Here is a 53,783-nt window from a genome sequence, read left to right on the forward strand (position 1 = left end):
GACGTTGACTTTCCCACACCACCAATAGGTTGTTTTTTGCCCGCCGATCATGTTTCGCCGGAAACTTTTGTTGCCAGTCAAGTAGCTTAACGGGCATAACAGGCGAAGGTGAGTCCGTGAAATCCACCCCATAATCCATATTGAGATGAGCCAATAACTCCGCCAGCAACCGATCAGGTAATTGAGGATTAAGAAGTAACGCTCTGGCACCACATCGCAGGACAGCCAGGTAACACAACAGAAGTTCCGCACTGTTCTTGCCTCTCAAGATCACGCTACTACCTTCCACAACGCCCTGTTGGTGGAAATGGACAGCAATAGCATTGATGCTTTGCGTTAATTGATGCCAGGTTAATTGCTCATCATCTAACTGGATGGCCTGTTTTTCAGGTAAGGCCGCAGCCCAATGCTGCCACGGCCATTGAGTCCACTCTGTTACTGACATTCATAACTCCACACCATAGCCAGCTTATCCAGCATGACACATGGCATATGACTATCAGGCCAACAACGGATAAGTTGTGACTGGATAAGATCCAAAGTATCCAGACCTGGCAGTGAATCAGGCGTAAGCCATTGAGCAAGACGAGCCAATTGTGTCAAACCAAAGCTACTTTCAATGCTGGAGCTAATCACTGCTTCTAACCCTAACTGATGAGCTTCGGTAATTAATTGACGACAACGGTCAATGCTGCCTGTCAATGTTGGTTTGATGATAATGGCAGAGACACCCTCTTGGGCTTCTACGATAAAACCGGCTTCACGGACACTTTCATCCCATGCAATGGCGATACCCGTTTCACGAGCAAACGCCAGAGATTCATCCCGGGTTTTGCAGGGTTCTTCGATAAAAGCAATTCGGTGCCGATAATCTGGATTGACATATTTAGCAAATCCCTCTGCTTTTGTACGTGTCCAACTGCGGTTAGCATCTAATCGCAATCGGAGATCAGGCACCGCTTCAAGCATCACATTGACGACCATGCCATCCCGTACGGCTTCATATAGCCCAACTTTCACTTTGGCAATTTTCTGCCCTGCCATACTTCCCAAACGCAGGATCACCGCATCGGGATCGCCCGTACATAACACTGCCTTGCAATAATCGGCGGTTTCAGGCAACGTCCCCTGTAATTCAGCCAGTGCACAGCTTATGCCAAACGCAACGGAAGGCAGATCGCTCTCTTCTGGCTGTGTGCCCAGGCACCATTGTTGCAGCCATTCCACCGCCGATATTTCAGCTTGCTCAGGCGTTTCATGGCTGAATTCAGGCAATGGGGAAATTTCTCCCCAACCATCTCGTCCATTTTCCTGTAAGTGCACCAGAAAACCGTCACGGGTTTTCAGGCGCTGATAACGCAGAATAATACCTGCCTCCATGGGCAGGCTGAATAGGTATAAAGTGGCTTTACGCATGATGGATGACAACTTACGGATTACGCGTGAATTTACGGAAATCAGGATGGCGTTTTTCGTTGAACGCATTGCGCCCTTCCTGCCCTTCTTCGGTCATGTAGAACAGCATGGTGGCATTGCCCGCCAACTCCTGTAAACCAGCCTGACCATCACAATCTGCGTTCAATGCCGCTTTCAGGCAACGCAACGCCATTGGGCTGTTTTCCAGCATCTCACGACACCAGCGCACAGTTTCTTTTTCCAATTCGGCATAAGGCACAACGGTGTTCACCAGTCCCATATCCAGGGCTTCTTTAGCATGGTATTGGCGACACAGGAACCAGATCTCACGTGCCTTTTTCTGTCCTACGATCCGGGCCATATACGATGCCCCCCAGCCGCCATCAAAGGAACCGACTTTAGGGCCTGTTTGACCAAAAATGGCATTATCTGCCGCAATGGTCAAATCACACATCAAATGCAGGACGTGGCCACCACCAATGGCATACCCCGCAACCATAGCAACGACCGGTTTTGGACAGGTACGGATCTGACGCTGAAAATCCAATACATTCAGATGGTGTACTCCGCCATCATCTTTATAGCCGCCATAATCGCCACGGATCTTTTGGTCGCCTCCAGCACAAAACGCGTTTTCTCCCATTCCTGTCAGAATAATCGTGCCAATGGCTTCGTCATAACGGGCATCTGCCAACGCCTGAATCATCTCTTTGACTGTCAAAGGACGGAACGCATTACGTACCTGTGGGCGATTAATCGTAATCCTGGCAATGCCATCTGCGGATTTATGGTAGAGAATATCTTCAAACCCCTGGGAACAATCTTGCCACTCAATAGGGGCATACAATTTTTCTTCGCTTGGGTAACGCATTATTGAGTTTCCTTTAACCAAAAAGTGATAAAAAATAGCTCACTGCGCTGGCAAAAGCCGCAGGATTGCCATAATGAGCATTATGTCCAGCTTGAGGAATGGTTGTTAATGGCAACGTATATTGCTGCGCTATATTCCGGAATTTACGATCATTTTCCCCACATAAGTAAGAGAAAGGAATAGATATGTGCTGTAAAGCAGAAACCAGCCAGGGTTGGCGGCCTAAAGAAGTATTTTCCAGCATATCCGCGATACGCTCTCCCCTGTTTTGACTGCGCAGATGAATAAGTTGCTCACGTTGAGCCGTCGTTAAATCAGCAAATATCGGTTGTTGATACCAATCAGGTAAGACTGACACCATTGGCTCCTGACGAAAACGCTGTGCCCAATGCTGATCATTGCGTAATCGCATATCACGCTCCTGCTGGGAAAACAGCCCCGGATTTCCTCCTTCCACCAGCAATCCGCGCAAGCCATTTTGTTTACCATAGAGCGCATGGTGCATGGCAATTCGTCCTCCCAGTGAATAGCCAATCAAGCAGTACTCATTGATTGGATACTCCGCTAAGGCTGCTCCCAGCAATTCACTCATCTCAGCAAAACCGCCTGTTAAGGCTATATCGGCGGAATTACCGTGCCCGGGTAAATCAACAACCAATGAAGGATATCGATTGCACGCCTCCACGACAGGAGACCAGTCGTCGCCGGTTCCCAATAATCCATGCAACCAAACTAACCATGTCCCTTGATTATGTGTATGAAATGCCCGGAAATTTAGTTTCACAAAGACGCCACCTGTTTGAGCAGCTCCTGCAGGCAGACCACTCCGGCATTGCTTGGCACTTTTAGCTCAACCAATGTCGTCTCCTTACGATCCCATACTTGTTGGGCACAGCGTTTTAATTCCGGCCAATTTTGTGGTGCCGCATAGTTTAGGCCGAACATGGCAGCAACATGATTAAAATTGACATCTTGCGGCATACAGTAAAAACGCTGGCGTTCTTCCTGCGGTGTCGGTAACAGAGAAAAAATCTGCCCACCATTATTATTCACTATGATCAATAACATCGGTTCAGAAAGGTGGCGTAATAAAGCCAGGCTATTGAGATCATAGAGGGCAGAGATATCACCTATCACCGTGAGTGTCGGTTTATTTGTCGCCCGCTGTACGCCTGCTGCGGTCGCAATCAAGCCATCTATACCACTGGCACCTCGGTTACTGTAAACCGGATAACCCACGGGAAGCTGCCCCAAAGCATCAACCAAACGTACAATCAAGCTATTGCCAACAAACAATTGCCCCTGTTCTGGCAACAATTGATGCAGCTGATGCGCAACCGCGGCCTCACTGAATTCTCCCGTCAACTTTGTTTCAACACACTTAAACGCGCTTTTTGACCATGAATTCAATTCCTCTGCCCAGGGTACTCGTGAATATGCGGGATGTTCCCGTAACCAATCAGTCACACTGCAAGTGAATTTGCGCCCTCTATGGTTTTCAGGATCAAGCCTGCCGGCAATGGGATCGACAATCCAATACTGCTCAGGCTGGCATTTAGCCTGCCATTGCAGCAGTCGCTTACCTGTCAGGCTGGCACCAAATTGGATCACTAATTGCCCTTGTGCCAAGATTTCCTGAGTGCGGGAGTGAGTCAGCCATAAATCTGCACATGGCAAAGGCTGCCCCGTTTGGGACAACACATCACCAATAAGTGGCCATCCCATCTCTTTTGCCCATTGAGCAACATAGTTGCCCTCTTCTGCGCTCATTCTCCCTGCCAGTACAATTCCCTGTTTTTTCTGCCAGATATCCCAATCAACTGCCTTGAGGGTGGTATACATTTCTGGCTGGATCAACCACGGTTCATTCCCTTGCCACCAATCCCCCAATGTTTGCAACCAATCTTGATGCGCTGTCACCTCATCACCATACAAAGGCTCCGCAAACGGGCAATTAATATGCAGAGCACCTTGTTTCAGGTTTGACATTGCATTATCGATAGACGAAACCAACCAACTGGCAGGGATCTCTGTGGTTGGTCGTGGCAGTGCTAAAGTTTGCGCGGGATGAGAAGCAAACATGCCTACCTGACGAATAGCCTGATTAGCACCACAATCGATTAATTCAGACGGCCTGTCTGCGGTGAGAAATACCAATCGCTCTCCCGTCAATCCTGCTTCAATTAAAGAAGGATACAAATTGGCAACTGCCGTTCCAGACGTCACAATAACCGCAATCGGCTCTTTGCCCGCTTTTGCCAGTCCTAAAGCCAAATAGCCCAACCCGCGCTCATCAAAATGAGTATGGCAGTTCAACTTATGGTTTTTTGCGGCAGCCAATGTCAATGATGTTGAACGAGAGCCGGGAGCAATGCAGACATGACGCAATCCGTGGCGGGTTAATGCTTCCAATAAAAGTTCCGCCCAGCGGCGGTTGAGTGCGCTGTTTGACATAGAATGCCCAAAAAGTTCTTTCAAAAATGAGGCCAAAAAATAAGAGATAATTATATAAGATGTTCTTGATCTTAACGCGGATAAAAACGATTTCCTTATCTTAGTTCAAGGAATTGTCATTTAATTGGCGATATTTCAGCTATATACTCGATAAACTTCACGTTGCAACCCGCAAGACGACGCGAGGCCTTATATTTTCCTCTGACGTTATCTGCAAGTGATAACAATATCCATATAATTACTAATGCAAATCACTCATACAATATCGTTTGAAATTCACACACAAAAGAGAATACCCGAATATCAATTTCGCTAACATTTTCGGCATGGTGATTAAAAATAGTATTTAATTTTGAAATATAGTCATATTACGATTAACAAACCCCACTTTTATACTGAAAAATAAATTAACCTCACTTTAACGCATTTATTTAAAATAAAAGCCCCAACAACCAATAATATTCATCCTTCGGTAATAAAAAATATTTACACTCAGTCTCAGTTTTTTTCATTGAAATCAATTTTAATATTCCTATTTATTTTTTAAAATATTTTCACGACAGAGGGATCAAAATACAACTAATTGATATAAAACAAATAAAATAATTTCAAAACATAAATATCATACTTATGCATTATTTTATATAGAGATAGTGTCAATGCAAAACCAAATGCGCTTAATTATTTCATGAAATTTTCTCATTGATATAAATTCACGCAATACGTATTATTCTGCCTCTTCAAAAATGAAGAATGTAAAAAATCATCTTAATCTAAATTAAATTAAATTCCGTCTGGTCCTGCTATTTGTAAAACCAACAAGCAGTATAAAAAGGGGATGGCGTGTCATATCTTTATTTCCGTCCGATGGGCTTTTATAGATATCGGTATAGGCTGTTATCGTTATTTATTTCATTAAGTTGTTTAATCACAACGGAATCCGCTCAGGCAGATTACGATGCATTAATTCAACAAGCCAGAAATGGCAATACCAATCCCATGCTCGAATATATTCGTCAGGAAGAGAAACGACATCGTCTTTCTTCCTCGCAAATTGCTGATTGGTTGCAAATTGCAAGCTGGGCTGGACATGATGATGAAGTCATTTCGCTCTGGCAACGTTATCGCTCAATGGCTATACCTGCCAGAGGGATCGCGGCGGTTGCCCGGGCCTATCGCAACCAACGTCAATGGTCACAGGCAATACAGCTATGGCGCACAGCCCTGACCCTGGACAAGCAGAACAGAGACATCAAAGCGGGCTTTATCATGACACTCGCCGATGCCAGACAAGACACGGAAGCCCGTCGTTTGGCAAACGATTTATTGGCTCGTCAACCCGACGCCGCTAATTACCGTTTGCTGGCCTACGTTGACCAGGCTGCCGGCCGGATATGGCATGCCCTGCAAGTGCTTTCTATCGCGCATAAACGGTTTCCCGACAATAAGGAAGTCACCCAAGACTATCTGTTCAGCCTCAAAAACAATCGCGTCAGTGCTCCTGCATGGCACCTGGGGCAACAGCACGCTACACAATTAACCACGGCGCAACTGCGCAATCTGGAAGCCGGTGCCGCAGCAGAATTGGTTCGCTTGTCAATGATCCCCAATCGTAATGAAAAAGAGCGCTTTGACATTGCTGACAGGGCACTTGCACGCTACGAACAGATGCTTAATCAATGGCACAACCTACCCGATGCACAACACGATTATCAACGGGTGCGCATTGATAGGCTTGGTGCTCTTCTTTCCCGCCATCGGATGCAAGACGTTATTGATGAATACCAGACGTTGCAAAAACAAGGCATACCTCTCCCGGAATATGCACAGAAATGGGCAGCGGCAGCCTATCTGAATTTGCGCCAGCCAGAAAAAGCGCGGAATATCCTGCACTCGTTGAATTACCCTGATGAAAATATTTCGTCGTCAGGGAACATTTCACCGCCCAATATTCCCCTTGAAGATGATATCGTCCTTTTTTATGCGAATGTGGAAAGTGAGCGTCTGGATGCCGCTCAACAACTTGCCACCGGTATCAAACAACGCAATCCTTATATGCTGAATGTCTTTGGCTCCCCCATTCGTGTTCCGAATGATGGCTGGCTGCAAGGGCAGCAATTTTTAGCGGAGTCTGCACAATTACGTGAAGATCTTGCCGAAGCAGAAAAACGCTTTACCCATTTAGCCCGTACAGCGCCTGGCAATCAGAAATTACGGATTGATCTGGCGTCTGTCTGGCTGGATCGTGGTTGGTCACGCCGTGCTGAGAGTGAATTAAAGCAAATTGAAGGGCTCGATCAGCGTCATCTGGCATTGGAAATCCAGCAAGGTTATACCGCGCTGGCTCTGCAAGAATGGCGGCAGCTGGACTTGCTGGCCGATGATGTTATTACCCGCGCCCCAGAAGACACGTCCGCTAAACGCTTTAACCGCCTGCGTAATGTGCATCATATGTCAGAACTGCAAATTAAGGTTAATCAGGGCATTAATTCAGATAATCCTGAAAGTGGCAAACACAGTTCAGATATTGACGCAGTACTTTATAGCCCTCCCTTTGAGGATAATTGGCGCTTATTTACCGGTGGTGCTTACAATCGCGGCCAGTTCTCAGAAGGCTGGGGGTTGAACCGTGATTTACGCGGCGGTGTAGAGTGGCGTTCGCGGGATCTTTGGCTGGAAGGTGAAGTTTCTGCGCGTCATTATCGTCATGGCAGCAAGGTGGGATTACGGATCGCAGCCTGGTATGACTTCAATGATCAATGGCGACTGGGTGGCTCCGCAGAACGTCTTGCCCGTAATACCCCCCTGCGTGCGTTGAGCAATCATATCCACGCCCATGGTGGACAAATTTATGCCCGCTGGAGATACAGCGAACGCAGCCAATGGAGCGCTCGCTTTACCCCTGCATTCTTTTCAGATGGCAACCATCGCTTTGAATATGGCATTGATGGCCTTCAACGCCTCTATACCGCTCCTTACCTGAAACTTGATGGGCAGTTGGAACTGAGTACGACTCACAATACCCGGCAAAATACCCCCTATTTCAATCCCAAAAGCGACTTCACCTTCCTGCCTGAGCTGGAAGCAGACCACATCATATATCGGCACTATCAAACTGTCTGGAGCCAGCAAGTTGTGGCGGGTATCGGGCAATATTGGCAGCAAGGGTACGGCAGTGGCCTAATCACAATGGTGGGATATGGTCAACGTATTAAATGGAATGATGTTATTGACACAGGGGTAAGGCTCACGCTGGATAAACGTCCTTATGACGGTAAACGAGAGAGTAATCTGCAAGCTGCTTTTGATTTAATCTATCGGTTCTGAAGGATTTTTTTATGATACACAATGTTTTTCGTCATTGGTTGATGATATCGGCCCTGCTGATTAGCTTGTTACTCCCCCAGTTTGGCATGCTGGCATATGCAGAAAAACCTGATTTCGTTCCACCAGCCCAACGGCCGCTTTCCATGAATGAACGCCCCTGGCCTAAAAATGGCTTTGTAGTTCTGGCTTACCATGATGTCGAAGATGATGGGGCAGATCAGCGTTTTATGTCAGTCCGTACCAGCGCATTAAACGATCAGTTTGCCTGGCTGCGGGAAAATGGCTACCAGCCGGTTACAGTCGACCAAATTCTCACTGCCAATCAGGGCGGTACGCCATTGCCGCCCAAGGCTGTATTGCTGACTTTCGATGATGGCTATAGCAGTTTCTACCACCGCGTATTTCCGCTGCTGAAAGCCTATCACTGGCCTGCCGTTCTGGCTCCCGTTGGGATCTGGGTTGATGTACCCGCCGAAAAACCCGTTGATTTTGGCGGGTTGATGGTGGCGCGGGAGCGCTTCACGACCTGGGAACAGGTAGCAGAGATGTCTCGTTCTGGTTTAGTGGAAATAGGTTCCCATACTTATCAGCATCACTATGGTGCCATCGCTAATCCACAAGGCAATACCGAGCCGGCTGCGGCCATTCGCATTTACGATCCGAAAACAGGTCACTATGAAAGTGGGCAGGCGTTCCGCCAGCGGATAGAAAAGGATATTGCCACTATTACCCAAAGAATTATCGCTGCCACAGGCAAGCAGCCACGGGTCTGGATTTGGCCTTATGGTATCGATAACGGTGTTACGCTGGAAATAGCCAAACGCTACGGCTACAAAATGGCATTGACCCTGGATAACGGGCTGGCAAACGTCAACAATCTTGATAATGTGCCACGTATATTGCTCACACATAACCCTTCTCTGAAAGAATTCGCCGGGCAGGTTATTCAGGTACAGAATAAACCGATCTTACGGATTGCCCATATTGATCTGGACTATGTTTATGATCCAGACCCCGTTCAACAAGCCGATAATCTCGACAAGCTGGTTCAGCGCATTGCCGATCTGCGCGTCAATACCGTTTTCCTGCAAGCCTTTGCTGATCCCAAAGGCGATGGCACTGTACGGGAACTCTACTTTCCTAATCGCTGGCTACCGATGCGGGCGGATCTCTTTAACCGTGTTGCCTGGCAACTGCACAGCCGCCTGAATATTGAAGTTTATGCGTGGATGCCCGTTCTGGCCTTTGAACTGGAGTCTTCACTCCCGCGGGTGATGAGCGATGACACAAGTCATGACCAGCTGTTTGTAAACCCGACACAATATCGTCGTTTATCGCCCTATAACCCAGAAAACCGCCGGAGGATCAAAGAGATTTATCAAGATTTGGCCTCTCATGCTATTTTTCAGGGCATCCTGTACCACGATGACGCCGTCATGTCTGATTTTGAAGATGCTGGCGCAGATGCCATCAAAGCTTATCAGGCCGCAGGTTTATCTGCTTCCCTTGCAGAAATTCGGCAAGATCCAGAACAATTCGCCCGTTGGACACGCTTTAAAAGCCAATACCTGATTGATTTCACTCATGAGTTAACCAGAGAACTCAAGTCAATACGGGGTTACCAGATCAAAACTGCACGCAATATTTTTGCCCTGCCCATTCTGGAACCGGACAGCGAAGCGTGGTTTGCCCAAAATCTGGATGACTTCCTCGCCCACTACGATTGGGTTGCCCCTATGGCAATGCCATTGATGGAAAATGTGCCACTAGCAAAAAGCAATCAATGGTTATCCCGCTTGGTGAAAATCATTGCCCAACGCCCACAAGCCCTGGACAAAACTGTTTTTGAATTGCAATCCGTAGATTGGCGCCAGCCACTGGATAAAAGGGCAATTTCAGGGCACCAATTAGCAGAGTGGATGCGACAATTGCAGCTCAACGGCGCACAGAGCTTCGGTTACTACCCTGATGACTTTCTTAACAATCAACCAGAAATGAATGAGATCCGCCCTGTTCTTTCTCCTGAATGGTATCCACTTCATGATTGATCGTATTATTGCTTTTCTCGTGCTCTGCCTGGTACTGAGCATCCCCCTTGGTATCGCTATCACCTTTACCGGGGAAGTCATGCTGAACTTTGTCTTTTTCTGGCCTTTGTTCATGTCGGCCATCTGGATCTCAGGCGGGATCTATTTCTGGCTCTATCGGGAAAGGCATTGGAAAATTGTTGATGAAGAAGCGCCGCATCTTGAAGGAAAACCGCTAATTTCAATTTTGATCCCTTGCTACAACGAAGGGCCAAATGTGCGCGAGACACTGCTGGCCGCCTTGAACCAGCGCTATCCCAATATTGAAGTGATCGCTATCAATGATGGTTCAACCGACAGCACCGCAGATGAACTCAATGCGATGGCGAAACAATATCAAGCCTTGAGAGTGATACACCTGAAACAGAATCAAGGCAAAGCCACTGCACTTCAAGCGGGGGCAGCTGCTGCGAAAAGTGATTATCTGGTTTGCATTGATGGCGATGCCCTGTTAGATCGAGATGCGGCTGTTTGGCTGGTCAAGCCCATGATTGAAAATCCCCGTGTTGGCGCTGTTACTGGTAATCCCCGCGTTCGTACACGATCCACTTTAGTGGGGCGCATTCAGGTTGGGGAATTTTCTTCCATCATTGGCCTGATCAAACGAACCCAACGGATTTATGGTCAGGTCTTTACCGTGTCAGGGGTTGTTGCAGCCTTTAATCGCCGGGCACTGGCCGACGTGGGGTATTGGAGTAATGACATGATCACAGAAGATATTGATGTGAGCTGGAAACTCCAGTTACACCATTGGGCTATCCTGTTCGAACCCCGCGCACTCTGCTGGATTTTGATGCCTGAAACCTTGCGGGGATTATGGAAGCAGCGGTTACGCTGGGCACAGGGTGGAGCCGAAGTTTTCCTGAAAAACCTGCGTCAATTGTGGTCATGGCAATATCGCCGCATGTGGGGGTTATTTGCTGAATTCTGCTGCTCCGTTATCTGGTCATTTACATTTGCCCTTTCCATCATTTTATTTTTACTCGGCATGTTCATCGCATTACCGGAAAACATTCGCGTCTATACCCTATTTCCACCTGGGTATACGGGATTAGTTCTGGCGGCTACCTGCCTGATCCAGTTTACCGTCAGTTTAGTGATTGAGCGCCGCTATGAAAAACACGTTGCCTCATCGCTGTTCTGGGTGATTTGGTATCCGATGGTTTATTGGATGCTGAACCTATTTACGACTCTGGTATCTTTTCCCAAAGTGATGCTTAAAGTACACAGAAAACGCGCTCGCTGGGAAAGCCCTGACAGGGGAATAGAGAGAATCGAATCATGAAAGAACCATTGATTTTTACCGAACAAAGGTTATGGCCGCGTTTAATTGATATCCTGTTGACCATCCTGGCTTGGGCAGGTTTTATCTATTTATTCATAATGGGATTATTTTACGTCTCCCATAATGGTCCCAGGCCTTTTACGTCGACATTATTTACTTCAGAACTGGGCGTCATCGCCCTTTATATTGCCATTGCCATATTTAATGCATTTTTGCTCATTGGCTGGGCAAAATACAACCAACGTCGATTTAGGATCGAACGTCGTCGTCACCGACCTGCATTAACCCACGCTGAAGTGGCGCAGAGTTTTACTTTGGAACAAAAGTTGTTTGACACCTTAAGGCAAAGCAAAGTTTCCAGTATCACTTATGACAATCATGGACATATAATAGGAATCAATGAAGATGTTTCAATATAGAAATAGTCATTTATTCACTAATAATGAAATTATATTAAAGGTATCGATTAGATTGCCAATAATCTTATTTGGCAAGTAACTATTTTACAACCTATCTCATTAAGGAAATAAAACTGAATGAGATAGGTCTTGGCTGAGAACAGATTTTATCAATAAATTTAACACGACCATTTACAATATGAAAAATAAATACTGGAACATGATATGAAAGTGATTGAACGGATTCATCATCTTTGTAAACGCACTATTTTTAAACGTTGTGTCTCCAGATTATTTCTACGGGTATTGATCACGTTATGCTTAATCACCGTCACATGTCATTCAGCAGTAATGGCTATGCCTGATACCAATGAAAAACGAATAATCAATGAAAAAACAGCGCACAACGAAAATGTTGCGCGGGTAGTTTCTGGAATTATCAGTTATACCCACTGGCCTATTACACCTACTATTCTGCACTTATGTCTGGTTCCTCCATCCAATTACATCAGCGCCTTAACCCACATTGATATGATTTCTGATCACACAGAACTGCAAGTTGAAACACTCAATTTCAACGTAGAACAACTCATAGAAAGATGTGATGTCATTTACTATGGTCAAATCGATCCACAACTTCAACATCAGGTAATCAACCTGAAAAATGACAAGCCATTGCTTACCATTGCTGAAAATAATCCGAACTGTGAAATTGGCAGCGCATTTTGCCTCAACATTAACAGCGCTCCGGCAACATTTAGCCTCAATCTTGATATTCTGACGCGCAGCGGCGTGCGCATACATCCGAATGTCCTGCAACTGGCTCGTAAGGTGGAATAATCTACATGAAAAAACGTTATTCACGGATGCCCTCACGCCCGACTTTACGTCATGCTTTCCACCGCATCCATCTGGTCATTACGTTTATCATATTATCCGTAGTCGGCTTGTTTTTATCGTTACTGGCACTGCTTGCTATGCAGAAATATGCCGAAAACAGTTTAAAACTGATTGCCACGACCATTGCCCATACCGCACAGGCCGCTGTGGTTTTTCAGGATAAAACCGCAGCAAACGAAATACTGGAAATGATTGCCGTTCACGATGGCTTTACAGAAGCCAAGATTTTTGATGCTAAACAGCAGGTGTTAGCCAGTTGGCAAGCAAATCAGGAGACTCGTACCGGCAATTTCAAGAAATTGATCGAGCACTGGCTATTTCTTGAACCTTTCACCCTGCCAATTTACCATCATCAGCAAAAAGTAGGCTCAGTCTGGTTAATTGGTAACAGTTGCCACATCATCAAATTTATTTATCAGGCCCTGCTGGTACTATTTGCCTGCCTGCTGTTCAGCGCCGTCATTTCACTCTACCTCTCGTTGCGTATGCATGATGGTATTGTCAGAGCTTTGCAAAACATTACGGCCGTCGCCCATGATGTGCGACAACGGCGGACATTTTCCCGGCGCGTGCCCTCGGCCCATATTGCTGAACTGCATGAGCTAAGTCAGGTTTTCAATCACCTGCTGGAAGAGCTGGAAGAGTGGCAACATCATCTGCAAACAGAAAAAGCCGCGTTAACCTGGCAAGCACAACATGATTCCCTGACCGGTTTACCAAATCGGGCCACTTTTGAACGTGTTCTGTCAACCGTCATGAACGATAAATTTATGCGTGAAAGTGCAGCGATATTATTTATTGATGGTAACAGGCTGAAATATGTCAACGATGTCTATGGACATGCTGCCGGCGATCACGTGCTTGTCACTATCGCCGCCACCTTAAAACGAAGAGTAAGAAAAACAGATACCGTTGCCCGGCTTGGCGGGGATGAATTTGCTATCCTGTTGCCTTCCGCCAATCTAGAAGATGCAGAACGCGTTGCCAAAAATATCATCCATGCTATGGATACCCCGATCCTCCTTCCTAACGGACAACATCTACGTATCACACTCAGCATCGGCATTGCATTATCCAACGGTGAACTAACGGCAGAACAACTACTCTCTGAAGCCGATGCAGCGATGTATCACATAAAACAACGGGGCGGTGGCTGGTATTCCGCTGATACAACAAAACTCAACTATCTATCAAGGAACCCTCTATGAGCAGAAATCGTTATTGTGTATTTATCTTTGCGTTTATTGGCGCACTTTTTCTCAGCGCCTGCCAGAATAAAGGGGCGTTGACAGCCGCACAAATCGCCGCACTTAAACAACAGGGATTTCAACAAACCGATGAAGGCTGGTTATTTGGTATATCAGAAAAGGTGTTGTTTGGTAATAACCAATTTCATTTACGACCAGAAGGTGAAACAAAATTAAAACAACTGGCCAGTATTTTATCCAAAGTGGGTATCCACCACGCACGCCTTGATGGCCACACTGACAATTACGGAGAAGTGAGTTACAACAATCAATTATCATTGAAACGCGCCAACACCGTTGCAGATGCACTGACACAGGGAGGTATGCAGCGTACTAATCTGACAGCCCGTGGATTAGGGCCAAGCCAACCTATCGCCGATAACCGAAGTGCAAAAGGTCGGGCAGAAAATCGTCGGGTTGCCATTGTGATAACGACACCGCAATAGCGCTATACCATGAACGATAATATGGGTTTTAAAACAGCCCTGTTTATTACGGGCAACTTGATAATATATTGATATAAATCAAATAATAATTTAGCCACGGATGGCCACAATATTTTTTTATCTTGATCATCCTCAGCAATTATAAAAAATCCCCCCATTTTGCCATATAGTCATATAGTTATTTCCCGTCTTTAAATTCTTCCTGTAACATAGCCGAAGTTGTTTTCGCAAAAAAAGGGCCTCTTTTTTTTGTAATCAATAAGTTAATAAAATTTTGCATGGTTTGGATAACAAGCCTACTGTTAAGTAACAGGCTTTATCAAGAAAGGAGATATGATGGGGCTGGATCTGAAATCATACCGATCCCTGTATCGGATATTTGTGATGTTATTCATCACCATCACTGCCAGCACTGGCTTTATATTTTGGAGATTATTTTCCAATTATCAGGATAATATCCAACCAGATGTAGAATCTGCATGTGTATTTATTTTATTGTCTCTGCTTACGTTCATATCAGCGGTATTTTTTTATAAACATACCAAAACCATTACTATCCCAGAATATCGTTTGAAAAAAGCGATTAAAAATCAGCAATTCATCCCCTATATACAGCCCATTATTTGTAGTAAAAACAATGAAATCATTGGATGTGAAATCCTTGTTCGCTGGCAACACCCAATTCATGGCTTATTGACGCCAAATAAATTTATCGCACAAATTGAAAAATCAGATTTTATTATTCCCTTAACGCATAACCTAATCACCCAAGTGAGAGACTATTTTTCGCCTATTGCTCATCAATTACCGACAAATTTCCATTTTAACTTCAATATTAGTGCAAGACATTATAAAGATATTAGGTTAATTGATGATTGTCATTATTTTCTGACATCATTTCCAGCAGATTCCATCAAACTGATTTTGGAAATTACCGAACGAGAATTATTGAAACTCGATAATCATACTATTAGTTTATTCAATAAGCTGAATGAATTAGGTGTATTAATTGCACTGGACGACTTTGGCACAGGTTTTTCTAATTACAATTATTTACAAAAACTTAATGTTAACTTAGTGAAAATAGGACATAACTTTATTAGCAAAATGAATACCGATATGATTTCAAAAAATATTGTGGAAAATATCATTGACCTTGCCCAGCGATTGCATCTGGAAATTGTGGCTGAAGGAATTGAAAACCAAGAACAGGTTAATCAGTTAACGAACTATTCTGTCGATTATTTGCAGGGATATTACTTTGACCGTCCGATGCCGTTGGAAGAGTTTGTCAAAAAATGGTTATGACAAGAATTCTCCCTGCAAAAACGCTTTACGGGGCCTTTAGCTTTGACCATTTCTGTTCCATATGCTGTCCAATGGTAGCCGCTGAGGTTCTTTGGGAGCTTTTTGTAATGACGTATTCGCCCTAATCAAAAAAGGAGAGATTAATTTCGGATGAATGGCAAGATATGACGCATCATATTGAAAATAAACTCCCTCTTTATTCTCTACCAATTGCCCTACAGGATATTACTTCCATCAGAAACTAAAAAGACGGATTGAGTACAGCCATGTACCTGTCCGTCATGGATCTTATTATGTATCAACTCAAGAGATCGGTATTTAAAGTCTATTTTACCATTAAACCGCCATCAACGGGTAAACAACAACCTGTAATGAATTCCGCTTTGTTACTCGATAACCACACAATAGCATTCGCTACTTCTTCCACTTCCCCAATCCGTCCAATTGGGTGGGTGTCACCATAAGCATCTAAATTATTACCAAACACACTGACTGACATATCTGTCCTGATTAATCCTGGACACACGGCATTAACCCGAATATTTAACTTTGCCACCTCTAAAGCAGCAGATTTTGTCAATCCAACCACCGCATGTTTACTGGCAGTATAGGCACACCCTCCTGCATAATTCGCTTTTAAACCTGAAACTGATGCGACATTTACTATTGCTCCACCTGATTGCTCCATTAACGGTATTTCATACTTCATACATTGATACACGCCCGTTACATTCGTCGCAATGACCTCATCCCATACTTCATCTGGATATTCGGTTATTTTAGTAAACGAAGCACCGAACATTCCGGCATTATTAACAGCAATGTCCAAACGGCCATAATGCTCTTTAATATATGAGAAGAGCCGCTTAATGTCTGACTGTTTGCTCATATCGGCAGAATAGAACTCACAATTAGTATTATGTGGCATTTGTGCTATTGCTTTACTACCTTTATCAACATTTCTCCCTACCAAAAGAACTCTTGCATCCATTTTCGCAAATTCAATAGCAGTAGCCAGCCCTATTCCGGCTGTTCCTCCAGTGATCAATACCACTTTATTTTCAAATGAATTCATGACATATATCCCCTTATTAAATCAATAAATAGTTAACCTCTCCTTATTTCTTAAAATTACCGCACACCATAACTGTAATCAGAGTGAATTTCCCCCATAATAAAACTTTCACCTGATCTTATCTTACAGTGAACATTTTGAATTTTATGCCTAACGCTTTATATTTTATATGTTAAAAATCATCAGAGCCAAAATGCATTTAATTCATGAAAATATACCAATCCAACTTCAGGATGCGTGTTATATTTCCCCGCGCAGCGGGAAAATATAAGGCTTTGCGTCGGCCCACTTGTGTTCGATGGGATTCAAATACGAGCAGTTGCCGCATGCTTCGGGTGTCGCTCTGCTCAAAAAAACCCAGACAACGATGGCTGGGTTTTTTGAATAGTTTCTTTAGCTTATTGTTTACAGAACACTTATTGTTTACAGAACACTTTTCGCCTGCTGAACAATATCAATCAGCGGTTGTGGCCAAATACCAAGGATCAACACCAGTAATGCACTGAGCAACACCACAATCCCGCCAGAGGTAAATGCCCAATTGCGTGGTGTATCACGGTTCAGCGCTTTCGGGGCTGGCAGGTACAAACTCACCATCACGCGTAGATAGTAGTAAAGACCGATGGCACTACCCACGACAACGGCACCAGTCAGCCACCACAAGCTTGCTTCAACACCTGTCGCGATGACATAGAATTTGCCAATGAAGCCAAATGTTAATGGTATTCCCGCCAACGACAACATCATGACGGTCATTACCGCTGACAGGATCGGTTTATGCCAGAACAGGCCACGATATGAGAACAGTGAATCCGCATCTGGCCCTCTGTATGGGCTGGACATCAAGCTGACCACGCCAAATGCCCCGATACTGGCGAGCAAATAACCGACCAGATAAATACCTGCCGTCTCTTCTGCCAACGTATGATCTTTGATGGCAACCAATACCACCAGCAAATATCCCAAATGGGCAATGGATGAGTAACCCAGCAGTCGTTTGATATTGCTTTGTGTTAATGCCAACAAGTTACCAAACAGGATAGATGCGATAGCAATCACCGTGAGCAGAATACGTAAGGTTGTGCTTTCAGCCACTGGTGCTTCAATGAATAAGCGCATGATCACGGCGAAAATCGCAACCTTACTTGCCGTTGCCAGAAAGGTCGATACCGGGGCGGGCGCACCTTGATAAACATCCGGTGTCCACAGTTGGAAAGGCACCAGGGAAAGTTTAAAGCCCAATCCTACGATCATCATCCCTAAGCCAGCCAGCACTAACGGTTCATGCAGTTTGCTATCGCTCAAACTCTCGCCGAGTGATGCGAAAGATAAATCACCGGATTCGGCATACAGCAATGCAATACCAAACAGCAGGAATGAAGATGCGGCCGCAGACAGCAACATATATTTGATGCCTGCTTCCAACGAACGTTTCTGGCGATATGCATAACCCACTAAACCAAACAGCGGCAGGGTGATCAATTCAATTCCGATAAACAGTGATGCCATGTGGTTGGCCGAAGAGAGCAGAATTCCCCCAGCCGCCGCGATCAACACTAACAGATAAAATTCTTCTTTATTATCGGGATAATTTTCCAACCATGAGTAGGCAAATGTCGTTGTTGCAAGGCTCGCAATCAGCACAAGGGCAGTATAGAACATTGCAAAACGATCTACATGAATCAATGGCGTGACATCCATTGGCTCTTGTTGTCCCACAAAATAGAGAGAGAACAGAGCCAGGTTTAGACCCATTACCGTCAGGGTGACATTGGTGAAATGATCGCGTCGCCACGCAATGGACAACATCACAACCACCACCGTCAATCCGACGATCAATAGCGGCAACAGTGCGATCAATTGTTCAGGAGTTATTGTCATGGCGAATTACGGCCTTGTAGTTAAAAGTGAAGCTGAATACCCATTCTGGATGTGACTCATTGCTGCGGCTGAGGTATCAAGGATTGGCTGCGGGTAAACACCCAAAATCACCAGCAAGACGACCAACAACAGCAGAATGGAAATTTCACGTACATCCATTCTCTGTAAAGGTTTATCCGTTTTTGGCGTACCGTAATAAGCCTTCTGCATCAAGTACAGTGCATAAACGGAAGCAAAAACCAAACCGAACACGGATACCGTAGTAATCAGGGTAAATTTACTGAAGCTGCCAAACAGGATCATAAATTCCCCGACAAAGTTACCGGTTCCTGGCATACCCAATGTGGCTACCGCAAAAAACAGGGATATCGCAGGCAAGAGTTGAATTCTTCCCCATAATCCGCCCATTTGGCGCATGTCTCGGGTATGCAGGCGTTCATAGAGCTGACCACACAGAATGAACAGCCCTGCGGCTGACAGGCCATGTGCAATCATCTGGATCACCGCGCCCTGATAAGCCAATTGGCTACCTGTGTAAATGGCGATAAGCACAAAGCCCATGTGAGAAACACTGGTATAGGCAATCAAGCGCTTGATATCAGTCTGGCTGAATGCCATCCACGCACCGTAGAAAATACCAATGACGCCCAGCCACATGGCAATCGGCGCAAATTCCGCAGAAGCTTGCGGGAACAGAGGCAAACTGAAACGTAACAAACCATAAGCCGCTGTTTTCAGCAAAATCCCTGCAAGGTCAACTGAACCGGCTGTTGGGGCCTGACTATGGGCATCTGGCAACCAACCGTGTAAAGGAACAACCGGCATTTTCACCGCAAATGCAATGAAGAAACCCAGCATTAGCAAGTATTGAACGGTGTTTGACATCGGCGTATCCAACAGTTTTTCATAGTTGAATGACCATTCGCCGGTTGCATCATGGTGAATAAAAGCCAGTGCCAGAATCGAAATCAACATCACCAAACCGCTAGCCTGGGTATAGATGAAGAATTTCGTTGCCGCAGTGATACGGGTTTTACCTTCTGAGCCTCTGTGTCCCCACAGGGCAATCAGGAAGTACATCGGTACTAGCATCACTTCCCAGAAGAAGAAGAACAGGAACAGGTCGATGGCAAGGAAAACCCCCATCACCCCCCCCAGTATCCACAACAGGTTCAGGTGGAAGAAGCCCTGGTATGGCTGGTTTTCATTCCACGAACAGAGGATCGCCATCAAACCCAGTAATGCAGTCAATACCACCATCAGCAAGGATAAACCATCCAGTGCCAGATGAATGCTAATGCCAAAACGTGGGATCCACGGAAGCAGGAATTCTGATTGCCACTGTGGTATGCCCTGTGGGTTGGTAAGTGTATAACCACCCTGTAACCACAGGTACAGGGAGAGTAACAGCGTCAGTCCCATCGCCAGAAGCGCTATCCAACGCGGCATACGAGTGCCGAAGCGCTCGGCCTGCCAACACAACAGGCCTCCGATGAAGGGCAGAAGAATTAGCCAAGGTAGTAGCATGGCGCAATGTGTCCCTTAATTAAACCAAAAGCAGCAGAGCTAAAACCAGCACTGCACCCAACCCCATAGAGGTAGCGTACCAACGGACTTGTCCGTTCTCACTCCAACGAAGCCCTTTATTGCCCCAACGTGACAATATGGCTGGAATGTTCATCAGTGAGTTCAAAGGATCACTTTGCAACAAACGGGTGATGCCCTTGAATGGTTTTACAAATACCCAGTCATACAGCGCATCAAATCCCCAGGCATGGAACCACCATGTGGAGAAGAAACGCCCCGCTGCACTGTTCGCTGTGGCATTGACCACACCACGTTTGCCCAGATACAACGCAGCCGCCAGCAAGATACCGACAACGGCAACCACACCAGAAACGATTTCCAATGTCATTTTGCCATCATGCCCTGCCGCACTGTTTTCTGACAAAACACTCTCAGGCAGGACACCCGCCAGCGGTGGCACAATCAGCGCACCCACAAACGTGGACAACACCAGCAATACTGACAATGGCAAGGTATGAGTAATGCCCTTGACTGGATGAGCATGGGTATTTTCTTTACCGTGGAACACGATGAAGATCATGCGGAAGGTATACAGTGATGTCATCAATGCCCCAATCAGCCCCGCCAGCATCAGGTTCATATGACCATTTGCCAACGCGCCCCACAGGATTTCATCCTTACTGTAAAAACCGGCTGTCAGTAATGGCAGTGCCGACAACGCAGAGCCACCCACCAGGAAGCAGAGATAAACAAATGGGATACGCTTACTCAGCCCTCCCATCTTGAAGATGTTTTGCTCATGGTGGCAGGCCAGAATCACCGAGCCAGAAGCCAGGAACAGTAATGCTTTGAAGAACGCATGGGTCATGAGGTGAAAAATTGCGGCATCCCACGCTTGTACACCCAATGCCAGAAACATGTAGCCAATCTGGCTCATGGTGGAGTAAGCCAGTACGCGTTTGATATCTGTCTGTACCAGTGCCGCGAAACCGGCCAGCAGCAAAGTGATCGCACCAATAATACCGACCAAGTGTAAGATATCAGGCGCCATCAAGAACAATGCATGGCTACGGGCAATCAGATAAACCCCAGCGGTCACCATCGTCGCGGCGTGGATCAGCGCAGAAACGGGTGTCGGACCGGCCATCGCATCAGCCAGCCATGTTTGCAATGGCAACTGCGCGGATTTACCGACAGCCCCCCCCAGAATCATCAAGGTTGCCCAGGTGATCGCGCCAAAACCTGCTTCAATATATTGTGGTGCCAATACCGCCAATTCGCGGAAACTCAGCGTACCAAGCTGGTCGTAAAGGATAAACATACCAATGGCAAGGAATACGTCACCAACACGGGTCACAATGAAGGCCTTCATTGCCGCCGCGCCATTGGCCGGGGTTTTGTAGTAGAAACCGATCAACAAGTAACTGCACAGGCCGACGCCTTCCCAACCGAGATACATCAACAGCATATTATCTGCCAGTACCAATACCACCATACTGGCGATAAACAGGTTGGTATAGGCGAAGAAACGGGAGTATCCCTCTTCACCACGCATGTACCAAGACGCGTAGATGTGGATCAGAAAACCCACGCCAGTCACCACACTGAGCATCGTCAGTGACAGACCATCCAGCACCAGATTAACCGGAATGCTGAAATTATCCACTGCCATCCAGTTCCACAACGTTTGGCTGTAAACCCGCCCCCCTGCCCCATCCTGTGCAAGAAAATCAAGTGCTACCCAGAATGTGACTAATGCTGCCAGCCCAACAGAACCTATCCCGATGGTGGCTGACATATTTTCAGACCAGCGGCCACGGGAAAATGCCAATAGCAAAAATCCCAGCAGTGGCAGCAGAATGGTTAAATAGAGTAAGTTCATCCGCGCATCTCACTGACTGTATCAATATTCAGGTTTTGGCGACGACGGTGCAGCTGTAGTAACAGTGCCAACCCGATACTCGCCTCGGCGGCTGCCAGAGTAATGGCCAGAATGTACATCACCTGACCATCAGGCTGGAGCCAATAGCTGCCAGCAACGACAAACGCCAGCGCTGAAGCATTGATCATGATTTCCAACCCGATCAGCATAAATAACAGATTGCGGCGGATAATCAGGCAGGTGAAGCCTAATATGAACAGAATAGCCGCCAGAATGAGGCCATGGTGTAACGCTATCATTATTGTTGGTCCTCCGTACGAGTGCTGATCACTTCCCCTTGCCGATTTTCACGGCCGATGTGGTAAGCCACTATCAATCCTGCCAACAACAGCAAAGAGGCCAGCTCGACCGCCAGTACATAAGGGCCAAACAGGCTAATGCCCACTTCTTTGGCACTGACCACTTCACCACTGATTTCAGCGGATGTCAGTGTACTGATGGCATAAACCAGCACAATCAACAGCACAACAGACAGGATTGACGGGCCAATCCAGGCTCTGGGTTGTAACCAGCGCCGTTCCTGCTCGACAACTGATTTGCCTAAATTCAGCATCATCACGACGAAGACGAACAACACCATAATAGCGCCCGCGTAAACGATGATCTCCAAAGCACCCGCAAAATAGGCACCCATTGAAAAAAACACAACGGACAATGCCAACAAGGAAATAATCAGATACAGCAGTGCATGCACTGGATTCGTATGGGTTATCACCCTGAGTGTTGCCAGAATAGCAACCAGCCCTGCGACATAAAATGTAAATTCCATGAATATCGTTCCTTACGGCAACAGGCTTTTAACGTCGATAGGCTTGGCCTCATTGTCGGCTTCACCTTTATCTTTGCCGTCAATCGCCATACCTGTCTTACGGTAAAAGTTATAGTCAGGATATTTACCCGGCCCTGAAATCAGCAGATCTTCTTTCTCATACACCAGATCCTGACGCTTGAATTCACCCAGTTCAAAATCCGGTGTCAACTGAATAGCGGTAGTTGGGCACGCTTCTTCACACAGACCACAGAAAATGCAACGCGAAAAGTTAATGCGGAAAAATTCAGGATACCAGCGCCCATCTTTATGCTCGGCTTTTTGCAGTGAGATACACCCTACCGGACATACTGCTGCACACAAGTTACACGCAACACAACGCTCTTCACCGTCAGGATCTCGCGTCAGGACGATGCGTCCACGGTAACGGGGCGGCAGATAAACCGGCTCTTCCGGATACATTTTTGTTTCGCGTTTATGGAAGGCATGAAGCCCTATCATCCAAATACTGCGTACCTGGGTGGCGAAACCGACCACTAATTCTTTCAATGTCATGGTTCAATCGCCTCCTTTATTGAGCGTTGTATAAAATAACTGCGGCTGTCGCTAGCATATTCAGTAACGTTAACGGCAGACAAACTTTCCAGCCAAACGACATCACCTGATCATAACGAGGACGCGGCAAGGCAGCGCGGATCAAGATGAACATCATCATGAAAAATGCTGTTTTCAGCGCAAACCAGACGAACGGCGGCAAGAAAGGCCCATTCCAGCCACCAAAGAATAGCGTGACGATCAAAGCAGATACCGTCACAATCGCGATATATTCCCCGACAAAAAACAGACCGAATTTCATACCGGAATATTCAATGTGATAGCCGTCAGCCAGTTCTTGCTCTGCTTCCGGTTGGTCAAAGGGATGACGGTGGCATACCGCTACCCCCGCAATGGCAAAAGTCAGGAAGCCAAAGAATTGAGGAATAACATTCCACACATGTTGCTGTGAGTTGACGATATCCACCATGTTAAAGGAGCCGGCTTGTGCCACAACGCCCATCATGGACATACCGAGGAAAACTTCATAACTCAGTGTCTGTGCGGATGCCCGCATCGCACCCAGCAGGGCATATTTGTTGTTACTCGCCCAACCAGCAAATAGCACGGAATAAACCGCCAGACCTGCCAGCATCATAAAGAATAAGATGCCGATGTTCAGGTCTGCGACCATCCATGTCGGGCTTACCGGTACAATCACAAAGGCCAGAAGCATTGAGCAGAATGCAATGACAGGAGCCAGGGTGAAAATGGCCCTGTCAGAAAAGCGGGGTGCCCAGTCTTCTTTAAAGAACATTTTGATCATGTCTGCAACAAGCTGCAATGAACCGCCCCAACCGACTCGGTTTGGCCCATAACGGTTTTGAAACAGGCCAAGGATACGGCGTTCAAAGAAACTCATGAATGCCCCGCAGATAACCACGACCAGTAGAATGACAACCGCTTTCAGTACAGCAATCAGGATTTCAATGACCTCGGGAGTAAACCAGCTCATTATGCAACCTCCCGTAAGTTATGGACTAATTTGCCTGCCAGGATCGGCGGTACACCCGACATTCCCAGAGGCAAGCCGATTTGCCCCTGGGCCAGATTACCACTCAAGCGCACGGCCAAACGCAGTTTCTGCCCTTCACAATCAAATGCCATTACTGCGCCTTCTTTCACCTTCAAATGCTCCGCATCTTTATGATTGAACATCACATACGGTTCAGGCATACGCTCCTGTATTACATCAGAACGTTGGGACAGTTCTTCACTACCGAACAGATGGAAATAGGGCGCAACATGCCATTGATCTTTTTGCGCAGTGAATGCGGTCGGGATAGTGTCAAAATAGTTTAATCCACCATCAACCGTTTCAATTAAACGAACCCCCGGATCGCCAAAACGCAGCTTGCCACCAACTTCCGCCTGAAATTTATTCCACGCTTGTGGTGAGTTCCAGCCGGGTGCCCATGCAAATGGGATTTGCTGGCGTGGTGCATATGGGCTGTTGTTCCCTTCCATTGAGAAAGCAAATGCGGTATCGATATCCTGGGGTTGGCGCTGCTCATGGACACTGACATCAGCCAACATTGCCGTACGGCCGCTGTAACGATGAGGTGAACGCGCCAGTTTTTGCCCACGAATACGGAATGTCGCATCGGGAGCCGCATTTATAATGCCTTTGAATTGCGGCATCACTTTGACACAAGCGGCTATCACGTGATCAAGCTGTGTCCAGTCAGTTTGGCACTGTGTATAAGTAGTATACAGGGAATGCATCCAGCGCCAGCTTTCCAGCATAACGATAGATTTGTCATAAAATGCCGGTTCGTAAACCTGGAAATAGCGCTGAGCACGACCTTCCTGATTCACCAACGTACCGTCACTCTCTGCAAAACTGGAGGCTGACAGAATCAAATGCGCCTTATCCATGATGGCGGTGCGCTGATGATCCACGACAATCAGGTTTTTCAGGCTATCCAGTGCGCGATCTATCTTATCCGCCGGCGCATGACGATATAGATCGTTTTCCATCACAATGGCGGTGTCTGAATCCCCTTTAGCAATATGCTGCAAAGCAACATCCAATGGCTGCGCTTCCATCATTGCCAGCCCCAGACTATTGGCATACGCAGCAACATAAGAAAGGCCGACATCTGCGCCTTTATCTTTCAACGCCCATGCAATATTAGCGGCAGCCTGAATCAAGGCATCGCTGCCTGAATTGCTACCACTGATAATCAATGGCTTTTTCGCATCACGTAATGCCTGTGCAATGATTGCCACTTTCGATTTCAGTTCATCCGGCAGACCATCAACCGCAGGAGCGATATTGTTCAGGGCATGTGCCACGGCAAAGCCTAAGCGAGCCTGATCATCAACCGGTGCACGGTAACTCCATGCGGCAATATCATCCAGTCGGGTTTCATCAACACTGGTCAGGAAAAGAGAATACTTGGCATGTTGACCAATATTCATCACAGCCGCAATCTGCCAGTCTGCCACTTTCTGAGCAGCCGCCATTTCTCGCGCTTTGCCTTTCACTGCCTGACGCACAGATAACGCCATGCGGGCAGCCGTTTGGGTCAGGTCTTCCCCTAACACCAACACCGCATCATAATCTTCAATTTCACGTAGAGATGGCGTATAGACGCCCCCTTGCTGGAGAATTTCTAACATCGTATCAAGGCGATGTTGTTCTTCCGCTGAAATACCACTGTAGAAGTTTTCGGCACCAACCAATTCACGCAAGGCAAAATTACTTTCAATGCTGGCACGTGGTGAACCGATGCCAATGGCATTTTTCGCCTGACGCAAAATATCTGCGCCTCCTTGCATGACTTGCTCGGCATTCAATGAAATCCACTGATCGCCACGCAATTGTTGTGGCTGGCGAGGACGGTCGTCGCGGTTGACATAGCCATAACCGAAACGCCCTCGGTCACACATAAAGTAGTGGTTGACAGTGCCGTTATAACGGTTTTCTATCCGGCGCAGTTCACCGTAGCGTTCTCCAGGACTGGTATTACAACCAATGCTGCACTGTTGACAGATGCTTGGCGCAAATTGCATGTCCCATTTACGGTTGTAGCGTTCTGAATGTGTTTTGTCGGTAAATACCCCTGTTGGGCAAATTTCAACGAGGTTACCGGAAAATTCACTTTCCAGTGTGCCACTTTCAGGGCGACCAAAATAGACGTTGTCATGAGCACCATAAACGCCAAAATCCGTTCCATCCGCATAATCTTTGTAATAACGGACACAACGGTAACAGGCGATACAACGGTTCATTTCATGAGCAACAAATGGTCCCAATTCCTGATTTTTGTGAGTACGCTTGGTAAAACGGTATTTGCGGAATGAATGCCCCGTCATTACTGTCATATCCTGCAAATGACAGTTACCCCCTTCCTCACAAACTGGACAGTCGTGGGGATGGTTGGTCATTAACCATTCCACAACACTGGCACGGAACTGTTTAGCTTCATCATCATCAATGGAAATATACGTGCCATCTGATGCGGGTGTCATACAAGACATCACCAGACGACCACGCGTATCTTCCGCATTTTGATATTGCTTCACCGCACACTGGCGGCAAGCGCCAACGCTTCCCAGCGCTGGATGCCAGCAAAAATAAGGTATATCAAGCCCCAATGAGAGGCAGGCTTGTAACAGGTTATCAGCCCCGTTTACATCATATTCTTTGCCGTCTACATGTATCGTAGCCATAGTCAGCATGCTTCCCAATGGCCTGCCGCAGCAGGCGTTAATCAAAAATTAGCGCTGTCTGTTACCAACGCTGGTTGAGCAGGTTTGGTTGAATACCTGCAATCAGGTTGGTATTGCCGTAATCTTTGGTGACAATTCCTGCTTCAAACTCTTCACGGAAATATTTAATAGCACTCTGCAAAGGTTCCACAGCACCTGGCGCATGGGCACAAAACGTTTTGCCCAGCCCAAGAAAACGACAGAGTTGTTCTAATGTTTCAATATCACCTGGCTGGCCTTTGCCACTCTCAATAGCCCGGAGGATTTTGACACTCCACGGCAAGCCATCACGGCATGGTGTGCACCAGCCACAAGATTCACGAGAGAAGAATTCTTCAAGATTGCGGGTCAGGGAAACCATATTGATCTCATGATCCACTGCCATTGCCAGTGCGGTTCCCAAACGACTACCCGCTTTGGCGATGTGCTCAAAATCCATTGGCAAATCCAAGTGGTCTGCGGTCAGGAAATCGGTTCCTGCCCCTCCGGGTTGCCAGGCCTTGAATTGCAGGCCATCACGCATTCCTCCCGCGTAATCTTCAAGAATTTCACGGGCGGTTGTGCCAAAAGGGAGTTCCCAAAGACCCGGATTTTTGACCCGACCAGAAAAGCCCATCAGTTTAGTGCCGGCATCTTTACTTTTGCCGGCACTCAGACCGATATACCACTCTTTTCCATGCTCAAGAATTGCAGGCACGTTACACAAGGTTTCGACGTTGTTGACGCACGTAGGTTTGCCCCATACGCCCGCTGTCGCAGGAAATGGAGGTTTTGAACGTGGGTTTGCCCGGCGCCCTTCAAGGGAGTTAATCAGGGCGGTTTCTTCACCACAGATATAACGTCCCGCACCCGTATGAACAAACAGTTCAAAATCAAAACCACTGCCCAAAATGTTCTTGCCAAGCAATCCGGCCGCTTTCGCTTCCTCTATGGCTTTACGTAAATGGACAGCCGCTTCGACATACTCACCACGCAGGAAGATGTAACCGCGATAGGCTTTCAATGCAAAGGCACTGATTAACATGCCTTCCACCAACAGATGAGGCAGTTGCTCCATCAATAGGCGGTCTTTGTAAGTGCCCGGCTCCATCTCATCCGCATTACACAACAAATAGCGGATATTCATGCTTTCATCTTTTGGCATCAGGCTCCATTTCAAGCCTGTTGAGAAGCCCGCTCCACCACGGCCTTTTAAGCCAGCATCTTTAACCAGTGCGGTAATTTCATCAGGAGCCATGCCCTTCAGTGCTTTTTCGGCTCCTTTATAACCATTTTGGCTCCGGTATTCATCCAGCCAGACAGGGTGTTGGTCATCACGCAACCGCCATGTCAGGGGATGAGTTTCCGCTGTGCGGATAATTTCTTTCACTCCTGAATGCGTTGTCATGGATATTGCTCCAGTAATTTTTCAATTTCTTCGGGTTTCACGTAACTGTGGGTGTCCTCATCAATCATCATCGTAGGTCCCTTGTCACAGTTCCCCAAGCAGCAGGTTGGCAACAGTGTGAAACGCCCATCGGCCGTGGTTTGCCCCGGACGAATGTCCAGACACGCTTCTATCGCTGCCTGAACACCCTGGTAACCCGTGATGTGACATACGACACTGTCACAATACCGGATAATGTGGCGTCCCACTGGCTGCCGGTAAATCTGGCTGTAAAACGTCGCCACCCCTTCCACGTCACTGGCCGGAATACCCAGTACCCCAGCAATGGCATAAATGGCACCATCCGGCACCCAACCACGCTGCTTTTGTACAATTTTCAGTGCTTCGATTGACGCAGCACGCGGATCTTCGTAGTGGTGTTTTTCCTGCTCAATGGCATTACGTTCGTCAGCACTCAATACAAACTCATCCGGTGTCTGAGCGTCCGTTACGTTAACCACATCAAGGCGTGCTTGCTTGTTTGCGTTAAATTCACTTTGCATCGTTAGCGATCCACATCAGACATAACAAAATCGATACTGCCCAGATAGACGATAAGGTCAGAAACCAGACTACCGCGGATCACCGAGGGAATTTGCTGCAAGTGAGCAAAACTGGGTGTACGGATACGGGTACGGTAGCTCATGGTGCTACCATCGCTGGTCAAGTAATAACTGTTGATACCCTTAGTCGCTTCGATCATCTGGAATGATTCATTGGCGGGCATGACCGGACCCCATGACACTTGCAGGAAGTGATTAATCATGGTTTCTATGTGCTGCAAAGTCCGTTCTCTCGGTGGCGGCGTGGTCAGTGGGTGATCAGCCTTGAATGGTCCTTCCGGCATATTTTTCAGGCACTGCTCAAGGATGCGCAGACTCTGACGAATTTCTTCTACTTTCAGCATTACCCGGTCATAGCAATCACCGTTGTAGCCTGTCGGTACTTCAAAATCGAAATTTTCATAACCGGAATAAGGACGCCATTTACGTACGTCAAAACTAATACCCGTGGCCCGCAGCCCCGCACCAGTCACCCCCCAGTCCAAAGCCTGTTTGGCATTGTAGGACGCAACCCCAACAGAACGCCCTTTCAGGACACTGTTTTTCAACGCAGCCTTGACATAAGAATTCAGACGTTTCGGTAGCCAGTCCAGCAATTCACGCAAGAGCTTATCCCAACCGCGTGGCAAGTCATGGGCAACTCCCCCAATTCGGAACCATGCCGGATGCATACGGAACCCGGTAATCGCCTCGACGACATCGTAAACTTTCTGTCGGTCAGTAAAGGCAAAGAAGACGGGCGTCATCGCCCCAACGTCCTGAATAAATGTACTGATATAAAGCAGATGGCTATTAATGCGGAACAGCTCGGACAACATGACCCGAATGGTTTTCACCCGATCGGGGACTTCAATACCGGCCAGCTTTTCAACCGCCAGTACATAAGGCATTTCGTTAACACATCCCCCCAAATATTCGATGCGATCGGTATAAGGGATATAGCTGTGCCACGACTGACGTTCCCCCATCTTTTCGGCACCACGATGGTGATAGCCGATATCGGGAACACAATCGACGATTTCTTCGCCATCCAGTTGCAGAATAATGCGGAATGCACCATGAGCAGAAGGATGGTTTGGGCCAAGGTTAAGGAACATGAAGTCTTCATTATCCGTACCGCGCTTCATACCCCACTCTTCGGGTTTGAAAGTCAGCGCTTCCATTTCCAGATCTTCTTTCTGCTTAGTCAGGACGAAAGGATCAAATTCCGTGGCTCGCGCAGAATACTCCTTGCGCAACGGATGACCTTCCCATGTCGGCGGCATCAAGATACGACGCAAATTGGGGTGGCCGTTAAATGTGATGCCAAACATTTCCCACGTTTCACGTTCATACCAATTGGCATTTGGGAAAATTGACGTGACAGTAGGGATATTCAGGTCTTGTTCAGCGAGCGCGACTTTCAGCATGATGTCACGGTTACGCTCAATGGAAAGGAGGTGATAAAACACCGAAAAGTCAGCCGCTGGCAAGCCTTCCCGGTGAGAGCGCTGACGCTCATCGACGCCATGCAAGTCAAACAGCATGACATAGGGTTTGGGCAATTGTTTCAGGAACGTTATTACCTTCAGGAACGGTTCCCGCTTGACCCAAACAACGGGCATACCAGTACGGGTCGGCTGGATGGTAAAGGCATCCGGGCCAAATTGACGATGAAGCTCGCCGACAACAGGATCATCAAGATGATCTCGTGTTGCCCAGGCGGGCCGGGCGCTTTCTTGCGCTATCTGATCTGTCATCATTCTTCACCACAACGCTTGATCAGGGTTTTTGTGATCGCAACACATTGCTCTGGTTACGCTATATGGCTAAAAGCCTTAAATTTCGTCTGGAGTCCGCAGGTTTTTCACTGCAATACGTTCACCGCGTTTTCTTTCTCTTTCTGATTGCATATTGGCACGGTAAACTCCCTGATCGCCAACTACCCATGACAGTGGGCGTCGTTCTTTACCTATGGACTCCTGCAACAGCAGCAGTGCCTGCATATAGGCTTCCGGGCGAGGAGGACAGCCAGGAATATAAACATCGACAGGGATAAACTTATCAACCCCCTGCACTACGGAATAAATATCGTACATACCACCGGAGTTTGCACAGGCTCCCATTGAAATGACCCATTTCGGCTCCAGCAATTGGTCGTACAGGCGTTGAATGACAGGTGCCATTTTGACGAAACAGGTTCCGGAAATCACCATGAAATCAGCCTGACGGGGAGATGCTCGCAAAACTTCTGCACCAAAACGTGCAACATCGTGAACCGCGGTAAATGACGTCACCATTTCCACGTAGCAGCAAGAAAGCCCGAAGTTATAGGGCCACAGGGAATTTTTCCTCCCCCAATTCACCATATTATGCAGAGCATGTTCCAGTTTCCCCATATAGACACTTCGGTGAACATGCTGCTCTAAGGGATCGCTGACAGTTTCCTGTTTTTGCAGGGGATAACGGTCATTCTCACCGTTAGGATCTATGCGGGTGAGCGTATAATCCATCTTTATGCCTCGCTATTACTGCATGTGACTGTTGTTGGTATGGTTGCCAGTCGTGTTGATATAAGTATCAGCACTCGGTTTACTGACCTGACGTTTTGAACGTGCTGGTGTCCAATCTAACGCCCCAATGCGCGCCAGATAAACCAAACCTGCCAATAACACCAGAATGAAAATGCTTGCTTCGGCAAAGCCTAGCCAACCGCTCTCTTTGATTGAGACGGCCCATGCATACAGGTAAAGGACTTCAATGTCGAAGATAACAAAGAACATGGCAACCAGATAAAACTTCGCCGACAGACGCAAACGTGCACTGCCGACAGAATCGATACCTGATTCATAAGGTACGTGTTTTGCTCTGGCTTTCGCCCTGCCCCCCATGAAGTACCCACCCAATAACATGAATGCGCACAAACCAAGAGCACCTATTAGAAAAACCGCGAATGCCCAGTGATGGGCCAAAATTCCAGTGGATGTCGACATACTCGTTGCTTACTCATCAAAAGTGGTGTCAAAGTGTCTGCTCTTTTTGCCGGCAGTGTTGCACCACATCGATTCATGGGAAGGGATAACAACCAAATCTGAAACAATGCTAATCAATCTATCTTCTAGCTTGAGTCGTCTTGGTTTTTATTCCTCTCAACAAAATTTGCCATAACGGCAAAAGCACCTGCATTTTTATTTACAAACCACAAACCATTAATTAACGGATTGTGCTGGTATACCGCTAAAACGTGTCAGTCGTACAAAAAAACATCTTACCGACATAACTAGTCTAACCGATAACTCGACTTTACTACATCATTATCGCAGGAAAAACCTGTCTTTCCACTGCGCTAATTGGGGTATTTTTATGATCAAGTGCACAATTTCATTGAAAAATATTCAACACTTGAATGTAATTTATTCAATTCTTAATAAATCGTTTCTAAAAAGAACGATTAAAGTGCGATAAGCGAACCATTCCTGAAAATGGCTTTATTTTATCAAGTTAGGAAAATGAAATTTGTTAACACAGCAACATTCCCTTAACTAAAATTCGAAAGGTATAGGAAAATTAGTAGGGTATATTTCTTGTTAGAAATATCAGAAATGGAAATGGAAACTTGGGAGGATTATTAATAAGTCATTAGCAACAGGCTAATACTTCCATAAATAAAATGGAAATATTAGCCTATAAAACACATAATACTTATTCGTCTATATTTTCAACGGAATTGTCATCAACTGATTCAGTTGATTTAATGGGTTCAATAACGTCGATAGATTCATCCATTTCGGCGGATTCATCGGATTCAACAGTTGTTACAGTATAAGGTGTTTTCTTATTTTCTATCGCATCAAAAACAGTCAGAACAGATTCGTTCTGTTCGTTACTATTACGATATAAGAAGAATTGGATTTCCGGCAGACGTGGTAATCCTTCAATTTCACCTAAAATTCTCAGGTCCGCATTCTGCATTTCCAGAGGGCGGGCGGTAATACCGACTTCCGCATTCACGGCCGCACGCACAGCGGACAAGGAAGCAGCTTCATACGCAATGCGCCATGAAATGCCGGCCATATCCAGCGTTTCCTGAGCGATCTGGCGGAAAGGATTAGTTTCATCCATCACAACCAACGGGATAGATTCGTTTGTCTGTAATTGGAAATCTGGTGCACAGTGCCATAAGACAGGCGAAGAACGTAAGAGTGTTTTAGGATGGTGGTTGATTTTTGCTGTGGTTACTGCCAAATCAATCTCATGGTTATCCAACATGCTTTCGATAAACTGAGCGCGCTTAATGCGCACATCAACAGCCACACGTGGATAGACAGAGGCAATACGGTTCAATAAGAAAGGAAGCAGTGTATCAACAGCGTCATCTGATACACCTATTCTCAATTCACCGTCTGCATCATTGTAGGTTAATGATGCGGTTGCATCGTCATTGGCTCGCAGAATTTGGCGTGCGTAACCAAGAAGTTGAAGACCATGTTCGGTCAGAAGCTTATTACGGCCGTGACGAGCAAACAACTCTCTCCCCACGAGGTGTTCCAACCGCTGCATTTGCTGACTCACAGCTGACTGCGTTCTAGAAACAGCTGCCGCTGCTGCTGCAAAAGTATTTAAGTCAGCAACAGCAACAAAAGTTCTTAGCAGATCGAGATCGAGGTTTATTATCTGACGATTTGCATTTATCATTGTTTATTCATCACTTTTTTTTGATTTTAATTACTAACTAACCTGGTGTTTTTACTTCAGCAGTATCAAATAAAATAATACCGATTGTGACATTACTCTACTCTATTAAATAGGGCAAAGGTTTACTGCATTTTTTTACTATTTAAATCATCATGGGTTTTATTTTCTCCTTTCTTAACAAAATTTATGCAATCCCAAAATAAGTCTGAGATAAAACCCTATTTACATCACATAATCACGAATTTCCAGTACAAATATCCTTTTTCTGACTTGCTTCAAAGAATAACTTAATCTGAATCAGGAACACTTAACATTATCAGATAGTATTAGCATTTTTAATAAATTAACATTTTCACTGAATAGGCCCAGAAATGTTATGGGTAAAAACTCAAAAAATTTATCAAAGTATCTGATGATAAAAACTTAAATTAACTTCAAGTCGATAACGATAAATTATAAGAATACATTATACAAATCTTCTTACTTTTATTGACAATTTGGTGTTCCTGAAAAAAACGGCACATGTTCCCAGAAGCCCCGTCAAAATGCCATCTCCTGCCAACTAAAAACTCGCCATTATGCAAATTTTAATTCCAATTTAACACATATGATTGAAATAAAACACCAATAAAAGACAATAATTCAGAGAGCAAACTGATTCATTTATTCTTAAAACAACCATTTTAACCAAAGATATCAGAGCCTCTTCAAAATACAGACTGAGAAGAGTACATTGATCATCACACTTTTTATGCCGGGTTAATATCCATTTCGCCAAAGAGGTCGAGGCACCCTATGTTTTCCATTAATAAATCCAGTAAATTAGATAATGTCTGCTATGACATTCGAGGGAATACCCTTAAAGAAGCTAAACGACTCGAAGAAGAAGGTAATAAGGTACTGAAACTAAACATTGGTAATCCGGCACCATTCGGATTTGAAGCGCCTGATGAAATTTTAGTTGATGTTATCCGTAATCTGCCAACAGCCCAGGGTTACTCTGATTCAAAAGGGTTGTATTCAGCGCGTAAAGCCATCATGCAGCATTATCAAGCCAGAAATATGCTGGATGTTACCGTTGAAGATATCTTTATCGGTAATGGTGTTTCTGAACTTATCGTTCAATCCATGCAGGCCCTGCTGAATACCGGCGACGAAATGTTGGTTCCTGCGCCTGACTACCCTCTCTGGACTGCGGCAGTATCACTTTCCAGCGGCAATGCCGTCCACTATCTATGTGATGAGCAACAGGGCTGGTTTCCTGACTTAGACGACATACGCCGTAAAATTACCCCGCGTACTCGTGGTATCGTTATTATTAACCCGAATAACCCAACCGGCGCGGTCTATAGCAAAGAGTTGTTGCTGGAAATAGTAGAAATCGCCCGCCAGCATAATCTGATTATCTTTTCTGACGAAATTTACGACAAAATCCTCTACGATGATGCCCAGCACCACCCCATTGCAGCATTAGCGCCTGATCTTTTTACCGTTACTTTTAATGGTCTGTCCAAAACCTATCGCGTTGCCGGTTTCCGTCAGGGCTGGATGATCCTGAACGGCCCTAAAAAGCAGGCCAGGGATTATATTGAAGGATTAGAAATGCTGGCATCAATGCGCCTTTGTGCCAATGTGCCAATGCAGCACGCAATCCAAACAGCATTAGGTGGTTATCAAAGCATCAGTGAATTTATTTTCCCAGGTGGCCGGCTCTATGAACAGCGCAACCGTGCATGGGAGCTGATTAACCAGATCCCAGGGATTTCCTGTGTGAAACCTATGGGTGCTCTCTATATGTTCCCGAAAATAGACAGCAAACGTTTCAATATTTATGATGACCAAAAAATGGTCCTCGATCTCTTATTACAGGAAAAAGTTTTACTGGTTCAGGGCACCGCATTTAACTGGCCAGATCCTGACCATTTCCGCATTGTTACACTGCCACATGTCGCTGACTTACAAATAGCAATTGAAAAATTTGCCCGGTTTATCGGTAACTACCGCCAATAACCATAACCTTTACCATTAAAGCTAATCCCATTAATATTAACAAATTAATGGGATACCCCTTCTCTGAGATAAATACTTATTTCTTACTTACCGCTATTTTTCCATAAATGAATTTTCCGCGAGTGAACATTCCCGTCGTTTTTCAAGTTATTGATACTCCGCTCACAATTAATCATATTATTCCGCTACAATTTTGCTACAAATTAATCGGATACAAAGAGGAAATTATGAGTCATTTTTTCGCCCAATTATCCCGCCTAAAATTAATTAGCCGTTGGCCTCTTATGCGAAATGTGCGCACAGAAAATGTTTCAGAACACAGTTTGCAGGTTGCTTTTGTCGCACACGCTTTGGCAATCATCAAAAACCGTAAATTCAACGGCAATGTTAATCCTGAACGGATCGCCCTGTTGGCCATGTATCACGATGCCAGCGAAGTCATCACCGGGGATTTGCCAACACCCATTAAGTACTACAACCCCCAAATTGCCCATGAATATAAGAAAATAGAAAAAATAGCCCAACAAAAATTATTGGATATGTTACCGACTGAATTACAGGATGATTTTCGCACCATCCTGGATGAGCATCTCCATAGTGAAGAAGAAATCCATATTATCAAGCAAGCTGATGCATTATGTGCTTACTTGAAATGTCTGGAGGAACTCTCAGCAGGCAATACTGAATTCAATCAAGCCAAAAAACGATTGGATAAGACACTGGCAGAACGTCGCAGTGAAGAAATGGATTATTTTATTGCTGTGTTTGTACCGAGTTTCAGCCTCTCCCTCGATGAAATCAGCTCATAAATATTATCCGACTCTAATCATAACGCAGCTCCCTGCCATACGGAGCTGCCCGATAGAAACATTAAAATGGAAAAAGTATTGGGATCACCGCAACACTAATCCCCATCACAATTAACGTAAAAGGTACGCCAAGTTTCACGAAATCGGCAAACTGATATCCCCCCGGCCCCAGTACCAATGTATTAACGGGAGATGATACCGGTGTCATAAATGCTGCCGAAGCCGCCACACCAATAATCATCGCAAAGGGCAAGGGAGAAACAGCCATCTCATTCGCCGCCGCAATCGCAATCGGCGCCATTAGCACGGCTGTCGCAGTATTGGAAATAAACAACCCTATCATGGCGCAAAGTACAAACAGGCTCACCAACATCACCCGTGGTCCCATATTACCTGCGATATCCATCAATCCCCGGACAATGAGATCAATGCCTCCCGTCTTCTGCAATGCCAGCGCAAAAGGCATCATGCCAACAATCAAAATAATGCTCGGCCAGTGAATGGAACGATAAGCACTTTCCATATCAATACAGCGGAATTTTCCCATGAGCAGGCAGGCAATTAACGCGGCAATAAAATTCGGAATTTCATTGGTCAGCATCAGGGCAACCATCAGGGCAAGGCAGAATAAAGCATGAGGAGCCTGTGAGGCAGCAGGAGCCGCACTTTCTACTTCAACAGGCAGATTTAGCACAATAAAATCAGGGGATTTTGTTTTTAACGCGATGATCAATTTCCAATCGCCAATTAACAGCAGGGTATCACCGAGCAACAAAGGTTCATCCACTAACTTCCCTTCTAACGCTTTTCCCCCGCGACGGATCCCCACGACATTGAGACCATAACGGGTGCGAAATTTCATATCACGCAATGATTGTCCCAAAAGTTCGGACTCAGGGAGCACTGAAACCTCAGCCATGCCAACATTACGCGAGTGCCCGGAAAAATATTCCCCACGCAATACCATCGGTTCTAGCTGTTGCTCACGGCAAAATTCCCGTAAATCAATATCACTATCCGACATATCCACCAGCAAGACATCCTGCCTCTGCAATTCCATATCTCCAGTGGCAGCCACCATCACCCGACGGAATTTACGCCAACGTTCAATACCAATGACATTGGCACCATAACGGGCGCGCAGCCCTAATTCATCCAATGTGTGTCCAACCAGAGGTGAACCTTGACGGATAGTCAGACGACGAGCACGACCCGACAATTTATAATCACGTATCAAACCACGAAATGTCCGGTGATAACGCTCGTCCGCTGTCTGGTGGTTTGCTCCCCCTAGCCAGCGACGCACGACTAACATATAAACCACGCCAGCCATTAACACGAATATGCCGATCGGTGTAATGGAGAAGAAATCAAACCCCCGCAGACCTTCGCGCACCAACTCACTATTGACGACCATATTGGGTGGCGTTGCCACCAGGGTCATCATGCCACTGATCAAACCGGCAAAGCCCAATGGCATCATCAATCGCCCCGGAGAGGTTTTCATTCTGGCGGCCACGCTCAGGACAACAGGGATAAATATTGCCACAACCCCCGTAGAACTCATGAATGCCCCCAGTCCGGCAACGGATAACATTAACCAAACCAACATCTTGGTTTCACTGTTACCCGCGACACGAACCAGCCAGTCTCCCATCTGATAAGCAACCCCGGTTCTCACCAACCCTTCGCCAATAACAAACAGGGCAGCAATCAACAATACATTGGGATCACTAAAACCGACAGTAGCTTCACTTAACGTCAGTGTGCCACTCAAGACAAATGCGATGATCAGCAATAAAGCCACAACATCCATTCTGACTTTATTAGTGGTGAAAAGCACAATGGCTATCAATAGCAGGGTTAATACCCACAACAGTTCGCTATTCAATCTGGCCTCTATCAACAATACCTTTCAAATATGACTCTCCGCACGACCAATCTGCTCATAAGCAGACTGGCTATCTATCAAAAGCCTACAGGTACAAACGTTAACAAAGTCAGTAAGCCATGTTTCTCAGAGAAAATCCCTCGTTCTGATCAAGGAACTGGTATATACCCATCCAACTTCAAGATGCGTGTTATATTTCCCCGCGCAGCGGGGAAATATAAGGCCTCGCGTCGTCCTGCGGATTGCAACGTGAAGTTTATCGCGTATAAATCGAGACATAACTGCCTGATTTAACAATTTCAATATCTTCCAGATTATTAATTGTCAAATGGATTTCATCGCGGCGTGGAATATCCGGGGAATCGTGGACCACAACAACCTGACAGCCCGCATCCAGCCCAGCATGGATCCCCGCAGCAGCGTCTTCAAACACCACACACTCCTCCGGCAATAATCCCAGTTTCTCAGCCCCCAACAAATAAGGCTCAGGATTTGGTTTTCCATTTGTAACAGACTCTGCCGTCACCCAATGAGCAGGTTCCGGTAATTCCGCTACTTTATGACGCGCAGAAGCAAGCGGAACCGTTCCCGATGTCACAATGGCCCACGGAATATCCAGCGCATTCAGCTTATCAATCAGGGCGATAGCACCCGGTAAAGCTGTAATGCCTGCCGTATCTTCTGTTTCAATTTTTTCAATCCATTTGAAAGTGCCGGCGATCTCCTCTTCACTCGCATCTGGCATAAAATGCCGGAGAGATAATATCGCCGGCGTGCCATGAACATAGTTCAGCACTTCATCCCTATCGATACCCATTTTATCGGCAAACTGAATCCAGGCCCGCTCAACCACAGGCAATGAATCAATCAGAGTACCATCCAAATCGAATAAAAAACCTCTACATTTCAGAACCAAATCCGACTCCTTTAAACATCATTATTTGTTAATCATTATGTGATAATAAAATACTTACTCCACATAATTCCTATGGATTAAATATCATCAATAAAAGAGTTGTCCAATTGCTTAAAAGCCCGTTTAAGCAATTCAGCCAATGAAAAGTAGGTCGGGACACTTTCTATTGGTGCCATTGCAATACCTGCCTGAGCAAATTTTTCCCGAATTTCATAAAACCAATGCAATAATTTTTCCGGTAATGGTGTCGCCGCACGTTTTCCCAGCCACCATAATCCCTGTAATGGCAAACTACAGGCAAACAGTGCCGTTGCCACCGATGGTCCCAATTGCCCCCCCAGAGCGATTTGCCATGTCAAAGTAAAAATTGCCAATGGCGGCATAAACCGAATACCAAAGCGAGTCGCCTTAATCACACGATTCTCAGGAAAAACCGGCGCAAGTTGCTTTTCCAATGGCCAGGTTTTCAAATATTGCTGTCCTAATTGCATACGCTTGAACCAACCCTGGCTAACAGGCGGTGTCGTGTTCATCATGACCTCAATCAATTAAAGGTATAGTTTTTAAAAAATCCCTACAAAAGACAAAATCTTTTTTGTAGTATTAATCCTATTAAGTATATTTTGTCTTTATTGCTAGCAAACGGTATCCTACACAGACTTTTATGTTGTTGCAGTAGCAAAACAGGAATTTTGCCCTTTTTCGCAACAATTGGGTTCGGTTTGTTAACAAATTATTTTATTTTTAACATTGTTCTTATTTAAGATTAGATCACAACAAGATAATAGGTATTTCCATGTCAAGTAAGCTGGTACTGGTTCTTAATTGCGGTAGCTCCTCCCTGAAATTCGCTATCATCGATCCTACCAATGGTGAAGAATATCTTTCTGGTTTAGCCGAGTGCTTTGGCCTGCCTGAAGCCCGTATTAAATGGAAAATGGATGGTGCGAAAAACGAAGCTGCCTTAGGTGCCGGCGCAGCACACAGCGAAGCACTGAACTTCATTGTTAATACTCTCCTGGCTGAAAAGCCAGAACTCTCTGCACAAATCTCAGCCATCGGTCACCGTATTGTTCATGGTGGTGAGAAGTTCACTTCTTCCGTGGTTATCACCGATGAAGTTATCGCAGGCATTGAAGCGGCTATTCCATTTGCACCACTGCACAACCCGGCTCACCTGATCGGTATTGCTGAAGCGAAAAAAGCGTTCCCTCATCTGCTTGAGAAAAATATTGCCGTATTTGATACCGCATTCCACCAGACCATGCCTGAAGAAGCCTACCTGTACGCACTGCCTTACAACCTGTACAAAGAGCATGGCATCCGTCGTTACGGTGCACATGGTACCAGCCATTTCTATGTTTCCCGTGAAGCAGCCAAGATGCTGAACAAACCCGTTGAAGCACTGAATGTCATCACTTGCCACCTAGGCAACGGTGGTTCTGTTTCTGCCATTGTCAACGGCCAGTGTGTTGATACTTCTATGGGACTGACCCCACTGGAAGGTCTGGTCATGGGAACCCGCAGTGGTGATATCGATCCCGCTATCGTATTCCACCTGCACGATGCCATGGGTATGAGCATTGCTCAGATCAACACCCTGCTGACCAAAGAGTCTGGTTTCTTAGGTCTGACCGAAGTCACCAGCGATTGCCGTTATGTAGAAGACAACTACGAAACCAAAGCTGACGCGAAACGTGCTATGGATGTTTACTGCCACCGTCTGGCTAAATACATCGGTGCATACAGCGCATTGATGGAAGGTCGTCTGGACGCCATTATCTTCACGGGTGGCATCGGTGAAAACTCCGCGCTGGTTCGTGAACTGACCATGAAGAAAGTGGCACTGCTGGGCTTTGAATATGATCACGAGCGTAACCTTGCTGCTCGCTTTGGCAAGTCAGGCGTTATCACGACAGATAACAGCCGCCCTGCGCTGGTTATCCCAACCAATGAAGAATTGGTGATTGCTCAGGATTCAGCACAGCTGACCGCATAATCAGATGATTTTAGAACCGCCGGCATTGCTGGCGGTGTTCACGAAGATATCACACTGAGTCATATTTATTGACTGACGAGCAACCGTTAAAGAGGTTTCCGTGTCCCGTACAATTATGTTAATTCCTACTGACACCAGCGTTGGTTTAACCAGTGTCAGCCTGGGTGTTATACGCTCCATGGAGCAAAAAGGCGTTCGTCTGAGCGTTTTCAAACCTATCGCACAGCCACGTCACACTGGTTCTCAGGATCAAACCACTTCCATTATCCGTTCACACTCCAGCATCCATGCTGCTGAACCTCTGGATATGGCGTATGTGGAGTCACTGCTGACCACTAACAAAAAAGACGTATTAATGGAAGAGATCGTGGCGCGTTACCACGAAAACGCCAAAGATGCGGAAGTGGTTCTGCTCGAAGGTTTGGTTCCGACCCGCAAACACCCGTTTGCCCAATCCCTGAACTATGAAATCGCCAAAACACTGAACGCAGAAATCGTGTTCGTGACAGCCCTGGGTACTAACAGCCCAGAGCAACTGAAAGAAAGAATTGAACTGAGCCGTGCTGAATACGGTGGCAGCAAGAACCAAAATATTATCGGTGTTATCGTCAATAAACTGAATGCACCGGTTGATGACCAAGGTCGTACTCGCCCGGATTTATCCGAGATCTTTGACGAATCAACCAAAGCGACGATTACCAACGTCGATCCCAAAACTATCTTCAAAAACAGTCCACTGCCTATTCTCGGTTGTATCCCGTGGAGTTTTGACCTGATCGCTACCCGTGCAATTGATATGGCTAAGCACCTGAAAGCTAGCATCATCAATGAAGGTGCCATCGAAAGCCGTCGCATCAAGTCCGTGACTTTCTGTGCCCGCAGCATTCCTAACATGCTGGAATACTTCCGCCCGGGTTCTCTGCTGGTGACTTCGGCTGACCGCCCTGACGTACTGATCACGGCATGTCTGGCAGCCATGAATGGCGTTGAAATTGGTGCCGTGTTGCTGACCGGTGGTTACTCAATTGATGATTCTATCCGTGAACTGTGCGAACGTGCATTCAACACCGGCCTGCCCGTTTTCACTGTGAAGACCAATACATGGCAGACTTCCCTGAACCTGCAAAGTTTCAGTCTGGAAGTCCCCGCCGATGACCATGAGCGCATCGAAAAAGTGCAAAACTACGTTGCACAACATATCAGCAACGAGTGGATCGATTCTCTGGCGGCTGCATCAGAGCGTCCAAACCTGCTGTCTCCGCCGGCATTCCGCTATCAGTTGACCGAACTGGCTCGTCAGGCTGGCAAGCGTATCGTTCTGCCGGAAGGCGACGAACCACGTACTGTCAAAGCAGCGGCTATCTGTGCTGAACGTGGCATTGCAGAATGTATCCTGCTGGGCGATCCAGAAGAGATCCGGCGTGTAGCGGCGGCTCAAGGCGTTGAACTGGGCGCAGGTATTGAGCTTGTTAGCCCTGCATCAGTACGTGAACGCTATGTGCCACGTCTGGTTGAACTGCGCAAGAACAAAGGCATGACCGAAGTTGTTGCCCGCGAACAACTGGAAGACAACGTCGTTCTGGGCACCATGATGCTGGAACAAGGCGAAGTTGACGGTCTGGTTTCCGGTGCAGTGCATACCACAGCAAACACCATTCGCCCGCCATTGCAGTTAATCAAAACGGCACCCAATAGCTCTCTGGTTTCTTCTGTCTTCTTTATGTTGCTGCCAGAACAAGTGCTGGTTTACGGTGATTGTGCGATCAATCCAGACCCAACCGCAGAACAACTGTCCGAAATCGCAATCCAATCTGCGGATTCTGCGAAAGCATTCGGTATTGAGCCTCGCGTTGCGATGATCTCTTACTCCACCGGTAACTCTGGTGCAGGCAGCGACGTTGAAAAAGTGCGTGAAGCAACCCGTTTAGCACAGGAAAAACGCCCAGACCTGATCATTGACGGCCCATTACAGTACGACGCGGCTATCATGGCAGATGTAGCGAAATCCAAGGCACCGAACTCACCGGTTGCAGGACAGGCAACCGTGTTCATCTTCCCAGACCTGAACACCGGTAATACCACTTACAAAGCGGTACAGCGTTCAGCCGATCTGGTCTCTATCGGGCCAATGCTGCAAGGCATGCGCAAACCCGTTAACGACCTGTCCCGTGGCGCACTGGTTGATGATATCGTTTATACCGTTGCACTGACTGCAATTCAGGCAACTCAGCAAGAAAACGCGTAATTTTCTCGCTGCATAAACATGAGATAGCCCTACGCTGTTAGCATAGGGCTATTTTTTATAATAAAATTCCTCATCTTTGTTATGATGAAACCGATGCCAGAAAGGTATTTTTCATGGTATTCGGGATCTGGCTAAGTTCTCTTAAAGTGAGTTATTTCCCGTCATCAATCACCTCCACGGCTTGCTGTTTTATGAGTTGATGAGGTTAATTTCTCTAACAACAGCCCTGCCCGTAGCCCAACAGCAACATGGGCATTAGGAAACAAAATAAAGTTTGCCGGAGATTCAATCTTCCACGATTGATGTTGCTGACGGGCGATTTCAAAACCTGACGGTAATTCAGTAAAGTTTTTCGTCTCCTCTGGGATATTGAGCTGAAAGCTAGCATGCTGTTTGATAATGGCATCAACCACACGATAGCGTTCAAGCGCCGGTTTAGCCCGTCTGCCGGAAGGCAAACCGGTGAGCAAATCCTGCAAGGCAGTGGTTATATTGCTGAACCTTGCCAGATCATTTTGTCCAAAAGGCAGCGCCTTACCGATTTCCAATGTGCAGCTATCTACGTTGAAATGCTCGCTGGTAAAGTGACTGAACGTTCCCCCGACTGAGTTATGAAATACCAACGCATCAAGATCGCTCTGTTCCAGCCATTGTAAAAAATCCGCCGCATATTCACGCGCCTGATAGGGCAACAGGGCGAACTGTTCATGGCAAGAACCTCGGATTGCGGTGTGAAGATCGAAGTGCCGATATTTCGTTGACGCCATCACCGCCGGTTCACTGAAAAATTGCCGGATAACAGATTCCAGCACCCTCGCACGCTTCGATTCATTCCCCAAAGGAAAATTTTGATAACGACCACCAAACATACGGTTGAGATCATGATCAATATACCGTTGCCCGGCATGCATGGCGGATAAATTGCCAAATATCAGCAGAAGATTATGTTGCAATGGCAATTTTCCCTGCGCCAGTTGTGACAATAACTGGATAAGTATTTCCACCGGTGCCGTTTCATTACCATGAATTCCGGCGGAAATAATCAACGTATCGGCAAAGTTTTCTTGCGAGGATGAGAGTTGTACTTGTGGCGATCTCTGCGGTAATAGCTGTAATACCCCTTCCGCCAACCATGATGACTGAATCGTTGGCGGAAAACACACGTGATTTTCGATTTTGTTTTCAAACAATAAAGTCAGTAAATCCATTTCATCTCCCGATCAATTCTGAAACGCATAAATCGAACCCAATTTGAGGATCTGCGTCAGTTCATCAAGGGCAGAATAGACCTCCCTCAATAGCTGCGGATCAGCGAGATCGGCGACATACAGGGAATCCCGATAATGGCGTTCAACCCATGTGGTCAGCCGTTGATACAGCTCTGGTGTCATCAGGGTCGCTGGATTTACCGCCGCCAATTCTTGTTCGTTCAACACCACTCTGAGTCGCAAACAAGCCGGCCCACCGCCATTGCGCATACTTTCCCGCAAGTCAAAAAAATGGAGCTTCTTAATGGGAGAATGTCCTTTCGCTACCAACGCTTGCAAATAAGCTGAAACATTGTGATTTTGTTGGCACTCTTGCGGTAAAATCAGCATCATGTTGCCATCCGGCTGGCTCAACAACTGGCTGTTAAACAAGTAAGATTCGACCGCATCCTGAAGGTTGACTTGCTCCGTAGGCACTTCAATCGCCACCAAGTTGTGCCCACGCCGAACCATTTTTTCCCTCAATTCAGCCAATACTGATTGCTGATTTAAAAAAGCCTGCTGGTGATGAAAAAAAACATTACGGTTGCTCACTGCGATAACATCGTTATGAAACACACCACTATCAATGGCTGCGGGATTTTGCTGGGCAAATACGGTTCCGGGTTCTGCAAGCTGATGCAGGCGAGCAATCGCCTGACTGGCTTCCAGTGTCTGTCGGGCGGGATAGCGCTTAGGTGCAATTCCTTCCTGCAATGCCTTGCGTCCATAGACAAATAACTGCACGCCGGCTTGATCATATTCGCCACAAAAACGATTATGGTTTGCCGCGCCTTCATCCCCCCAATCCGCATGTTGTGGCAGAGGATCATGGTGAGCAAAATAGCTTTGATCAGAAAAAGTGGCTTTCAGAGCACGTGAAGTCACGGTGCTTTCCAGCGAACGATGCAACTTGTTATTTAAATTTGCTACCGTGAAATGGACACATTGATCCGCACTGTCTGATGAAGGGGAAACCGTTGCCGCATTTGCCGTCCACATGGAAGAGGCGGAACTGAGGTTAGACAGTAATAACGGAGAATATTGTGCGGCTTTATTTAATACCTGTTCATCACTGCCGGTAAACCCTAGCTGTCGCAATGCAGGCAGGTCAGGACGCGGTTGCGGGGGTAAAACCCCCTGAACTAACCCCATATCAGACAACGCCTTCATTTTCATCAATCCCTGAAGTGCGGCTTTGCGAGGATTGGATTCTTTTCCCTGATGATTGATGGAGGCTTCATTACCCGTTGACAGTCCGGCGTAATGGTGTGTCATTCCCACCAAACCATCAAAATTTGCTTCAACTCCTGACATAACCACCTCTGACATCCGATTGATTGATGAAAAAATTAAGCCCTGGTGCTGGTGTTTCAGGCAAAACCAAACTTTCAGCCGTCAAGGAAGCCATCGGCCAGGCACAATAATCCGCAGCATAATAAGCGCTGGGACGGTGATTACCGGATGCCCCAATCCCCCCAAACGGTGCCTTGCTGGATGCGCCTGTCAGCGGCTTATTCCAGTTCACGATCCCCGCTCTCGCTTCTTGCTGTAGCCTCTCAAACAGGCTGGCGTCAGGAGAGATTAGCCCGGTTGCCAGCCCAAATCGGGTATCATTTGCCATTGAAATGGCTTCATCAAAAGTGGTATAGCGTTTCACGGTCAACAGCGGGCCAAAATATTCTTCATCAGGAATATCTTTGTTGCTGGAGATAGTGGTGAGATCAATGATGCCGGGTGTCATAAAGGTCGCATGCGGATCAGGCTGCGTTAAGGTGAGCAAAGCGCTTCCCCCTAAATCCAGCAACTTGGTTTGAGCTTGCAGCAAACTTTCCGCCGCCGCCAAAGAGATGACCCCACCGATAAAAGGCTGAGGATCAGCATTCCAATGGCCGGGCACAATCTGGCCTGCCACACCAACTAACCGTTGGATCAACGCATCGCCCCTCTCCCCTTGCTTCACCAGCAACCTCCGGGCACAAGTACAGCGCTGCCCTGCGGAAATAAATGCCGATTGGATAAGCGTGTAAACCGCAGCGTCAATATCATCATAATCGTCCACAATCAGGGCATTGTTGCCTCCCATCTCCAGAGCCAGCATTTTTTCTGGCTGACCGGCCAATAGACGATGGAAATGAAATCCCGTTGTCGCACTACCGGTAAACAACACTCCATCAATTTCACGATTATCCAGCAAAGCCCCGCCGGTCTCTTTGCCCCCCTGCACCAAATTCAGCACCCCAACAGGCAATCCCGCCTGAATCCACAATTCCACGGTTTTCTCCGCCGTCATCGGCGTGAATTCACTGGGTTTGAACACCAATGTATTACCGGCAATGAGCGCAGGGACAATATGTCCATTCGGTAAATGCCCCGGAAAATTATAGGGACCGAAGATAGCCATCACGCCGTGGGGACGATGCTGTAATATCGCTTTTCCGTCTGGCATCGGTGTTTCGGAATACCCCGTTCGCTGTTCCCATGCTTCAATTGAAATGGCTATTTTGCCTATCATAGATTGGACTTCGATCCGTGTTTCCCACAAAGGCTTACTGGTTTCCTCACTGATCACTTGGGCAATCGTGTCTTTTTCTTGGGTCAGCAAATCAGCAAATATCTGAATAATCGCAATCCGTTTTTCAACCGCCAATCCAGACCATGCAGGAAATGCTTTGCGGGCAGTCTGGCAGGCTTCATCAACCTGATGGACAGAAGCGCCATTCGCCTGCCATAAAATCTGTTGATCGACAGGAGAATATTTAACGACAGGCAGACCTTGCCCTGCTATCCACTCACCGCCAATGTAATTTGCTTGATGATTCATTGTGACATTCCTCAATTGCAACAGCGCTTAATGACAAAGCTGTTCATTGTGAAAACAGTTAATTGTGAAAACAGCTAATTGTGAAAACAGCTAAGAGAAAAGAGAAGCGAAGCGTACCGGATCGCCATCATCCACATGCAGCACCTCCATTTCGGCGGAGGTAAGCCACAATTCATCGCTATCCAGAGATTCAGAAACAGATAAAAGGAGTGCTTTAAACGCCTGAAAATTCAGGTTCGAGACAATGCATTGTACACCGTCCGGTGATCGGGAAACCTGATCGCATCTTTTAACATGCACAAGCCGGCTGGCTTTGACAGTGCGTACATTATCAATCTCAGCATCCAGGATGGCGCCCGCATCAAAAATATCGACCGCATCGTGATAAGCAAAACCCTCTTTTTCCAGAATAGCGCGGGCAGGCAGCGTATTTTCATGTACCTGACCAATAGTCTGGCGCGCTTCTTCGGGCAACAAGGGGACATAAATGGGGTGAAATGGCATCAACTCTGCAATAAACGTTTTGGAACCAATGCCGGTCAGGTAATCAGCTTCCGCAAAGGAGACATTGAAGAAATGTTTCCCCAGCGCATTCCAAAATGGCGATTCGCCCTGTTGATCCGCAATACCACGCATTTCGGCAAAAATATGTTTCGAGAACAAATGCCTAAAGGCGGCAATAAACAAAAAGCGGCTTCTGGAAAGAAAAACACCATTGCCTCCCCCGTGGTAATCGGGATCAAGGAACAACGTACACAATTCAGTGCATCCGGTATAATCCTGCCCGACAATCAGCGTTTCAAATGTGTTATAAACACCCAATTCTCGGGAAGCCCGCACTGATCGGTGTACGCGAAAATTGTAAAAAGGTTCCTCCAGCCCAACAGCAACTTCCAGTGCACTCACACCAACAACACGATGCTTTTCCGTATCTTCCAGGGTAAATAAAAATCCTTGTTGTGCTCGTCCCTTTGCATCGTTGAAAGAATCAATACTGCGTGAAATCCGTGACGTCAGATGTTCCTGATTATTGGGTAAGGTCGTCAGGCCAATTCCTGCACGGGACGAAAGATTGAGGATATCCCCCAAATCTTCATATTGAACGGATCTAAATAGCATCATGATATCACCTCAAATCGGCTTTATTCCTGAACAAATCGCTTGAGGGCGTTTTCAAGGCGGATGAAACCGTCATTGATATCCTGCTGTTCGATATTTAACGCAGGCGCAAAACGCAACACATTAGGGCCGGCTATCAAAGCAATCAATCCCTCTTCCGCAGCGATATTAATCAGGGTTTTCGCCTTGCCCTGATATTTTTCAACCAACTCAGCCCCTAGCAATAACCCCTTGCCACGCAACTCACTGAATACCTGATAACGTTGATTAATCTCGGACATCCGCCTCATAAATTCATGGTGACGCTCTTGCACCCCGGCAAGAAACACCGGTTGGTTCACCAACTCGACAACTTTGTTAGCAACAGCTGCCGCCAGCGGATTTCCGCCAAATGTTGTGCCGTGTGATCCTGATTGGAAAGCCTCTGCAATATGTTGCCTGACCAGCATGGCACCTATCGGGAATCCTCCGCCCAGCCCTTTGGCACTGGTCAAGATATCCGGCTCTACCCCAACCCCCTCGTAGGCATACAAATACCCGGTGCGGCCTATACCCGTTTGGATTTCGTCAAAAATCAGCAACGCTTGATATTGATCACATAACTCCCGCAATACTTTTAAAAATGCCGGCTCGGCAGGGATCACCCCGCCTTCCCCAATGATCGGTTCAACAATCACAGCGCAGGTTTTTTCCGATATATGAGCCTTGATAGCATCAATATCGTTAAAGGGCAGGTGAGTAATTTGCTGCGGCAATGGCGCAAAATCTTGAGAATATTTAGGTTGCCCTCCGACAGTCACAGTAAATAATGTTCTGCCGTGGAAGGAATTCTCAAATGAAATAATTTCGTTCTTATGATTTCCATATTTATCCAGCGCATATTTTCTGGCAATTTTTAATGCGGCTTCATTCGCTTCCGCCCCGGAATTACAGAAAAAAACTTTATCGGCAAATGTATTTTCAACCAGAGCTTTCGCCAGTTTTAAAACAGGTTCATTGGTATAGCCATTTCCGATATGCCACATATTCTCCATTTGAACATTTAATGCATTCTTTAATTCATCATTGGCATGTCCAAGTGAATTCACCGCAATTCCACCGGCAAAATCAATATATTCTTTACCACTCTGATCCCAGACACGCGAGCCTTTGGCGACAACCGGGATAAAATCTGCCGGCGAAAAACAGGGAACCATATACTGGTCAAACCAATTTCTTTGAATCATGTTCGGCATTTGTTTTTCCTCAAATGATTAAGGTATAAAAATAAGAGCAATTTTATATATCATTAAATTTAACTTTTAATAATTGATCTTATTCAAGTTAAAAATTCACTGTTTCGAGAAGCTCCCAATGACATTATTACAGGATTCCTTTTTATCTGTTTTGATCGTGAATTACCCTCATAATCCCTTTGAGATTTAACAAAGTCAATACAATAAAATTACAATTAATTTACTTTATGATGTTTTTCACAATTTATAAAAATGCTTTTATTTTCAATTTATGCATTATTTATGCATAAAAAATAAATAAAAAGAGGAATGGAATTGAGGACAGCGGAAATGATGTCTTTCTGTTTAATAATTATTCAAAATAATGGTTATAAGTTATACCCATAAATTTAAAAATGTATTTGCAATTAGTGATTTTTATCCTAGTAAACAATATTACTATTTAAAATCAATTTGTTATAAATTTTTGTACCCATTTTTAATGAATGTGAATGCTCAGGGCGACTTTGGCCGATGAACATACAAGATAAAATCAAGTATGGGTGCGAAGTGGTTTCACCCAGGGATGATCCGGCCAAACGTAAGCGGATGGCCGGCAATAAATGGATGCCATGTTCCCTGCCGTGCAATAAACGAAAGCGTTTAAAGGAGACGCCCCATTGTTCAGTCAACTTGTTTTTTATCCAGTCGATCTTAGATGCGAACACCTGTTCTTACCTCAGGGACTCAATACCTATCAGCCACGCTTCACATGGGGGCTAGCAGGTACAGGGCGAAACAGAAGACAGACTGCTTACCGTATTATCGTTGGCACCGACAAAAAAGCGGTGGCGAATGGAGTGGGAAAACTTTGGGATAGTGGACGGATCGCAGCAACTGATTCCGTGCTGGTTCCCTATGCAGGCAAGGTACTGAAATCCGATCAAGTCTTGTATTGGTCAGTACAGGTCTGGGATGAAACCGGTGCCGTGTCCAAATTTGCTGATCCGGCGATGTTGTTTACCGGTCTTATGGATCCCTCCGATTGGAAAGCCGGTTGGATCACGCGCTCATTCTTTCCCCCTGACGGGCGTACCCCACCTCAAGACACACCGTATGATAACCCATATTCCGCCCTACCCGCAGATTACCATCGGCGGGAATTCGTGCTGTCCACCCCCATAAAACGGGCAACAGCCTATGTTACTGCACTGGGTCTTTACGAATTTCGCATCAATGGTCAGCGTGTGGGAGATCAAGTGTTGGCCCCTGGCTGGACCGACTTTCATAAACGTATCGAATATCAAAGTTATGACGTCACCAGCCTGCTGTGTGAAGGACGCAACGTGCTTGGCGCGATTGTGGGAGAGGGATGGTATTGTGGGCGTGTTGCCCTTAATCACAAACGTGCCGGCAGTCATTACGGTTCTCGTCCGGCTTTTCTCTGTCAATTACATATCGAGGATAAAGACAATAACGTCAATTTTATCGTCACGGATCCGCAATGGAAATGCGCCAACGAAGCAATAATTTATTCTGACCTATTGATTGGAGAAAAATATGACGCACGGTTGGAACAGCAAGGTTGGGATTGCCCTGATTTTGACGATCAAGACTGGTGGAATTCGCAAACCCTGGACGTTTTACCGCAGCCGCCGGTGCTTAATGCAGCGCGTAGCTGTCCAATTCGGAAGACATCTCAATTTGCAGCAAGGCTTTTGCATAAGACAAAGAATGGCGAATTTATATTCGATATAGGGCAGAATATTGCCGGAATTACCAGAATGGAACTGGACGCGCCGCACGATGCCGTTTTCGTATTGCGCCACGGTGAAGCACTGCAACCTGACGGCACGTTGTACACAGCCAATCTCCGTTCTGCGCAAGCTACGGACATTTATATCTCAAAGGGCGGGCAACAGGTTTTTGAACCCAGATTTACCGTTCATGGCTATCGATATATCGCGCTGTCGGCACCTGAGAATTTTGACGTGGCAAAGATAAATTTAACCGGCATTGCTGTTCATTCCGATCTGCCGATTGCAGGATCGTTCACCAGCGGTAGCCCGATGCTCAATCAACTTCAATCCAATATCGTTTGGACACAGCGCAATAATTTTTTATCCGTTCCCACTGATTGTCCCCAGCGTGACGAACGGATGGGCTGGCTGGGTGACGCTCAGGTTTTCTTCAATACGGCTGCCTATAATTTGGACACATCCTCGTTTTTCGATAAGTGGCTATTGGACATTACGGATGCACAGACGAATGATGGTGTCTTTCCAGACGTTGCGCCTTCGATTGTTTACACCCGTTTTGCCCCCCTGCCGCCGCGCGGTGCACCAGGGTGGGGAGACGCGGGCGTCATTCTGCCCTGGCGGATTTATGAGCAGTTTGGTGACGTGGATATTTTAGTGCGCAATTATGGTGGTATGGTTCGCTGGATGGATTTCATTGAGCGAAACAATCCCAGCTATATCCGTTGCAAGGCTCTGTTCAGCAATTGGGGAGATTGGCTTTGCCTTGGCAAAACGACATCGAAACCTCTATTCAGCACCGCCTACTGGGCACATATGGCCGATATCATGACATGTACAGCCAGGCTGTTGAACAGACGGCAGGATGAGGCGCGTTTTACGGCGATGCATCGTGAAATTTGCCACGCATTTCAAAAAGCTTTTGTGTCTGATGATGGCGTGCTGGAAAGCGATACACAGACTGCGTATCTGATGGCGATCAGTTACACATTGCTGGATGAACCCACCCGCGTGAGAGCGATTTCGCATCTGTTGCGCACCATTGAGGAAACAGGAGGTCATGTTCAGACCGGTATTCATGGGATCCGTCTTATCTGTCCCGTTCTTGCCGAGTACGGTCACGCCGACACTGCATATGATTTGCTTATGAAAGAGACTTTCCCTTCGTGGGGTTTCACTATCCGCAATGGTGCGACAACCATCTGGGAGCGTTGGGACGGCTGGACACCAGAAAACGGCTTCCAAAGTGCTAACATGAATTCGCTAAATCACTATGCGCTCGGTGCAGTCGGGGAATTCATGTTTTCCCGCGTGGCGGGTATCGAAATTGTACCGGGTTCCGCTGGCAGGAAACTTCGTTTGCGGCCACTCACAAACCGTAAGATCGGTTTTTGCAAAGCGTCGTACCGCGCTCATGTTGGTGAGATAGTGAGCCATTGGCGATTTGATAAAGATTGTCTTTTGTGGGATGTGAAAATTCCGCCAAATTGTATCGCAGAGGCAGAGCTGCCGGAAACACAGGGAGACTGGAAGCTTGACGGTAATAATATACCCGAAGACATGATCCGCCCCGACATTTCAGGGCGTAGAAATCGTCTGGAAATCGGTTCGGGAAGTTACCGTTTCTCTTTGGATTGGAGTCAATAAATGGTCACGTATTCAACCCACGGGATGTAGCCACACTACCAATTCGCAAGACGACGCGAGGCCTTCTATTTCCCCGCAGCGCGGGGAAATAGAACACGCATCCTGAAGTTGGATTGGTATAGTATGCCCTATTTAACGCGATGCTCGACTTTAACATCCTATAACGTTGGCTTGTTGAAGCCAGTCGCGCTGACTTTT

The 53,783-nt window shown here is 46.5% G+C and carries 42 protein-coding genes (1 of these 42 only partly in view); 13 read left to right on the forward strand and 29 right to left on the reverse strand.

Annotated features, from left to right (window positions below; all coding sequences use genetic code 11):
* The 5 genes in view from menE to menD are tightly spaced (at most 13 nt apart) and all read right to left on the reverse strand, a layout consistent with a single transcriptional unit that may run on beyond the window.
* On the reverse strand, positions 1 to 445 hold the 5' portion of the coding sequence (menE, locus tag AAY47_RS09905; RefSeq protein ID WP_047769377.1) for an o-succinylbenzoate--CoA ligase. It extends 977 nt beyond the left edge of the window; the window shows 445 of its 1,422 coding nt (coding positions 1–445); it begins with the start codon at positions 443 to 445; the stop codon falls past the left edge of the window.
* Positions 436 to 1,416, reverse strand: coding sequence for an o-succinylbenzoate synthase (gene menC, locus AAY47_RS09910; RefSeq protein WP_047769457.1), 981 nt, complete (start codon positions 1,414 to 1,416; stop codon positions 436 to 438). The genes menE and menC overlap by 10 nt, the downstream gene beginning before the upstream one ends.
* A gap of 13 nt (positions 1,417 to 1,429) precedes the next feature.
* Positions 1,430 to 2,287: a 1,4-dihydroxy-2-naphthoyl-CoA synthase gene (menB, locus tag AAY47_RS09915; protein WP_047769379.1), complete on the reverse strand. Its 858-nt coding sequence runs from the start codon at positions 2,285 to 2,287 to the stop codon at positions 1,430 to 1,432.
* A 13-nt stretch (positions 2,288 to 2,300) separates the two neighbouring features.
* Complete coding sequence (gene menH / locus AAY47_RS09920; protein WP_047769380.1) at positions 2,301 to 3,071, reverse strand: 2-succinyl-6-hydroxy-2,4-cyclohexadiene-1-carboxylate synthase; 771 nt, start codon at positions 3,069 to 3,071, stop codon at positions 2,301 to 2,303.
* Positions 3,068 to 4,741: a 2-succinyl-5-enolpyruvyl-6-hydroxy-3-cyclohexene-1-carboxylic-acid synthase gene (gene menD / locus AAY47_RS09925; RefSeq protein ID WP_047769381.1), complete on the reverse strand. Its 1,674-nt coding sequence runs from the start codon at positions 4,739 to 4,741 to the stop codon at positions 3,068 to 3,070. The genes menH and menD overlap by 4 nt, the downstream gene beginning before the upstream one ends.
* An 843-nt stretch (positions 4,742 to 5,584) precedes the next feature.
* Between menD and pgaA the strand changes: the two genes are divergently transcribed.
* The 8 genes from pgaA (at position 5,585) to AAY47_RS09965 (ending at position 15,739) form a co-directional block, all read left to right on the forward strand.
* On the forward strand, positions 5,585 to 8,068 hold the full coding sequence (gene pgaA / locus AAY47_RS09930) for a poly-beta-1,6 N-acetyl-D-glucosamine export porin PgaA (RefSeq protein ID WP_200897768.1): 2,484 nt from the start codon (positions 5,585 to 5,587) through the stop codon (positions 8,066 to 8,068).
* An 11-nt stretch (positions 8,069 to 8,079) separates the two neighbouring features.
* Complete coding sequence (gene pgaB, locus AAY47_RS09935; protein WP_047769383.1) at positions 8,080 to 10,116, forward strand: poly-beta-1,6-N-acetyl-D-glucosamine N-deacetylase PgaB; 2,037 nt, start codon at positions 8,080 to 8,082, stop codon at positions 10,114 to 10,116.
* Positions 10,109 to 11,440, forward strand: a complete 1,332-nt coding sequence (gene pgaC, locus AAY47_RS09940) for a poly-beta-1,6-N-acetyl-D-glucosamine synthase (protein ID WP_047769385.1) — start codon at positions 10,109 to 10,111, stop codon at positions 11,438 to 11,440. The genes pgaB and pgaC overlap by 8 nt, the downstream gene beginning before the upstream one ends.
* On the forward strand, positions 11,437 to 11,859 hold the full coding sequence (pgaD, locus tag AAY47_RS09945) for a poly-beta-1,6-N-acetyl-D-glucosamine biosynthesis protein PgaD (RefSeq protein WP_047769388.1): 423 nt from the start codon (positions 11,437 to 11,439) through the stop codon (positions 11,857 to 11,859). Before pgaC ends, pgaD begins: the two co-directional genes overlap by 4 nt.
* 204 nt (positions 11,860 to 12,063) lie before the next feature.
* Positions 12,064 to 12,678: a YfiR family protein gene (locus AAY47_RS09950; RefSeq protein ID WP_083446730.1), complete on the forward strand. Its 615-nt coding sequence runs from the start codon at positions 12,064 to 12,066 to the stop codon at positions 12,676 to 12,678.
* A 5-nt stretch (positions 12,679 to 12,683) separates the two neighbouring features.
* Positions 12,684 to 13,946, forward strand: coding sequence for a diguanylate cyclase domain-containing protein (locus AAY47_RS09955; RefSeq protein WP_047769390.1), 1,263 nt, complete (start codon positions 12,684 to 12,686; stop codon positions 13,944 to 13,946).
* On the forward strand, positions 13,943 to 14,431 hold the full coding sequence (locus AAY47_RS09960; protein WP_047769392.1) for an OmpA family protein: 489 nt from the start codon (positions 13,943 to 13,945) through the stop codon (positions 14,429 to 14,431). Before AAY47_RS09955 ends, AAY47_RS09960 begins: the two co-directional genes overlap by 4 nt.
* A gap of 336 nt (positions 14,432 to 14,767) precedes the next feature.
* On the forward strand, positions 14,768 to 15,739 hold the full coding sequence (locus AAY47_RS09965) for an EAL domain-containing protein (RefSeq protein WP_047769394.1): 972 nt from the start codon (positions 14,768 to 14,770) through the stop codon (positions 15,737 to 15,739).
* Between the two features lie 325 nt (positions 15,740 to 16,064).
* On the opposite strand, the gene AAY47_RS09970 is transcribed toward AAY47_RS09965, so the two are convergent.
* The 15 genes from AAY47_RS09970 to hexA form a co-directional block, all read right to left on the reverse strand.
* A complete protein-coding gene (locus AAY47_RS09970; RefSeq protein ID WP_047769396.1) occupies positions 16,065 to 16,814 on the reverse strand; it encodes an SDR family NAD(P)-dependent oxidoreductase in 750 nt (249 codons plus the stop codon).
* Positions 16,815 to 17,237: 423 nt separating this feature from the next.
* Positions 17,238 to 18,695, reverse strand: coding sequence for an NADH-quinone oxidoreductase subunit NuoN (gene nuoN / locus AAY47_RS09975; protein WP_047769398.1), 1,458 nt, complete (start codon positions 18,693 to 18,695; stop codon positions 17,238 to 17,240).
* 6 nt (positions 18,696 to 18,701) lie between these two features.
* Positions 18,702 to 20,222 carry an NADH-quinone oxidoreductase subunit M gene (gene nuoM, locus AAY47_RS09980; protein ID WP_047769400.1) on the reverse strand — a complete coding sequence of 507 codons (1,521 nt, stop codon included), beginning with the start codon at positions 20,220 to 20,222 and terminating at the stop codon, positions 18,702 to 18,704.
* 19 nt (positions 20,223 to 20,241) lie between these two features.
* The gene (gene nuoL / locus AAY47_RS09985) at positions 20,242 to 22,104 is read right to left on the reverse strand and encodes an NADH-quinone oxidoreductase subunit L (protein ID WP_047769402.1); all 1,863 of its coding nucleotides are present in this window, start codon (positions 22,102 to 22,104) and stop codon (positions 20,242 to 20,244) included.
* Positions 22,101 to 22,403: an NADH-quinone oxidoreductase subunit NuoK gene (gene nuoK, locus AAY47_RS09990; protein WP_045971435.1), complete on the reverse strand. Its 303-nt coding sequence runs from the start codon at positions 22,401 to 22,403 to the stop codon at positions 22,101 to 22,103. The genes nuoL and nuoK overlap by 4 nt, the downstream gene beginning before the upstream one ends.
* Positions 22,403 to 22,933 (reverse strand): NADH-quinone oxidoreductase subunit J, encoded by a 531-nt coding sequence (gene nuoJ / locus AAY47_RS09995; RefSeq protein WP_047769405.1) that lies wholly within the window; start codon positions 22,931 to 22,933, stop codon positions 22,403 to 22,405. Before nuoJ ends, nuoK begins: the two co-directional genes overlap by 1 nt.
* 12 nt (positions 22,934 to 22,945) lie before the next feature.
* On the reverse strand, positions 22,946 to 23,488 hold the full coding sequence (gene nuoI / locus AAY47_RS10000) for an NADH-quinone oxidoreductase subunit NuoI (protein ID WP_047769406.1): 543 nt from the start codon (positions 23,486 to 23,488) through the stop codon (positions 22,946 to 22,948).
* A 16-nt stretch (positions 23,489 to 23,504) separates the two neighbouring features.
* Positions 23,505 to 24,482: an NADH-quinone oxidoreductase subunit NuoH gene (gene nuoH / locus AAY47_RS10005; protein WP_047769408.1), complete on the reverse strand. Its 978-nt coding sequence runs from the start codon at positions 24,480 to 24,482 to the stop codon at positions 23,505 to 23,507.
* The gene (gene nuoG / locus AAY47_RS10010; RefSeq protein ID WP_152669798.1) at positions 24,482 to 27,205 is read right to left on the reverse strand and encodes an NADH-quinone oxidoreductase subunit NuoG; all 2,724 of its coding nucleotides are present in this window, start codon (positions 27,203 to 27,205) and stop codon (positions 24,482 to 24,484) included. The genes nuoH and nuoG overlap by 1 nt, the downstream gene beginning before the upstream one ends.
* 61 nt (positions 27,206 to 27,266) lie before the next feature.
* Positions 27,267 to 28,631: an NADH-quinone oxidoreductase subunit NuoF gene (gene nuoF / locus AAY47_RS10015; RefSeq protein WP_047769413.1), complete on the reverse strand. Its 1,365-nt coding sequence runs from the start codon at positions 28,629 to 28,631 to the stop codon at positions 27,267 to 27,269.
* Entirely contained in the window at positions 28,628 to 29,173 is a 546-nt protein-coding gene (nuoE, locus tag AAY47_RS10020; protein ID WP_047769415.1) for an NADH-quinone oxidoreductase subunit NuoE, read from the reverse strand. Before nuoE ends, nuoF begins: the two co-directional genes overlap by 4 nt.
* Positions 29,174 to 29,175: 2 nt before the next feature.
* Positions 29,176 to 30,975, reverse strand: coding sequence for an NADH-quinone oxidoreductase subunit C/D (gene nuoC / locus AAY47_RS10025; protein WP_200897770.1), 1,800 nt, complete (start codon positions 30,973 to 30,975; stop codon positions 29,176 to 29,178).
* 75 nt (positions 30,976 to 31,050) lie between these two features.
* Positions 31,051 to 31,725: a NuoB/complex I 20 kDa subunit family protein gene (locus AAY47_RS10030; RefSeq protein WP_047769419.1), complete on the reverse strand. Its 675-nt coding sequence runs from the start codon at positions 31,723 to 31,725 to the stop codon at positions 31,051 to 31,053.
* Between the two features lie 15 nt (positions 31,726 to 31,740).
* Positions 31,741 to 32,205 carry an NADH-quinone oxidoreductase subunit A gene (locus AAY47_RS10035; protein WP_047769421.1) on the reverse strand — a complete coding sequence of 155 codons (465 nt, stop codon included), beginning with the start codon at positions 32,203 to 32,205 and terminating at the stop codon, positions 31,741 to 31,743.
* Positions 32,206 to 32,914: 709 nt separating this feature from the next.
* Complete coding sequence (gene hexA, locus AAY47_RS10040) at positions 32,915 to 33,907, reverse strand: transcriptional regulator HexA (RefSeq protein WP_047769423.1); 993 nt, start codon at positions 33,905 to 33,907, stop codon at positions 32,915 to 32,917.
* Positions 33,908 to 34,702: 795 nt separating this feature from the next.
* Here hexA and AAY47_RS10045 point away from each other — a divergent pair.
* The gene (locus tag AAY47_RS10045; protein ID WP_047769425.1) at positions 34,703 to 35,917 is read left to right on the forward strand and encodes a pyridoxal phosphate-dependent aminotransferase; all 1,215 of its coding nucleotides are present in this window, start codon (positions 34,703 to 34,705) and stop codon (positions 35,915 to 35,917) included.
* 227 nt (positions 35,918 to 36,144) lie between these two features.
* The gene (gene yfbR, locus AAY47_RS10050) at positions 36,145 to 36,726 is read left to right on the forward strand and encodes a 5'-deoxynucleotidase (RefSeq protein ID WP_047769428.1); all 582 of its coding nucleotides are present in this window, start codon (positions 36,145 to 36,147) and stop codon (positions 36,724 to 36,726) included.
* A 61-nt stretch (positions 36,727 to 36,787) separates the two neighbouring features.
* On the opposite strand, the gene AAY47_RS10055 is transcribed toward yfbR, so the two are convergent.
* The 3 genes from AAY47_RS10055 to yfbV all read right to left on the reverse strand — a co-directional run bounded on the left by AAY47_RS10055 (position 36,788) and on the right by yfbV (position 40,066).
* Positions 36,788 to 38,617 (reverse strand): SLC13 family permease, encoded by a 1,830-nt coding sequence (locus AAY47_RS10055; RefSeq protein WP_047769430.1) that lies wholly within the window; start codon positions 38,615 to 38,617, stop codon positions 36,788 to 36,790.
* 256 nt (positions 38,618 to 38,873) lie between these two features.
* Positions 38,874 to 39,533, reverse strand: coding sequence for a sugar phosphatase (locus tag AAY47_RS10060; RefSeq protein ID WP_047769431.1), 660 nt, complete (start codon positions 39,531 to 39,533; stop codon positions 38,874 to 38,876).
* Positions 39,534 to 39,610: 77 nt separating this feature from the next.
* Entirely contained in the window at positions 39,611 to 40,066 is a 456-nt protein-coding gene (gene yfbV / locus AAY47_RS10065; protein ID WP_047769433.1) for a terminus macrodomain insulation protein YfbV, read from the reverse strand.
* A gap of 263 nt (positions 40,067 to 40,329) precedes the next feature.
* On the opposite strand from yfbV, the gene ackA reads away from it, so the two are divergent.
* Both ackA and pta read left to right on the forward strand, forming a co-directional pair.
* A complete protein-coding gene (ackA, locus tag AAY47_RS10070) occupies positions 40,330 to 41,532 on the forward strand; it encodes an acetate kinase (RefSeq protein ID WP_047769435.1) in 1,203 nt (400 codons plus the stop codon).
* Between the two features lie 100 nt (positions 41,533 to 41,632).
* Positions 41,633 to 43,777, forward strand: coding sequence for a phosphate acetyltransferase (gene pta, locus AAY47_RS10075; RefSeq protein WP_047769437.1), 2,145 nt, complete (start codon positions 41,633 to 41,635; stop codon positions 43,775 to 43,777).
* 164 nt (positions 43,778 to 43,941) lie between these two features.
* On the opposite strand, the gene astE is transcribed toward pta, so the two are convergent.
* The 5 genes from astE to AAY47_RS10100 all read right to left on the reverse strand — a co-directional run bounded on the left by astE (position 43,942) and on the right by AAY47_RS10100 (position 50,202).
* Positions 43,942 to 44,985, reverse strand: a complete 1,044-nt coding sequence (astE, locus tag AAY47_RS10080; protein ID WP_053014244.1) for a succinylglutamate desuccinylase — start codon at positions 44,983 to 44,985, stop codon at positions 43,942 to 43,944.
* A 12-nt stretch (positions 44,986 to 44,997) separates the two neighbouring features.
* Positions 44,998 to 46,341, reverse strand: coding sequence for an N-succinylarginine dihydrolase (astB, locus tag AAY47_RS10085; RefSeq protein ID WP_047769440.1), 1,344 nt, complete (start codon positions 46,339 to 46,341; stop codon positions 44,998 to 45,000).
* Positions 46,328 to 47,848 carry a succinylglutamate-semialdehyde dehydrogenase gene (astD, locus tag AAY47_RS10090; protein ID WP_047769442.1) on the reverse strand — a complete coding sequence of 507 codons (1,521 nt, stop codon included), beginning with the start codon at positions 47,846 to 47,848 and terminating at the stop codon, positions 46,328 to 46,330. The genes astB and astD overlap by 14 nt, the downstream gene beginning before the upstream one ends.
* A 90-nt stretch (positions 47,849 to 47,938) precedes the next feature.
* A complete protein-coding gene (gene astA, locus AAY47_RS10095) occupies positions 47,939 to 48,967 on the reverse strand; it encodes an arginine N-succinyltransferase (RefSeq protein ID WP_235428335.1) in 1,029 nt (342 codons plus the stop codon).
* A 23-nt stretch (positions 48,968 to 48,990) separates the two neighbouring features.
* Positions 48,991 to 50,202: an aspartate aminotransferase family protein gene (locus AAY47_RS10100; protein ID WP_047769446.1), complete on the reverse strand. Its 1,212-nt coding sequence runs from the start codon at positions 50,200 to 50,202 to the stop codon at positions 48,991 to 48,993.
* Between the two features lie 659 nt (positions 50,203 to 50,861).
* Here AAY47_RS10100 and AAY47_RS10110 point away from each other — a divergent pair.
* Positions 50,862 to 53,585 carry an alpha-L-rhamnosidase gene (locus AAY47_RS10110; protein ID WP_053014245.1) on the forward strand — a complete coding sequence of 908 codons (2,724 nt, stop codon included), beginning with the start codon at positions 50,862 to 50,864 and terminating at the stop codon, positions 53,583 to 53,585.
* A gap of 4 nt (positions 53,586 to 53,589) precedes the next feature.
* Here the strand turns inward: AAY47_RS10110 and AAY47_RS22690 are convergent.
* Positions 53,590 to 53,783: hypothetical protein (locus AAY47_RS22690; protein ID WP_235428333.1), on the reverse strand; the 194-nt coding region annotated here is incomplete at its 5' end.

The organism is Xenorhabdus griffiniae, from assembly GCF_001028135.1.
Classification (GTDB): domain Bacteria; phylum Pseudomonadota; class Gammaproteobacteria; order Enterobacterales; family Enterobacteriaceae; genus Xenorhabdus; species Xenorhabdus bakwenae.

Coding starts and splice junctions, on each gene's coding strand:
- AAY47_RS09965 (WP_047769394.1), top strand. CDS start 14,768: ATGGGGCTGGATCTGAAATCATACCGATCCCTGTATCGGATATTTGTG.
- nuoJ (WP_047769405.1), bottom strand. CDS start 22,933: ATGGAATTTACATTTTATGTCGCAGGGCTGGTTGCTATTCTGGCAACA.
- AAY47_RS09970 (WP_047769396.1), bottom strand. CDS start 16,814: ATGAATTCATTTGAAAATAAAGTGGTATTGATCACTGGAGGAACAGCC.
- AAY47_RS09950 (WP_083446730.1), top strand. CDS start 12,064: ATGAAAGTGATTGAACGGATTCATCATCTTTGTAAACGCACTATTTTT.
- yfbR (WP_047769428.1), top strand. CDS start 36,145: ATGAGTCATTTTTTCGCCCAATTATCCCGCCTAAAATTAATTAGCCGT.
- astA (WP_235428335.1), bottom strand. CDS start 48,967: ATGCTATTTAGATCCGTTCAATATGAAGATTTGGGGGATATCCTCAAT.
- AAY47_RS09960 (WP_047769392.1), top strand. CDS start 13,943: ATGAGCAGAAATCGTTATTGTGTATTTATCTTTGCGTTTATTGGCGCA.
- AAY47_RS10030 (WP_047769419.1), bottom strand. CDS start 31,725: ATGGATTATACGCTCACCCGCATAGATCCTAACGGTGAGAATGACCGT.
- astE (WP_053014244.1), bottom strand. CDS start 44,985: ATGGATTTACTGACTTTATTGTTTGAAAACAAAATCGAAAATCACGTG.
- ackA (WP_047769435.1), top strand. CDS start 40,330: ATGTCAAGTAAGCTGGTACTGGTTCTTAATTGCGGTAGCTCCTCCCTG.
- AAY47_RS09955 (WP_047769390.1), top strand. CDS start 12,684: ATGAAAAAACGTTATTCACGGATGCCCTCACGCCCGACTTTACGTCAT.
- menC (WP_047769457.1), bottom strand. CDS start 1,416: ATGCGTAAAGCCACTTTATACCTATTCAGCCTGCCCATGGAGGCAGGT.
- hexA (WP_047769423.1), bottom strand. CDS start 33,907: ATGATAAATGCAAATCGTCAGATAATAAACCTCGATCTCGATCTGCTA.
- nuoN (WP_047769398.1), bottom strand. CDS start 18,695: ATGACAATAACTCCTGAACAATTGATCGCACTGTTGCCGCTATTGATC.
- AAY47_RS10045 (WP_047769425.1), top strand. CDS start 34,703: ATGTTTTCCATTAATAAATCCAGTAAATTAGATAATGTCTGCTATGAC.
- yfbV (WP_047769433.1), bottom strand. CDS start 40,066: ATGAACACGACACCGCCTGTTAGCCAGGGTTGGTTCAAGCGTATGCAA.
- AAY47_RS10035 (WP_047769421.1), bottom strand. CDS start 32,205: ATGTCGACATCCACTGGAATTTTGGCCCATCACTGGGCATTCGCGGTT.
- menB (WP_047769379.1), bottom strand. CDS start 2,287: ATGCGTTACCCAAGCGAAGAAAAATTGTATGCCCCTATTGAGTGGCAA.
- pgaB (WP_047769383.1), top strand. CDS start 8,080: ATGATACACAATGTTTTTCGTCATTGGTTGATGATATCGGCCCTGCTG.
- astB (WP_047769440.1), bottom strand. CDS start 46,341: ATGTCAGGAGTTGAAGCAAATTTTGATGGTTTGGTGGGAATGACACAC.
- nuoL (WP_047769402.1), bottom strand. CDS start 22,104: ATGAACTTACTCTATTTAACCATTCTGCTGCCACTGCTGGGATTTTTG.
- pgaC (WP_047769385.1), top strand. CDS start 10,109: ATGATTGATCGTATTATTGCTTTTCTCGTGCTCTGCCTGGTACTGAGC.
- nuoF (WP_047769413.1), bottom strand. CDS start 28,631: ATGACAACGCATTCAGGAGTGAAAGAAATTATCCGCACAGCGGAAACT.
- nuoE (WP_047769415.1), bottom strand. CDS start 29,173: ATGCAAAGTGAATTTAACGCAAACAAGCAAGCACGCCTTGATGTGGTT.
- AAY47_RS10100 (WP_047769446.1), bottom strand. CDS start 50,202: ATGCCGAACATGATTCAAAGAAATTGGTTTGACCAGTATATGGTTCCC.
- nuoC (WP_200897770.1), bottom strand. CDS start 30,975: ATGATGACAGATCAGATAGCGCAAGAAAGCGCCCGGCCCGCCTGGGCA.
- nuoG (WP_152669798.1), bottom strand. CDS start 27,205: ATGGCTACGATACATGTAGACGGCAAAGAATATGATGTAAACGGGGCT.
- menD (WP_047769381.1), bottom strand. CDS start 4,741: ATGTCAAACAGCGCACTCAACCGCCGCTGGGCGGAACTTTTATTGGAA.
- nuoI (WP_047769406.1), bottom strand. CDS start 23,488: ATGACATTGAAAGAATTAGTGGTCGGTTTCGCCACCCAGGTACGCAGT.
- nuoK (WP_045971435.1), bottom strand. CDS start 22,403: ATGATAGCGTTACACCATGGCCTCATTCTGGCGGCTATTCTGTTCATA.
- astD (WP_047769442.1), bottom strand. CDS start 47,848: ATGAATCATCAAGCAAATTACATTGGCGGTGAGTGGATAGCAGGGCAA.
- nuoM (WP_047769400.1), bottom strand. CDS start 20,222: ATGCTACTACCTTGGCTAATTCTTCTGCCCTTCATCGGAGGCCTGTTG.
- pgaD (WP_047769388.1), top strand. CDS start 11,437: ATGAAAGAACCATTGATTTTTACCGAACAAAGGTTATGGCCGCGTTTA.
- nuoH (WP_047769408.1), bottom strand. CDS start 24,482: ATGAGCTGGTTTACTCCCGAGGTCATTGAAATCCTGATTGCTGTACTG.